This window comes from Enhygromyxa salina, from assembly GCF_002994635.1.
Lineage (GTDB): Bacteria > Myxococcota_A > Polyangia > Nannocystales > Nannocystaceae > Plesiocystis > Plesiocystis salina_B.
This window is the reverse complement of record NZ_PVNL01000139.1, coordinates 57,053-114,469: the sequence shown is the minus strand read 5'-3', so window position 1 is coordinate 114,469 and position 57,417 is coordinate 57,053. Positions and strand designations below refer to the sequence as shown.

The following is a 57,417-nucleotide window of genomic DNA, read 5'->3' as shown; positions in this document are numbered from 1 at the left end:
CAGTTCATCGACGAGCGCCTGTGCGTCGACGAGCGCCGCCACGGCCCGACCTTCCGGCGGATCTGCGCGCGGCTGGCCATCAGCACCCGCTCAACCGGCAAGCCACGGCCAGGCCCAGCCGCGAACCCGCGCGATCCCTCGAGTCGAGCCGTGAGCAGGATCCACAAGCTGCTCGCGCTCGCCCAGAGCCCCAACCGCCACGAGGCCGAAGCCGCGGCCGCGACCGCGCGTCGGCTCATGCTCAAGCTCAACATCGCGAACATGACCGACACCGAGCCGCGCGCGAGGTCCGAGCATGAACACTACGGCTTTCGCCGGCTCGGCCGCCCGTGCGGGCCGCTGCGGGAGCACGATCGGCGGCTGGCCAAGATCCTCAACGACTACTTCTTCGTCGAGAGCGCGTGGCTGCCCGTCTATCTGCCCCGTGCAGGCAAGCGCGGCAGCGTGCTCGAGATTTGCGGGCTCGAGGCCAATCTATTGATCGCCGAGCACGTGCACGCGTTCGCCAGCCAGACCGCCCGGCGCCTGTGGTCCGAGTACGCGCGCCCGAGTGCGCATCCGAGCGAGCGCCTGTCGTTCCTCGCTGGGGTGATGCAGGGCTTCGAGGCCAAGCTCGAGGCCCAAGACCAACGGCTGCAAGCGCAGGGCCTGGTCTGGGTGCCTGCGCCCGAGCTCGGCGTCTACTTCCGGCGCCGCAATCCCACGCTGCAGTACGTTCAACCTGGCGACGCACGCCACAATTACGCGTTCGAGCAGGGCAGCAAGGCCGGACGGCAGATCGTGCTGTCCCGCCCCATCGCGTCAGGCGGCAGCCCCACCGCCCGACCCCCAGCCCTCGAAGCCGCGGGCAGTTGAGAACGAGACAGTACAAATAGCGGAGGCCACTTTGGCCCTCCGCTATCTGTAGTCGAGCAGCTCAGCTCTTCTGGAAGTTCACGTGCCAGGACTTGCTCTTGTTCTGGCCCAGCGTCTCGGAGACGCGGTATTGGTCCTTGCCGTTGACCTCGATCAAGAACTCGACGTGGCCGGCGCTGGAGCAGTTGATGGCGGTCACCAACATGTCTTGATTGCCCGACCGGAACGACGGCGTCAGGTCGATCTCGTCCTGAAACCTCGCATCGTAGTCCGTCATTCGCTCGTAGATCTTGCGTCGAACATTGGTGCTCTCGGCCAAGTAGCCCAGTAGAACGTTGTCTGCGCGCGTCACCGTCATGGTGACGCGATCCCCTGCTTTGTATTTGACTGTTGCCATGGTGTTTCTCTCCTGTTGATCGCTGAATGCCGAATATGGCGACACTTTGAATGACGACCATGGCTTGTATACGGGTTATCTTCGCAGAGGCTAGGCAATCATCGCGAAGAAGATATGAAAAATATACCGTGCGCCTGTCCCTGCGGCCATGACTTTGTGCAGGCTGCCGGGGTCCGCAGATCGTGCAGTAACCCGAGCTGATCTACGCGCTAGAGCGAAGCGTCCGGGCCTGCCGCGATCACTCGAAGGTCGCCTCGACCGCCTGGACCACGGTCTCGACCTCGATCAGCTCGAGCCTCGCGCGGGCGGGCTTGGCTGGCTTGTCAGCCTTGCGCCCGCGCCCACACACGATCGCCCGGGTAAAGCCGAGCCGCGTGGCCTCGGCCAGGCGCTCGTCCATTCGCGGGACCCGACGCAGCTCGCCCGTGAGCCCGACTTCGCCAATGATCACCGTCCCCTTGGGGATCGGCTTGCGCAGGTGCGAGCTGGCGACCGCGAGCAGCACCGCGAGATCGGCCGCGGGCTCGCTCAGGCGGAGCCCGCCCGCCACGTTCACGAACACGTCCTGGTCGACCACAAATAGGTCCGCGTGGCGATCGAGCACCGCCAGCAACATCGCGAGGCGGTTGGGATCTGCGCCCACGCAGGTGCGCCGCGGGTAGCCGCCGGGGCTCGGCCCGAGCAGCGCCTGGACCTCGAGCAGCAGCGGCCGCGAGCCCTCGAGCGAGGCCGTGACCGCCGAGCCGATCGCTTGCTCGGGGTGGTCGGCCAAGAACGCCTCGCTCGGGTTTTGGACCTCGCGCAGACCGAGGCCGGTCATCTCGAACACGCCCAGCTCGGCCGTGCTGCCAAACCGGTTCTTGCTGGCCCGCAACATTCGGGTGGCTCGCTCCTCGTCACCCTCGAAGCTGAGCACCGCGTCGACCATGTGCTCGAGCAAGCGCGGCCCAGCGAGCTGGCCGTCCTTGGTCACGTGACCGACGATCACGACTGGCACGTTGCTGGTCTTGGCCCAGCTCAGCAGGTGCCCGGTGACGCTGCGGATCTGGCTGATGTTGCCGGGCAGGCCGTCTTGCGCGTCGCTGTAGACCGTCTGGATCGAGTCGACCACCAGCACGTCGGGGCGCTGCGTGGCGGCGTGATCCAGGATCGACTCGATTCGGGTCTCGGCGACCAACAGCAGGCGCTCGTCACCACCGCGAAACTCACCCCCGCGCAGCCGGGCGGCCCGGGCTGCGACCTGGGCGACCGACTCCTCGCCGCTCGCGTACAGGACCGAGCGGCCCTGCTCACCCTCGCCGACCAGCGCCGCGCAAGCCTGCAGCAGCAGCGTCGACTTGCCGATCCCCGGAGACCCGCCGAGCAGCACCAAGCTGCCGGGCACCAGGCCGCCGCCGAGGACCCGATCGAACTCGCTGATCCCCGTGCGCAGCCGCGACTCCCCGGCGGCGTCAGCCTGGGCGCGGGTGACCGGGACCGGCTTCGACTTGGCGCCGGGAGCCGCGAGCACGACCCGCTCCCCGGCCGCGGGCCGCTCGGTCTGCTCTTGGATCGTGTTCCACTCGCGGCAGCTCGGACACTGGCCGAACCACCCGTTGGTCGTGGCGCCGCATGAGTTGCAGGCCCAGCGGGTCTTGGACTTGGACTTGGCCATCGCGGCAGTGACTACCATGGGCCGCCGTTGGCTCGGCCCCGGCTGGCGTCAGCTCGGGCGTCGTCATGGGCGACGAATTGGACGCCGTCCTGTCCGGCTCCACGTTCGGCGCGCCAGCGGTTTTCATGGACCGGTCGACGATCGGGTGACGGTCCGCGGGGTGATTCGTGCGGGCCGCGCATGCCCAAGCTCCGAGCCCGGGAAGCAAAAATCATGAAAATGCTTCTCAATTACAAGAATTTTGGCAACACAGAGAGCCATCAGGCCCATATCCAATATTTCGATTTTGACTTTAATTTTCAATTGGACTAGACAAAGCGCTCCCTGATGTGGGCCGGTCCAGCCATGTTCTGCGTTCTCCTCGTGCCCCGACTGTTCGCTGGTCCCCAGCAAGCGCGGGTGCCCGAGTGGGTCCGCCCGGGCGACGAGGTCTCGGGCGAGGCGAGCGAGGACGAGCGCGTCATCGTGGTGTCGACGGGCACCCGCACCGAGCACGACGCTGCGACGGCGCCGGTCGCCACCGAGGTCATCACACGTGAAGAGATCGTCGGCTCGGGGGCCCGCAACGTCGCGGACGCGCTCGAGGAGTCGGGCTCGAGCGTCCAGACCTCGACGGGCTTCAACGGTACTTCACTGCGTCTGCGTGGGCTCGACGCCGAGCAGGTGTTGATCCTCGTCGACGGCCAGCGGGTGACCGGGCGGATCGGGGGCGCGATCGATCTGCGCCGCTTCAACGTCGAGAACGTCGAGCGCATCGAGGTGGTCCAGGGCGCCGGCTCGGTGCTCTACGGCGCCGACGCGCTCGGTGGCGTGGTCAACATCGTCACGCGCACACCGGAGCCCGGGGTCGAGGTCGAAGGCCGGGCCTCGTACGCCAGCCGAACGACCGTGGACGCCAGCGCTCGGGTCGCGGGAGGCGGGCGCAGGTGGGGGCTCAGCGGCTCGGGCGGCTACCACCGCAGCGACGGTTGGGACGCGGATCCCAGCGACATCGGCACCACGGGCGACGGCTTTGGCTCGTGGAACGTGGGCGTGGGCGCGCGCTTCGAACCAGTCGCGCCGCTGCGCTTGCGCGTCAGCGGGGACTACCTCCGGCGCAGCTCGAGCGGCGTCGATGTGACCAGCTCGGGGGCGATCATCGACCGCCGCAACCTGACCGAGACCAGCAACACGACGCTGCGTGGGGCGTGGCGCGGCGCGAACAACCAGCTCGAGGTCGTCGCCCACCACAACTTCTTCCGCGACCAGTTTCGCCAAGACCAGCGCGGCGACGATGCGCTCGACCAGTACCAGCCGACCAACGATCACATCGGCCAGATCGGTGTCCAGCTCGAGCAGGTCGCGGGCCACCACCTCGTGACCACGGGCGTGGACCTTCAGCTCGAGTGGCTCGAGACCTCGCGGGTCATGGACGAGCAGGGCAGCAGCACGATCGAGCGCCAGCGCTTCGCGTTGTTTGCCCAAGACGAGTGGTCGCCCGGCTCGTCGGGCCGCTACATGCTCGTGCCCGCGGTCCGGGTCGACTTCGACAGCCACTTTGGCACCTATCCAACCGGTCGCCTCGCGCTCCTGGTCCGCCCGCTAGAGCAGCTGATGCTGCGTGTCGGTTACGGGCGCGGCTACCGAGCGCCCAGCTTCCGGGACATGTACCTGGCGTTCGCCAACCCCGGCGTGGGCTACCGGGTCAGCGGGAACCCGGGCTTGCGACCGGAGCAGGCGTGGACGCTGGATCTCGGGGCGACCTGGACCCCGACCGAGCACCTGCTGTTCGGGCTTGGCGTGTTCGACAATCGCCTGCGTGACTTGATCACGACCGACGTCGTCACCCAGGCCGACACCGACGGGCTGCAGGTGTTTGGCTACGTCAACATTGGGACCGCCTATACCCGCGGCGTCGAGGCCAAGACCAGCGTGGAGTTCCTGCGTCACTTCATGGTGACCGGTTCCTACACCTGGCTCGACGCGCGCGATCAGATCAACGACCTGCCGTTGGTGGGGCGCTCGCGCCATCAAGGGGCGCTCGCCTTCGAGTTTCACCAGCGGCGCTGGGGCACACGCTTGTTCGCCCGCGCGGCCGCGTGGAGCCCCCGCCCGTACACGAGCGACGACGGCGACGCGAGCGGGCAAGCGCTCGCGCCCGCCTACGCCACCGTGGACGCCCGGTTGAGCCAGGGGCTGCTCCGCTACCTGACCTTGTTTGTCGGGGCCGAGAACCTGCTCGATGCCGGCGACGCCGAGTTCACCTTGATCGCACCCCGTAGCTTCTACGCCGGACTCAGCGTCGCGTACTGACCCAAGGAAACCCATGATCACGCTCCGACACATCAACAACATCGCTGCTCTCTCGCTGTGCGTTCTCCTGATGCCGGCCTGCGCCGAGGACCTCGGCCTCGACGGGGACGACGCCGCCAACGAGGACTCGGGCTTGATCGAGCACGAGGATCAGGGCGAGGGCGTGACACGCACCCAGGTCGACGGGACCGACGAGGCAGACCATGTCTACCTCGATCTCGACCTCGATATGGGGACCGAGACCAGCCTCGATGATCCCGGGTGGGATCTGGGCTTTCGTCGGTACGACGTCATCGTTGACGGTGGTATCCACGGCGACGCCGGGGTCGAGGTGGCCGTTCTCGACGGCGAAGCCTTCGACTCGCTCCTTGCAGTCCCCAGCGACGTCCAGTGGATCACCGATGAAGCCGACGGTGACGACGAGGACATGGATCCCGACACCGCGTTTGTAGACTGGTACGACTACGACTTCATGACGCACGTTTTGACCCCGAAAGATCGGGTCTACTTGGTCCGGTCGAGCGAGGGGGCCGTGTTCAAGCTGCAGTTCGTCGACTACTACTCCAGCGCGGGGACCTCGGGCTTTGTGAGCTTCGACTGGGCCGCGCTCAATTAGGTTAATCAATCCAATGACGAATCAGGGAGATCACAGACCATGCATCCACACGACCTCGAATTGCTCGTCGACGATCGCGGATACCGCGTCAAGTATTGTCACACCTGTGAAATCGTTCATGTCGACGTCGGGCCCGTCACCCTGCGGCTGCGCCCGTCCGCGCTCGACCTGCTCGCCACCGTGCTGACACGCGCGAGCGCTCGAATCAATGGCCCGGTGGAGGGCATCGACATCAACGACCTGTTGCAGCACTGATCCAACCAGACGACGCGGACGGGACCGGGTGGCTGACGCTCGAGCCCGGTCCTCGACATGGTCCGGCACACCGGTCACGATCCGGCGTCCTTGGTCACAGGGAGCCGGCGTGCTCGGCCAGATACGCAGAGACCCCCTCAGCGGACGCTGTCATGCCCTGGTCGCCCTTCCGCCAGTTGGCTGGACACACGTCGCCGTGTTCTTCATGGAATTGCAGGGCGTCGATCAGCCGGATCAGCTCATCGATGTTTCGGCCGAGCGGCAGATCGTTGATCGTCGCGCTGCGGACCACGCCGGTCTTGTCGATGATGATCGCAGCGCGCAGGGCCACCCCGTCCGCGGTCTCGACCCCATAGCTGCGCGCGATCGTGTGGGTCAGATCCGCGGCCAGGGTGTAGCGGACCGGACCGATCCCGCCCTCGCTGGTCGGCGTGTTGCGCCAGGCGTTGTGCGTGAACACGGAGTCGACCGAGATCCCGACGACCTCGACGTTCCGGGCCTGGAATTGCTCGATCCGACGATCGAGCGCGATCAACTCCGATGGGCAAACAAACGTGAAGTCGAGCGGATAGAAGAACAAGAGCGCGTACTTTGACTCGATCGCATCGGCGAACCGAAACGCCTCGTTGATCGTCCCGTCGGGCATGACGGCGGAGCAGCTGAAGTCGGGTGCGGGGTGACCTACCAAGTTGGGCATTGTGTGTCCTTTTGGGTGCTTGTTACGGTGTTTGTTTGAGGGATCGAGCGAGCGCGGATGTTGGTGGACGCTCGATCATGGTGGACGAGGGTTGCGAGCAGCGCCGCGCGCAACGGTGCGGCGAGCGGCGAGCGTAGTGACTCGACGCTCGAGCGCAGACAGAGGAACGCCGGGAGCCCATCACGCAGCGCCTCGATCGCTGACCGGCCCACCGCAAACCCAATGTAGTGAACCGCGGCGGGCCCAGCGTCGTCGGGACGCAGAACGTGGCAGGGGCTGGACCGTTCGCCGATCTCGAGGCTGACGACCCCAAAGTTGGCGTGCACCTCCGACGACAAGGTCGCCCCGATCGCCGGCCCGCCCGCGTGGACCATGAGGGTCGCCGTCAGCAGCCCGGGCCCCGGCAGCAGGCAGGCGTACTCGTCGATCTCACTGCGGATCTGGGCCGGATGGCGCTTGTTCTCGACGTGGACGACCTCTTGGATCTGGCCGATCACAGTCGCGTCGCTCTCGAACAACAGCCCGATGTAGCTGCCCAGTTCGACACGACGCGGGGCCTTGTGCTCGATCAGCTCGCGGAGCCGCTCGTCGCGGACTCGCGCATAGGTAGGCGCATCGAGGATCGCGCGCGTGGCGATGATCGTCATTCCAAGAACCGCCAGCGCCAGGTCATCTCAGCCGAACCCGAGCCCATGGTCCCGTTCTCGTTGCACGCGGCCTGGCCCTCGGCGTAGTAAGCCTCGACCGTCAGCTTGACCATGCGGTCGTCGGGCAGCGACAGCACAAACACCTGGTTCGAGGTCGTCACGCAGCCCGCGTAGCCCCACCAGTTCGCCATCGCGTAGGCCGGGTTGCCCGGGAGCCCAGACATGTCTTCGATCAACACGCAGTCGTCGGTGTAGAAGTCTTCGATCGCAAAGCTGCTCGGATCGGGGGCGACGTCGACGTCGGCGTAGCTGCCCGCGGCGGCCGCGACTCCCACCATGCCAGGCCCCGAGTTTCCGCTGTTTGCCCGGATCCCAAAGCGCTTGGCCGCGATGTCCCAGGCGTCCGAGCTCAGCGCGGCGTAGTCATCAATCTCGACCTTCTCGAGGCCCGCGTCGCCGAAGCGCATGTAGACCCACGGGTTCATCGCCGCGGCCATGGTCCCGCCAGCGGAGGCGTCGACGGAGCTGAGCCAGTCGTCGCCGTCCTCGGTGGAGGACACCGCTCCCTCGGCGACCTTCTCTTGCAGGGAGAGATCCAAGATCAGCGCGTCTTCGCAGATGAGCTCGCCTGGATCGCCGTCGCCGTCGCCAGCTGGATCGCCGTCGCCGTCACCAGTTGGATCGCCGTCGCCGTCGCCGCTGGTGTCGGCATCGCCGGTCGTCTCTTCGCTCATCTCGTCGCCCGAGCTCTCGCAAGCGAGGCACGTGGTGACCGCGATGAGCGTGATCAGCGCTTGCTTTAAAATGATCATGAAATTGATTTTCAATTAAATTATTGAGGAATTTAAGTATCTGGCCAGAAAATTCCACGCGAGCAATCTCTCAAGTACGATTTTGAATACCGTTTTCAGTTGTGGTAACAGGTCCTGCGTTCGCTCGCCACGCGGACGACGGTAACTGCGCACCACCTGGCGACGGACCCGAAGGCAGGGCTCGTGGGTCCGCGACCACGACCTCAAATCGAGCCGGCGCGTGCGCTGTGATTGGGAATGGCGACGACCGAATCGTCAATATGAACATTTTTCGTTTTCCAAGATGAGCTCGACGGACGATTCAGGAGACGCCGTGAACACACCCAACAATCCTCGCTCGTGGCAAACGCCATCTTTGTACCTCGTATGCCTGCTGCTCGGCTGCGCGGCGACCGAGCGAGAGGCCGCCAACGTGGTCGCGCCGACCGCCCAAGCCGACGCGCCCGCGCCCTCGCCAGCGTGGAAGGTCGACGCGGAGCAGGGTCCGCCGCTGTTGCCCGAGGGGGTGACGAGCTTTGGTGCGACCAACCTTGGCGACGACGTCTATGTGCTCGGCGGTTACCAAGGTACGCCCCACCGCTACGACAACACTGGGCAGTCCAGTGGCTTCCTGCGCTTGTCCGCCGGGGCCCGGGAGTGGGAGACGCTCGGCGAAGTCGTGGCCCTGCAGTCTGTGGCCCTCGATGCCGTCAATGGTCAGATCGTTCGTGTGGGGGGCATGCGGATCCACAATGATCCCGGCCAGCCCGCCGACATGCGCTCGCTCGCCGAGGTCGCGTTCTACCAGCCAGACACCGGAACTTGGACCCAAGGACCGCCGCTGCCCCAGCCGCGTTCGTCGCACGAGATCGCGGTGATCGATCAGGTCATCTACGTGCTCGGGGGCTGGGCGCTCGACGGCGACAGTGACTCGGGTGTGTTTCGAGATCAGGCGCTCTCGCTCGACATGAGCGAAGCCACGCCGTCCTGGAAGTCGTTTGCTGCGCCGTTTCGTCGCCGCGCGCTCGGGGTCGCTGCCGCTGGCGGCAAGCTGTACGCGCTCGGCGGCATGGACGACACGCGCAGCATCAGCGCGGAGGTCAATATCTATGATCCGTCGACCGGCAGCTGGTCGCGGGGCCCCGATTTTCCGGGTTCGGCGTTCGGGCTGGCGGCGGCGGCCGTCGGTGACACGGTCTTCGCATCCGGTGACGACGGCGTGATCTACGGTCTCGCGCCCGGTGCCGAGCAGTGGGTCCGCGCAGGCAGCTTGAGCTTCCCTCGCTTCTTTCATCAGATCGTCGAGACCGAAGGCCAGCTGCTTGCCGTGGGTGGCATTCACGGCATGAGCAAGGACGCCCGGACCCGCCAGGTCGAGCGTGTGGCCATCAATGACCCGAACCCAAACCCGATCCTGGGTGTGTGGCGGATCGACAGCCCCGCGCAGGCCAAGAATAGGATGGGCATGGTCGTGGCTGGGGATGCGCTGTATTTGTTTGGGGGCAACCGCAGCATCGAGCAGCATGACTTTGGGGCCGAAGACTTCCTGGATGAGGGCTTTCGACTTCACCTCCCGTCCATGACCTGGTCCGAGATCGCGCCGCTGCCCGTGCGTCGGCAGACCATGCAGACAGTCATGGTTGGCGACAGCCTGCTCGCGGTCGGCGGCTTTGGTCACGATGGCGAGAGCGCGCGCACGCACGGCGACGCCTACCAGTACAACTTTGCCACCGACGCCTGGACCGAGCGGCCGGGCGCGATAAAGGGGACCCGCAGCCAGTTTGGACTGGCCGCCCACGGCGGCGAGCTGTGGGTGTTTGGTGGCCTCGACTACGACCCGGCGCGCGAGGGCGACACCGCCTTTGATCACCGCACCGATGTCTTGGTCGCGCCAGCCGACGACCCCAGCGCCAGCTTCGAGCCCAGCGGGGTCACCCTCCCGTCGCCGCGCCGGGCGTTCGGAGGCGCGGTGCTCGACGGGCGTTACTACATGGTCGGCGGCATGCACGGTGACTTTGCGCCCGTCACGACTTGCGATGCCTTCGAGTTCGCGACCAAGAGTTGGTCGAGCTTCAGCTGTCCGCCGTCGCAGTTGCTCTCGGCCCAGCTCGTGGTGATCGGTGAGGCGCTGTACCTCGTTGGCGGCTCGAAGATGGGTGACGCCGGGCTCGAGCCGAACCTCGAGGTCTTGCGCTACGACCCTCGTGGGGATCAGTGGACGACCGTCCTCGACGAGATCCCCTTGCCGCCGAAGCACCTGCGGGCGTTCGAGTTCAACGGGCGCTTGTTGTTGTTCTCGGCGCACTTTGAAGGCGTGTCGCAGGCCAAGGTCGCGCTGATCCGCGTCGGCGAGACCTGAAGCTGGCGGCGAGCGCGAGCACCCCGAGCGACTGTGCTGCTACATGGCACGGCCACCCGTCTGCCAAGCGCGCGTGGCCGTGACTGAACTAGACGTCGATCATGCGGAGAGCCTTCCGCTCCGCTTCCGATGGGGGATCCCAGGCATCGGAGGCGCGTTCGAACAGCTCCATCGGCACGATTTGGGTGTGAGCTCCCGCCGAGGCGTTGCGCTGAGCCACGCGCTCACGCCTCACGTCCCTCGGTGCGTCGAGCAGATAGACCACGGGCTCGAGATCCTCATCCCGCGCCTTCGCGTAGTACATCTCGCGTTCCACAGCCGACACGAGACCGAGCTCGAGAAAGACATCGGTGCCGGACGCGAGAATGTCCAGCGAAGTGTCCCAAACCATTCCTCGACAACGCTCGCGGCGCTCTAGATACCAGGCAAGCACATCTTCTGGGGGACGCGTGTCCGCGCCGTAGAGCCGCACCATCCAAGAGTCGAGATCCAGAAAAACCCCACCATGTCGTGCCGTGCTTCGACGGGCAAACGTGCTCTTTCCCGCTCCGACAGGTCCGACAATGAGATGCAATGTGCCTTTGGTTTTCATCGTGAGCACTCTTCAGCTACCGCGAAGTCAGTGCGGGCTCAGACTCGCGCGCTCGTGACAAACGCTCGCGCACGACGGAGCGGTCGAAAACCATTTTTCGTCACAACGGCCTCCAGTGCCTCGTAAAACGGGTGTTCGGCCGCGCGGGGATGTCCTCGTAGGTCACGAACCGTCCGGGTTGCTCGTGGTCCTTGCTGCTCGTCGTCATGACGTGGCCAATCTAGCTGGAGCTTGATCGCACTGTCGACCGCGGGGTTCTCGCGCACTCATTGACCGAAGTCGGCGGGATGCGTGCGGCTGCGGACGCACGACCACGGAGACTCAGGGTCGAAACTCGCTGGCCTCGATGCCGTGGCGCCGAAGCAGGTCGTGAAAATCGGTGCGGTTGCGGCCGGCGACCTTGGCTGCGGCGCTCACATTTCCGGCGGCGCGGCGCAGCGCCTCGCTCAGGTAGGCGCGGTCAAACCGTTCCCGAGCTTCGCGCATGGGCGGGAGTTCCTCGACCCCCAACAGCACCTGGGGGAGATCGAGGGTCGGCGGCGGGCGCCGGGACGCGAGCTCGGTCAAGCTGGGATGCGGCAAGACTGCGAACACGTGGTGGGTACGCAGCACCCCGTCGGTGGTCAGCAACGTCGCGCCCTCAATGACGTTCGCGAGCTCGCGCACGTTGCCCGGCCACGGGTGGGCGAGCAGCAGCTGCAGCGCATCGTGGCTCAGGTGCGGTGTGGTCAGGCCGTGCTTGGCCGAGGTCTGGCTCAAGAACAGCTCGGCGAGCAAGGGGATGTCCTCGGGCCGCTCGCGCAGCGGTGGCATCGCGAGCGGGACCACGTGCAGCCGGTAAAACAAGTCCTCGCGGAACCGACCCTCGGCGACGTCACTGCGGATGTCACGGTTGGTGGCGGCGATGACCCGAACATCGGTCTTGACTGGCGTCGACGCGCCGACCGGCAGGTAGCTGCGCTCTTGCAGCACCCGCAGCAGCTTGACCTGGACCGAGGCAGGCGCGTCTCCGATCTCGTCGAGCAGCATGGTCCCCTGGTGCGCGGCGCCAAACAGCCCGAGCTTGTCCTGGACCGCGCCCGTGAACGCTCCACGCTTGTGACCAAACAGCTCGCTCTCGAGCAGATCGGCCGGGAGTGCCCCGCAGTTGATCGCGATGAAGGGCGCGTCGCGGCGGCTCGACAGCGCGTGAATGCATCGCGCGGCGACCTCCTTGCCGGTCCCCGACTCACCGAGAACGAGGACCGTCGCGTCGGCGCTGGCGATCCGGGCGATGATGTCGCGGACCGCCGTGATCTGTGCGCTAGCCCCCAGCAACCGCGGCTCCGAACCCGACGACCCGACGATCCGCCGGAGCCCCGCGACCTCGCGGCGCAGCTGGATGCGCTCGACCGCGTGCTCGAGCTTCTGTAGCAGCTCGTGATCGTCGAAGGGCTTGGTCAAGAACCCATAGGCACCGCGCTTCATGGCCTCGACTGCAGTCTCGATGCTGCCGTGCGCGGTCAGCATGATCACCGGCAAGTCGAGGGACCGGCACTGGATGTTGACGAGCAGGTCGAGGCCGTCCTCCTGATCGAGCCGAACGTCCACGATCATCGCGTCGACGATCTCGCGCTCGAGCACCTCGAGCGCCGCCCGAGCGGTCTGCTCGGTCGTCACGCGATAGCCGTGGTGCTCGAGGCGTAGGGCCAAGAGCACGCAGTGATCGCAGTCATCGTCGACGACGACGACGTGGGGGCGGGGTGTCCTGGATCGGTTCATGAAGTCGTGGAGGGGGAAGGTTGATCGTCGAGGGGCAGCCACAACCGAAACACAGCGCCGGTCGGCTGGGTAGGGCAGTCGAGCTCACCCGCGTGGGCCGAGGCGATCTCGCGGGCAAGCGACAGCCCGATGCCGATGCCCACGCTCTTGGCCGAGTTGGGTACGGCACGGGTCACGAATGCGTTGAACATCGACTCGCGGATCTCCTCCGGGACCCCGGGCCCATGGTCCTCGACGCGCACGCACGCCCAGGTCCGCGCGCCCGGCCGGTCGTGGACGAAGGTACGCCGCACCGTGACGGTCTGCCCGCGATTGGAGACGGCGATCGCGTTGCGGATCAGGTTGGCGATCGCGCGCTCGATCATGACCGAGTCGAAGTTGCCCGTCGGTGAGTCACCCGCGGCCTCGAGCTTGATGGCGACCCCGCGCTCATCGGCCACGGCGCGCTCGTCGTCGATCGCTCGCGCGACGAGATGATCGAGGCTGACGCCCGGGTGGCGGCGAACGGGGCTGCCGGCCCGCAGCCGCGACAGATCCAGCAAGGTCGTGACCATGCGGATCTCGGACTCGCAAGCCCGGCGCGCGATCTGTACGACCTTGCGTTGGCGCGGGTCGACCTCGCCGACGACACCATCTTGCAACAGCGCGAGCGACTCGCGGATCTTGGACAAGGGCGTGCGCAGCTCGTGTGAGATCGACGCGAGGATCTCTTGCTTGAGCGTCTCGAGCTGCTCGAGCTGCAGGCGCATGCGCTCGAGCTCATCGCCGAAGTCGGCGAGCTCACTCGGAGGATTGCCGATGCTGACGGGAGTTCGAAAGTCACCGCGGCCGACACGCTGGGCAGTCTCCGTCAAGTTGGCGAGCGCTCGGGTGAGGACTCCGGCTGCACGGGCAGCAACGACAACCGCCACGACCAGCGACAATCCGGCGATCAAGATGCCGCCGATCGCTGCGGCGTTGCCAAACTCGCGGGCGTCCCGATCTTTGCGCGAGACCTCGCGGTGTAGCTCCTGCAGCCGCGAGACCCAGACGTTGGTCAGCTGTTCGTCGAGCAGCGCTCGGCGCCGGAGCAAGTCCGGCGCCAGCAGACCCTCACACCCGCGCCGACTTTGCATCTCCTCGGCCAGCTCGAGGTAGTCCAGTGAGAGCTGCCGCATTGGCGCGGCGACATCCGCTTGGACCTGCCCCAGCATCGTCCGCAGCCGGGCTTCGCTGAACGAGACACGCTCGCGCGGTGGGTCCGGTGCCTGACCGCTGCGACAGTCGCCTTCCCCGTGGCGCATGCTGACGTCCAGGGTCCACGCCGCCCGATGCAATCCGCCCTCGTCGTGGAGCGACTCGAGCTCCTGCTCGGCCAGCGTCCGCAGCAGCGAGGTGACATGCACGAGGCCGACGAGGATCACGACCACGGCGACCGACACCACCAAAACCGGGACGCAGTGTGAGCCGAGCAACCAACGAAAAATCGGGGTTCGCCCGGTCGCCAGCGCTTCGACTTCGTCGCCAGTAGGTCGCTGCGTCACAGCTCGGATACTACGCGGTTCGCCGACCGCCACCCAGTCCGCGCGAACGGATTCACCACATCGTGTCTCGTCGGTCGGCCGGTTTTGGTCGTGCTTTCCGCGGGTGTTGACCGCGGTTCCCGACACCTGTCAGTTCTCGCCGACAGGTTGGGCGCGGCCGACGCTCATTGCAATTGCGCCTATCCGCAACACTCGTGAGTGGGCCCGATCCTGCGATGCGCAGATTACCCACATCGCATGGCACAGTCTGTGTAAGGGGCTGCGATTCGATGCCCGCCCCACTCGAATCGCTGTCGGGATCCGCGTATTGGCGAGGGGTCGCGCGCGCAACCCTCGCGTCGTGGCACTCGGCGTTTCATACCGAGATCCCGCGCAACATCGCAGCGGGGATAACGGTCGCCCTCGTCGCGCTACCGCTCAACTTGGCGCTGGCCCTCGCGTGCGGCCTGCCTGCGGCCGTGGGTCTGGTTACCGGCGCAATCGCAGGTGTGCTCGGCGCGGTCCTTGGTGGATCACGGCTGCAGATCACCGGGCCGGAGGTCGCGCTCGCCCCAATCACCTTCGAGATCGTCACACGCCACGGATTCGACGGGCTGATCCTCGCAACCTTGCTCGCGGGCATGCTGCAGATCGGCTTGGGGTTGTTTCGAGTCGGTGGCCTCATCCGCGCGATCCCACTTCCGGTAATTGGTGGCTTCCTGGCGGCCGTCGGCATCTTGGTGTTCGACAGTCAGCTCCCGCGATTATTGGGTCTACCCGGGGACATTCGCCTGGTCTCGGACATGACCCTGGGCTCATTGAACATCATTGATCCCAAGATAGTGACGATCGGGTGCGTGGTGATCGTGACGATGGTGCTATTGCCGCGTCTCCACAAGCGGATCCCGACCCCGCTGGTCGCGCTGGTCATCGCGATCGCGTCGCTGGGGCTGGGCTGGGAGATCCCGACGGTCGCGCCGCTCGACGGGAGCTGGCCTGCGCCACGGCTGCCAAACCTCGAGAATGTCGACATCCCAGCGTTGATCCCCGAGGCCATCGCGCTCGCGATCATTGCTTCGATCGACTCGCTCTTGTGTGCGGTCTCCGTCGACGGCCGGACCGGCGGTCCGCGCAACCAAACGGATCAGGAGCTCGTCGCCCAGGGCGTCGCCAACATCGCGAGCGCCAGCTTTGGCGGCATGCCGGTCGCCGCCGCGGTCGTCCGCTCGGTCGCGGCCATCGAAGCTGGCGCCACCACGCGACTGGCTCCGCTGGTCCAGTCACTGGTTCTCGCCCTCGTCGTGCTGGTCCTCGCGCCGCTCGTCACATTCATCCCGCTGGTCGCGCTCGCCAGCATCTTGCTGGTCGTGGGCTGGCGGCTGATCGAGTGGCGGCTGCTCTACAAGCTCTGGACCCATGCTCGCTACGAAGCCGTGATCTTCTTGGTCACTGCGGCCGGGATCTTGCTGACGGACTTTGTCCTGGGCGTGTTGATCGGCGTCGTCGCGGCCCTGGCCCACTTTGCCCACGAGCAACGCGAGTTTGCCAGCGCAGCCTCGCTCGAGACCCCGCCAACCCTGACCGAAGTCGCAACTCCGACCGGGCGCGCGCAGATCATCTGGCTGGCGGGTCCGCTGTTTTTTGGGTCCCAGGCGAAGCTCGCCGAGGTCGTCGACGAGCTCGAGACCGGCGTCGAGGCTGTTGTGCTCGAGCTGTCCGCGGTCCCGACCATCGATATCTCGGGCGCGGGCGCGCTGGTCCAGGCGATCGAGCGATTGGTCGTGCGCGGGGACGTTCGGGTATGGGTCAGCGGGATCGGCGAGCGGGGAACACCGCTAATCGAGATTCTCATGGGTCCCGAGCTCAGCGAGGTCAAGCTGGTTCCGAGCCTCGATGACACTGGGCTCGTCGCTGACGTTGGCCCTCGCAACTCCAGTCCTTCAAGCCCTCAGCCAACCACCAAAGGTAACAGCTATGATCCACGAGACGCGCTTCGCCGGGCAGTCCCCGAGTCCTGAACACGCGGGCCGACCCAGGGCTCGCCGGCCTGTCGCCCCATTCACGGGGTCGCCCTTGCTGCGGGTTGCGATGAGCAACACCGCGACGCACTTCACCCTGGCCGGGATGGTCGCGGCGCTGCTCGGCCTGGTCGCCGGCGCGCTGCTGTGGCACGGCCCAAACTCCGGGCTCGCGACGGCGCTGGCTTGTGGATGCCTGCTGGTCGCCGCGATCACCCGTCTGCGCGCGCGTCGTGGGCTGCGGGCCGAGCTGGTCCGCGAGGCCAAACGCGACGACTTCGACGATCCTGAGGCCTACGCGGATGCGTCCCTCGACGAGTGGGCTCGTCGCTGACTCGACAGACGAGCTGCTAGGACGCCCCGTCGCCCGAGCTATCGGTGTCGCTCGGCTCGCGGCGCCACCTCAGGTGGCCATGTGCCCGCATCATTGCGCGATACATGACCGGCAGCACCAGCAAGGTGAGCAGGGCCGCAGAGATGGTGCCGCCCACGATCACCACCGCGATCGGTCGTTGGGTCTCGGCGCCCATCGACTGCGACAGCGCAGCCGGGATCAACCCAAACGCCGCGAGCCCGGCGGTCATCAACACCGGTCGCAACCGGTCCCGAGCCCCTCGCAAGATCGCCTGGTCGAGCCCGAGCCCGGCCCGGCGCCGTGCCTCGACCGCGCTGAGCACCAAGACCCCGTTGAGCGAGGTCTGCCCGACCAGCGCGATGAAGCCGACCGCCGCCGCGATCGAGACCGGCATGTCGAACATCCACAGCCCGAGCGCGGCGCCGACCAGCGCGAAGGGAACGGTCAAGAGCACGAGCAAGGCCATCGGGAGCGAGTCGAAGGCCTTGAACAGCAGGGCGAGGGTCAGCACCAGCGCGACCGGGACCACGAGCAGGAGCCGCTTCATCGCCCGCTCCTTCGACTCGAACTCGCCCCCCCACTGCATGGTCACCCCCGCTGGGGTCTCGACCTCGGCCTCGACCACCGCGCGAGCGTCTCGAACGAAGCTGCCGAGGTCGCGCCCGCGCACGTTCATGCGGATGCCGATGTAGCGCTGGCCGTTCTCGCGGTTGATCGACGCCCGGCCATAGTCGACGCCGACCTCGGCGACCGAGCTCAGCGGCACGAGGGCGCCCGAGGCCGTCGGGATCCGCAGGGCCGAGATCGCCTCGACGGTCTCGCGCGAGGCGTCCGGCAGGCGCAGGACCACCGCAAACACGCGCTCGCCCTCCCACAGCTCGCCGACCGCCTGGCCGCCGAGGGCGACGGCCAGATAGCTCTGGACGTCATCCATGGTCAGCCCATGGCGACCGAGCCACTCGCGGCGCGGCGCGATCTGGATCTGCGGAACCTCGCCGCTCTTGACGATGCCGAGGTCGGCGATCCCGGGGACGTCGGCGAGGGCCAGCTTGGTCGCCTCGGCGACGCTCTGCAGGGTCTCGAGATCGTCGGCGTAGATCTTCAGGGCGACCTGACCGAACTGACCCGAGATGTTCTCGTTGACGTTGTCGCGGATCGGCTGGGAAAAATTGATCTCCAGGCCGGGGATCGTGTCGAACGACGCGCCCATCTTGGCCACCAGCGCGGCGAGGTCGGGGGTGTCGTCGGGCCACTCGGCGGCCGGCCGCAGCTTGACGAAGAACTCCAGGTTGTTGGAGAGCGTGGCGTCGGTGCCGTCTTCCGGCCGCCCGATCTGATGCAGGTGAGTCTCGACCTCCGGGAACTGATCGACGATCTTGGCCAGGGTTGGCGCGAGCCGGCGGGCCTCGGTCAGCGAGACGTTCGAGGGCAGCGTGAAGGTCAGGTAGAGGGCGCCCTCGTTGAGCTCGGGCAAGAACTCGGTGCCGCGCTGCGAGAGCAGCTGAGCCGAGCCGATCAGCGAGCCAACCGCGACCGCGATCACCAGCGCAGGTCGGCGCAGCGCGGCCTTCAAGCTCGGCATGTAGATGGCCTGGGCGAGGGTCAGGATCGGCGACTCTCGGTGCTTGCGTGGCTTGCGGTAGGCAAAGGTTGCGAGCACTGGGACCAGGGTGATCGAGAACACCAGCGCGCCGACCAGGGCCGCGACCACGGTGTGGGCCAGGGGCGCGAAGATCCGGCCCTCGACCCGCTGCAACAAGAAGATCGGCAGGTACGCGGCGATGATGATCAGCAGCGCGAACACGGTCGGCCGGACCACCTCCTTCAAGACCTTTTCAATCCGATCGCTGACCGAGAGCGCGGCCTCGCTGGCGGAGCCGTCCGCAGCCATCCGCACGGCGATCGCCTCGACGATCACCACGGCCCCGTCGACGATGATCCCGAAGTCGACCGCGCCCATCGAGATCAGGTTCGCGGCCATGCCTCGCATGTGCAGGTACGCGAACGCGAACGCCAGCGACAGCGGGATCACGACCGCGACGATCAGCGCGGCGCGAAGGTCGAGCAGGAACACCGCGAGGATGAACACGACAAGCAGCGCGCCCTCGGCGAGGTTGCGCCCGACCGTCGCCAGGGTCGTGTCGACCAGCTCGGTCCGATCGTAAAAGGTCGAGATCTCGACGCCGTCGGGCAGGACCTGCCCGTTGATCAGCTCGATCTCGGCTCGCAGGGCGTCGAGCACCTGGCTCGGGTTCTCACCGCGGCGCATCAACACGATGCCCTCGACCACGTCGAACTGGTCCTCTCGGCCGACGATGCCCTGACGCGGCGCCCAGCCCTCCTGGACCGAGGCGACCTCGTCGAGTCGGATCGGCGTGCCAGCCCGGGTCGCGACCGCGACCGAGGCGATGTCGTCGAGGTCCTCGAACAGACCTCGGCTGCGGATCACCAGCTGCTCGACGCCCTCCTCGATGATGCCGCCGGACGCGTTGATCGACGCGTGCGAGAGCGCGGCCTCGAGCTCCGCGAGGGTCAGCTGCTTGGCCGCGAGCGCCACGGGATCGGGGCGAATCTGGATCTCGCGCAACAGCCCGCCGTAGCTGACCACGTCCGCGATCCCGGCGACCCGTGACAACCGCGGCGCGACCACCCACTCCTGCAAGGTCCGCAGCTCCATGGGGTCGGTCTGCGGCCCGCGCAGGGTGTAGCGGTAGATCTCGCCGATCGGGGTGCTGAGCGAGCCGAGCTCCGGGGTCACGCCCTCGGGCAGGTCGACGGTTCGGATCCGCTCGAGCACCTGGGCCCGAGCAAACAATGGCTCGACCCCATCGCCGAACGTCAAGGTCACGAACGAGAGCCCGAACAGGTTGATCGAGCGGACCCGCGCGAGCCCTGGCGTGCCGTTGACCGCCCGCTCGATCGGGATCGACACCTGTCGCTCCATCTCCTCGGCGGGCTGGCCAGTGCTGAGCGTGATGATGTTGACCTGGGTGTCGGTGGGGTCGGGGAACGCCTCGATCCGCAGCTCGGAGAACGCGTGCGCGCCCCAGGCCAGCATCAAGACAGCAGCGAGGATCACCGCGAAGCGGTGGCGAAGCGACGACTGGACGAGTGCGTCGAGCATGTCAGGCGTCCAGGTCGACAGCGTTGAGCAGCAGCAGTGCGTTGGTCGTCACGATGTTCTCGCCGCTCGCGAGTCCCCGGATGACCTCGACCTCATTCTTTGAGCGCCGCCCGACCTCGACCTTCCGGATCTCGAAGCTGCGGGTCCCGACATCGACGAACACGATCGTCTGCGGCCCGTCGCGGACGACCGCGCCGGCCGGCACTCGCACGACCGGATCCTGGTCGACGGCCGTGAACGCGACGTCGACGTAGGCGTTGGGGCGGAGCGCTCGCTCGTTATTGGCGACCCGCACCCGAACCGGGACGGTCTGGCGATCGGGGTCGACGAGCGCCGAGACCAGCTCGACCTCGCCAGCGACCGGCGCGTGGATCGAGCCCGGCGTGGTCACCCACGCCTGAGCCCCGACCTGCAGGCGCGCGGCCTCTCGCTGGGGGACGTCGGCGATCACCAGGACCTCGTCGAGATCGGCGATCGTCGCGACGGGGAGCGCTTGCGAGGGCCCGACCTGCTGACCCAGGGTCGCGTCGAGCTGGACGACCGTGCCGCTGCGCTGGGCGAGGATCCAGAAGCTCGAGTCGCCCGAGCGAGCCACCGACAGCGAGCGCAGCTGGGCCCTGGCCGTGCGCGCGCTCAGGCGGGCCTCATCGAGCTCCGCGCGCGCGATGATCAGGTCGTGCTCGGCCGTCAGCTTGGCCTCGACCATGCGCTCGAGCTTCTCGACCGTCGCCGCCTTGGTCTGAACTTGGAGTCGGGCGCTCGCCAGCTCACCCTCGAGCGCGGGCAGATCCGTGGTCCGGACCTGGACCAGCGGATCGCCCTCGGCGACCTGGTCGCCGATCCGCACACGTGTCGCCTCGACTCGACCGGCCAGCGGCGGATAGCTGGGCGAGGTCAGCAGCTCCACCGCCTGGACCCGGCCCGTGACCTTGGGAGCGGGGAGCGGCTCGCCGGTCGTCACTTCGGCGAGCTCGAACCGGGCCGGGGTCGACTGGCCGAGGGACACGCGGCCGTCGTCGACCGCCCAGTGTCGGGGCGGCTGGCCCTCGGCCTCGGCGCAGGCGAGCGTGAACAGGAGCGGGATCAAAACGGCTGGGAAGGTCGAGCGAATCATGGCTTGGTCTCATTCGGAGGGGCGAGCACGCGCAGGAGCTCGAGGCGGGCCTCATAGGCGGCCGCGTAGGCCTCGGCTTCGGCGAGCAGCAGCTCGCGCAGCGTTCGACGGGCTTGGACGACCTCGGTGATGGTCGTCAGGCGGCTCTCGGCCGCGTCCTCAATCGCGCTGGCGATTCGCTTCGCGGCCGGGATCGCGTCGTCGCGCAGGAGCACCTGACGATCGCGCTCGAGCTCGACTTGGCGGGCGAGGTCGGGGAGCTGCGCCTGGGTAGCCGCGACTCGCTTGCTGCGCTCGGCCCCGAGTCGGTGCGTCTGGGCCTCGGCGGCCTGGCGCTGCGCCTGACCCCGATCGAAGGTCGGCAGCGCGAAGCTCAGCGAGATCGTGAACGAGTTCATCTGGTTGCCCGACACCCAGAACCGGTCGTGGGTGTAGCCAACGCGCAAGGTCGGATCGGGGATCCGCTGGGCCCGAGCGAGCCGCTCGCTGGCGCTGGCCGCCTCGCCGTACTCGGACAGGGCCCGAAGATCGGGGCGCTCCTCGATCGCAACCTCGCCTGGGTCCGCGGCGATCCATGCCTCGAGGTAGGCTCGCGCCGCGCTGCTGTCGACGAAGCGCTCGCACGCGCGGCCGACTCGGGTCGCGCAGTCGGCCAGCGCGCGGCTGATGTCGCTGCGGGCCGTGAGCACCAGCTGCTCGGTGCGCGTGAGCTCGACGCGGAGCCGATCCACGTCGAGCGGCACACCGAAGCTGGTCGCGACGCGGACCTCGGCGGCCGCGACCGAGCGCTCGCTGTCGGCGACCATCTCTTCAAAGCCCTCGAGCCGGAGGATCGCCGTCGCCAGCTCGCCGAGCGTGGCCGCCAGCTCGAGCGCTTGGCTCCGAGTGACCGCGTCCAGCTCCGCTCGGGCACCCCGCTCGAGCGCGCGATCCCGCTGGATCCGCGGACGCCGCTTACCCAGCTCGATCGGATAGGCGACTCCAACCCCGTAATTGGGAATGTTGGCAAAGGGGCGGTCGAGATCCGCTGGATTGGTGGTCCCAAATGGGATCGTTCCATACTCGAGATCGAGGATCGGATTGGGCAGCAGCCGACTCTGTCGGACGTCGGCGCGAGCGAGGTCAACGCGCAGCGCTGCGGCCTCGAGATCGGCCAGTCCCTCGCCGACGATTTCCTGCAGGTCCTCGAGCCCGAGCTCGGCGCTGGGACGGAACACCTGGCCGCCATCGCGCTCCTGCGGCACGGCGAGCGCGGCGGCGGTCTCGGGCTGCAGCAGGCTCACGCATGCGAGACCTGCGACCAGCGCCACTACCTGGCCCACGCGCTCGCGCGGGCGCCGGCGGGGCCTCCAAGATCGAGCAATCAGCGGCACGGCGCAACCATGCGGCAAGCCAGATCGAATCGAGATTAAGTCTGGATTACATGTTCGTAATGTTCGCCGATAGGATCGGGTTCGTAGATAGGCAGTTCGAAGATCGTGCTAGCCTCCCGCGATGGTGCGTCCTGACGAACGGGGAGCGCGGCTGGCGAAAGCCAGGCGAGTTTGTCGTTCACGCTGCACCGCTCCAGCGGGTTCGAGTCCCGTCTCGGAGAGGCCACTGGTAAGCCGTGTGCGGGAAAATCGCACGCACGGTTTGAACGGGGGGCCCTACCGGCATCCCACATTTTTCTGTTGGAGAAAGGTAGGGTCTACCAATGCTCGGAGGTTCTGAGTGAAGGTATTGGTCGTCGAGGACGACGCCAAGCTGGCCCGCTTCATCGCCCGTGTGCTGATCGAGGAGGGCTATGTCGCCGACACCTGTGCCCAGGGGCTCGAGGCCATCACTCGAGCGTCGAGCGGGGTCTACGACGCGATGGTCCTCGACTGGATGCTGCCCGATATCGACGGTGTCAGCGTGTGCCGCCGGCTCCGCGAGCAAGGCTGCATGATCCCCATCCTGATCTTGACCGCCCGGGGCGAGCTCAACGAGCGGGTCTTGGGCCTGCGCTCGGGTGCCGACGACTACCTGGTCAAGCCGTTCGAGATCGACGAGTTCCTCGCTCGGCTCGAGGCCGTGCTCCGGCGCACGATCCAGCAGGGCCGGGTACGCCTCGGCCCGCTCGACGTCGATCGACTCGAGCGCCGGGTCCTGGTCGCCGGGCGGCCGCTCCACCTGACCGAGCGCGAGATGACCCTGCTGCTCTACCTGGTCCAGCGGGCCGATCAGGTCGTGACCCGCTCCGAGCTGCTCTCGCGCGTGTGGGGCATGAATTTCGATCCCGAGTCCAACCTCGTCGCCGTCCACATCAGCCGGCTGCGCGACAAGCTTGGCGTCCACGCCAGCCTGATCGAGACCGTGCGGGCCAAGGGCTACCGGCTCCGCGGGGAGGCCGAGCCATGAGCTTTCGCGCCCGTTTCGTCGGCGCCATCTCGGCGGTCAACCTGATCACGCTGGCGGCCGCGTTCACCAGCGTGAACCTGCTGGTCGACGCCAGCCAGCAGCGCCAGTTTGACGAGGCCCTCGGCCGTGAGGCCCGGGAAGAGTCAGCCGAGATCGCCCACTCGGGGGCCGACCGGCTGCGGATCTCACCGCGGCTCGGCCCGAGCCCCGATGACGTCGGGCCGTTGACCAAGTACGCCGCGCTCTACGCCGAAGACGGCACCGTGCTCGACGCCACGGTGTCCTGGCAGGGTCCGCCGCCCGCCGTCCGCGAGCTCGGGCGTCCGCTCGGCGACTTTGAATTCCAAGGTGAGCACCTGCGCGGCCTGGTCATCGAGATCCCGGGTCACGCTGGCGTCGTCTTGCTTCTGGCCGCGCCCCGCAGCGACCTCGATCGTGACTCGCTGTACCTCGCGCGGGTCATGGGCCTGGTGTTCGGGATCGCGTTCTTGGCCACGATCCTGCTCACCTCCGACGTCGTTCGGCGCCTCACTCGGGTCCACGATCGCATCGCCCGAGTTGCACGCCGGATCTGGGCCCACGACCTCGACGCGCGCGTGGGCAAGGTCCGGGCCGCGCCCGAGATCGTCCAGCTCGCAGGCGACGTCGACGCGATGATCGAGCGCCTCGCCACGCTGCTGCGCGCCCGCAGTGACTTCATCGCCCACGCCGCCCACGAGCTGCGCTCACCGCTGACGGCCCTCTACGGCGAGCTCTCCCACGCGCTCCGCCGCTCGCGTGACGCCCAGGAGTATCGACGCTCGATCGAGGAGGCGCTCGACGCGACCCGGCGGCTCAAGGCCCTCACTGACGAGCTGCTCGCCCTGGCCCGGATCGGTCGGGTGCCCGCGCTGCCGTCCACGGTCGTCGATCTCGCCCAGGTCAGCCACGAGGCCGCGGCGATGCTCGCCGCTGAAGCCGAGCGCCACCAGGTCGACGTGGTGATCCGCGTCGAGCCGATGGCCGTCCGCGCCGACCCCATGGATCTGGTTCGGTTGATCCGCAACCTGCTCGAGAACGCGATCGGCCACGCGCCGCCGGGTAGCCGCGTGGATCTCGAAGGACGGCCCTGCGACGCGAGCCCGAGCCCTACCGCGATGTTGCTGGTGCGTGATCGCGGCGTCGGGGTCCTCGAGCGCGACGCCGAGCAGATCTTTCAGCCGTTCTATCGCGGCGCGAGCGAGCGGGCGAGCGGGCGTCCGGGGACTGGTATCGGTCTCACCATTGCCCGCGAGATCGCCATCCACCACGGCGGTAGCTTGGAGCTGGAGCGCGGATCGAGCTTGGGTGCGTGCTTTGTGGTTCGCTTGCCAATCCTTCCGATGGGGGCTGACCAAAGTCTCCCGCGGTGAGACCGTCAACCTGGAGATGATAGGCTCATCTCGACGCTGGCAGCCGACGCTGTGGCGAGAAGCCAAGTCCACACGACACGTGCAGTCGAGTGCGATGCGCGAGCGCCGACCTTGGCACTCGAGCGGCTAAGACATCCAACCCAGGGTCGGCGGGGTGTGAACATCGCGCCACCGAGTTCTTGGTCCGGGCAGCTGGCGGTCCGGTGCCGTGCCGGTCGAGCGTCGAGGAGCTGCACGACTGCGCGAGCTCCCGGGCCCACTCACGGGCGCTCGGTCTCGAGCCATGCCGAACCGTCGCCGTCGGTCGCTGACGATTGCGACGGTCCCCGACAGTCGCTCGAGAAGCGGCGCGCCGACCAGACAAGCGACTTTACGACGGCACCCATCTTGCTGAAGGGATCGGCATGCGTTCAGCCAAGCTCGCTTTCACCATCGCCACCCTCATCGCGGGAGTCTTCATGCCCAAGCCAGCGCTCGCCGAGACCGGGGACGGTCCGAATATGCTCAAGCTCAGTTGTATGAACGGGCCCGGAAATTCGACGGAGCGCGCATCGCAAGACCCCTTTCATGTCACGCTGTGGGCGGGGAACTACCTCTATCAATCGACGAGCATGACCCTCGAGGCACACGACTGCATCGACGACGATGACCCCAGCTCGCTTGCCTGGTCCTTCGACAGTTGGGGGGACGAGGCCTGGATCACCGACGTGATCATTCAGACCCACTCCGACGACGCGCTGTTCCTCGACTGGCTCGAGCTGTACTATACTTGTTCCGGCTCGTTTTGCACGGGCAACACCATCTCCAAGTATGGGGTCACCGGCGGCGATGGCTGGTGCCTCTCGACTGACGCCAATGACGCCAGCGGTTGGTCGAACTACCTCGATCCGAACGCCGGCTGCCAAGAGGCGTTCCGGTTCGATGTCGACAACGAAAACGCCTATATCACGTCGCCGCTCGAGTGGGTCTATACCGTCAAGCTCGACTGTGGGCGGAGCACGATCGAGAACGAGGGGACCTCCAACGACGTCACCGTGTCGCTGTATGACGGCTCGACGAAGCTCGGCGAGCGGGTCGTCGACTACGCCAGGTGGTGCGAGTACGGCACGTCCTGGGAGTTCTCGAGCGAGAAGCAGCCCGACCGGATCTACGTCGAGACCAACGGAAGCGACGCCATGTTCATCGACTACGTCACGCTGTGGGAGTACAGCGAGGCCGACCACTACGACAAGATCAAGACCTGGGGACAGGACGGGGGGAACGGCTGGTGCCTGTCGACCGACCCCAGCGATTCGAGCGGGGGCTGGGACCCCTACGTATCTGGGAATTGCGGATACAAGCTCAGGTTTGACACCAGCAACACCGGCGCCGTGGTCTACGAGTAGTTCGCGCTCCCCGGCAGCCTCCGGTCGAGGACGCTCAGTTCGGCGCGCTGACCTTCATTCAGCGCGCCGACTCCTCGCTCCACCTCGACGTCCACTTTCATTGCCTCGTCCGAACCGGTGTCTACGTTCGAGGTCGCCTGCTTGCCTTCCTCGTAGGCCGAGATGAGGGCGTCGGAGTCTTCGTGGTCGCGGACGTCGATGCCCACGAAGGCGCCGCTGTGTGCGTCGACGGGGTTGAGCGGACCGAGCTCCACTAGCTCGGTGCAGTCGAGGGCTGGCGAGCCCGCCGAGGCTTCTGGCTCACCTGGCCCTGGGCCAGTGTTCAGCGGCGCCCGAGCCTATCTGAGGACCAAGCCGCGCGACCGGGGTGGCGCGACGGATGCGCGAGGCTGGCCCTGCGGTCCTGGGCGGCACCAACCTCCGGAGCCGAGATGGGCGCGGCGAAGGGGGGACACGCGGTGTCTGATCTCGCTAGCATCTGGGCCACGGCTGCGAGGCCGGAGGTTCGGCCGTCGCCGAGCGGCGCGTCTCGTCGGGCGAGCTCACGATGGTCGACCGCGCGCCAAGCTTCCGCTCCTCGTTTCGCGCCATGCGTCAGCACGACGCGATGGACTGTGGGCCGACTTGCCTGCGGATGATCGCTCGGCACCACGGCAGCGACTGGTCGCTGGGGACCCTGCGCGAGCGCTGTGACATCGCCCGAGACGGGGTCTCGCTCGACGGTGTCGCCGCGGCCGCCGAGTCGATCGGCCTGCGCAGCCTCGCGGTCATGGCCAACTACGATCAGCTCGCGAGCGCGCTGCCGCTGCCGTGCATCATCCACTGGAATCAAAACCACTTCGTGGTCGTGGTCGCGGCCGACGAGCGTCGCGTCCGCGTGGCCGACCCGGCCGCTGGCCTGGTGATCCTCTCGCGCGAGGAGGTGTTGCGCCGCTGGACCGCCGACGAGGGCCAGGGCGTCGCGCTGGTGCTCGAGCCGACGCCCGCGTTCTTCACCCACGAGGGCGAGCAGCACGCGACCCGCGGGTTCGCGTCGCGCTGGCCCTACTTTCGCCCCTACCGTCGGCTGATCGTTCAGCTGATGCTCGGGATGAGCGTCGCCAGCTTGCTCGGGCTGGTGTTCCCCTTCTTGACTCAAGCCCTGGTCGACGTCGGCATCGGGACCCGTGACATCGGCTTCGTCTACGCCGTGCTCCTCGCCCAGCTGATGTTGTTCGCCGGGCGCACCGCGATCGAGATGATCCGCGCGTGGATCCTGCTCCACGTCGGCCAGCGTGTGTTCATTGCGATGCTGACCGGCTTCCTCGCCCAGCTGCTGCGGCTGCCGATGAGCTTCTTCGACACCCGCACGCTCGGCGACGTGCTCCAGCGGGTCGCCGATCACGATCGCGTCGAGACCTTCCTGACCGCGGGTCCGCTCGAGATCCTGTTTTCGTTCGTCAACGTCGCGGTGCTCTCGGTCGTGATCGCGATCTACAGCCCGACGGTGCTCGCGGTGTTCCTGATTGGGACCGCGCTCGCGACCGGTTGGATCGTCGCGCTGATGGGCCGGCGCCAGCGCCTCGATCAAGAGCACTTCGAGCACCGCACCGCCAGTCAAAACGCGCTCGTCGAGCTCGTCGAGGGCATCTCCGAGCTCAAGCTCAACGACTGCGAGCGACGCAAGCGCTGGGACTGGGAGAAGATCCAGGTCCGCCTGTTTCGCGTCAACAAGCGCCGGCTCGCGCTCGAGCAGGTGCAGAGCGCAGGCAGCATGGCGATCAACGAGGCCAAGAACATCGTCATCACCTTCATCGCCGCGCGCGAGGTCATCGCTGGCGAGATGACCCTCGGCATGATGCTCGCGCTGTCGTGGGTCGTCGGCCAGGTCGCCCGCCCGCTCGAGCGCACGCTGGCCTTCGTGTCCGCGGCCCAGGACGCCAAGTTCAGCATCGATCGCCTCGACGAGATCCACGAGTTCCCTGAGGAGCAGCCGGCAGATCGCCCGGCGCTGCGCGAGCTCGGCAGCGCGCGCTCGCTGGTGGCCGAGGGCGTGTCGTTTCGCTACCCCGGCAGCTCGCGCTGGGTCCTGCACGATGTCGACCTCGAGATCCCTGCCGGCAAGACCACCGCGCTGGTCGGCGCGAGCGGCAGCGGCAAGACCACGCTGCTCAAGCTACTGCTCGGTTTCTATACCGTCGAGGCGGGCCAGCTGACGGTCGGCTCACTGGCCCTCGACAACCTCGATCGCGGGTTTTGGCGCCGGCAGTGTGGCGTGGTCATGCAAGATGGGCACATCTTCGCGGACACCATCGCCGGCAACGTCGCCGTCGGCTTCGAGGTGGTCGATGTTCCGCGCCTGCTCGACGCGCTCGAGACCGCCAACTTGCGTGAGTTCGTCGAGAGCTTGCCGCTGGCGTGGAAGACCCGGATCGGCAGCGACGGCGTCGGGCTCAGCCAGGGCCAGCGCCAGCGGATCCTGATCGCGCGGGCGGTCTACGCCGATCCCCAGTTCTTGTTCTTCGACGAGGCGACCTCGGCCCTCGACGCGACCAACGAGCGCCAGATCATGGATCGCCTGCGCGAGTTTCAGCGCGGGCGGACCTCTCTGGTCATCGCCCACCGGCTCAGCACCGTGCGCGACGCCGACCAGATCATCGTCCTCGACCGCGGCAAGGTCGTCGAGCGTGGCACTCACGAGGAGCTCACGGCGCTCGCGGGCACCTACTACCAGCTGGTCAAGAACCAGCTCGAGCTCGGGGGCTGAGATGGCGGACGCGAGCCAGAGCGAGACCTCGGAGCGCACGCACGAGCGGATCGGTGGGGCCGCGTTCGAGGACTTCATCGGCACCGTCCCCGGGGCGGTGCTGCGCTGGGGCAACACGGTGCTGTTCGCGGTGTTCCTCGCCCTGGTCGTCGCCGCGTGGTTGCTCGAGTACCCGGACGTTGTCGCGGCCCCGGTCACGGTCACGAGCCAGACCCCGCCCGCGCCCGTGGTCGCGCGGACCAGCGGGCGGCTCGCGCAGCTGTGGGTCGAAGACGGCGAGCTGGTCCAGCGCGGGCAGTGGCTGGCGGTGATCGACAACCCGGCGCGGAGCGAAGATCTCCGCGTCGTCGCCGAGCTGCTCGAGGCCCTCGCCGATCAGCTCGAGGCGCCCGAGCGCTTCGACGCCGCCGCCCACTCGCTCGGCGCCCCGCTCGAGCTCGGCGAGCTCGACGTCGAGTACGCCGAGCTCGTGTCCGCCTGGCTCGAGCTGCGCGCGTTCGTCGACGACCCCTACTTCGACGACAGCGACGCGGGGCTGCTCGATCAGCTCGACACCAGCGACGCGCTCGCGGGCCGGATCCGGCGGCAGCGTGGGGCCCTGGTCGAGGACCTCGAGCAGGCCCGACGCGAGGCCAAAGCCGCGACCCGGCTGGCGGAGGAGGGCGTGGTCGCGAGCCGCGAGGTCGAGGCCGCCGAGGCGACCGTGCGCGCGCGCGAGCGGGCGCTCGAGGCCGCCGACGTGGAGATCCTGCGCAGTAAGATCGATCAGGTTGGCTTTGGTCGCAACCGCGCCGAGCTCGGCTTTCACCTCCGCGACCGTCGCCGCGCGCTGGTCCGCGAGGTCCACGACAGCTACGCGAACCTGGCCCGGGCCTACGAGCGCTGGCGTCGAGCCTATCTGCTGGTCGCACCGACGGCGGGCCGGGTCAGCCTCGCGCGGATCTGGGCCACGCAGCAGTGGGTCAGCGCCGACGAAGCGGTGATCAACGTGTTGCCCGAGGCCGAGACCCTCGTCGGTCGCGCGACCATGCCTCAGCTCAACTCCGGCAAGGTCGCCGTTGGTCAGCGCGTGTTGCTCAAGCTCGACGGCTACCCCTACCGCGAGCACGGTGTGGTCGAGGGGCGGGTCGGCTCGGTCTCTGCGGTCGCCAGCGAGGGGGTCTACCTCGTCAACGTGGAGTTGCCCGATGGCCTGCGTACGACGCATGGGCAGACGCTCGAGCTGCGCCACGGGATGGGCGGGACCGCCGAGATCGTGACCGCGGATCGACGCCTGCTCGAGCGCATGTTCATCCAGCTCTACGGCCTGGTGCGATCGGATTGAGTTCGCGCTCGCGCCGTGCGGCAGTTTCGCGGGGGACAAAGCCGACACGTGAGACCCGTGCTCGGCTCAGGCGAGCAGCTGGTCGAGGGTTCGCGCGGCTGTGCGCGCGCGGTCGAGCTCGCGAAAGCGCTGCCGCAGCGCCTCGACCCGCTCGTCGAACTCCCCGGCTCGGACCCGCCGCAGCGCGGGCCCAAGCTGCTCGACCTGCCCGTGTAGATCGAGCCCGAGACCGTGATACGCGACGCGCCTCGCGTTGTCCGGTTGATCGCGCACGAACGGGGTGACGATCGGCGCGAGGCGACCGGCGATCGCCTCGCGGATGCCCCCCAATCCGCCGTGGGTGACGGTCGCCCGGACGCTGCGCATGAGCTCGCGCTGGGCGAACCACTGCCGAAACTCGACGTTGGGGGGGAGCTCGCCCGGCGGCGGTGCGCCGGTGACGAAGAACCGCGTGGAAGGGCTAGCCCGGGCCTCGTCGAGCAGCGCGTGTAGCAGCGCTCGGGCGGGCGCCGTCTCGCGGACCCGCGTCGAGCCAAGCGAGACGTACACGGTCTCGGGCTCACCGCGCTCCGCGAGCTGCTTGGCCGCGTCGTAGTCGCGCAGGCACGGCCCGACGTAGTGCGCGTGGGCGCCGGTGTAGACCAGCTCGGGCAGCTCGAACTCGCGGGCGCACAGGATCAACGCTGGCCAGCGCGCGAGCGCGGCCTCGAGCTCGTCGGGGGTCAGCTGCAGCAGCTCGATGATCCGCCGCTGCAGGGCCGCCGGCTGCAGCTCGAGGTGCATCTTTGCGAGTGGCCCCGGATCGCTGCCCATCATCGGCAACGCGAAGATCGCCGGTGCCCCGACCAGCTCGGCGGCGATCGCCGTCTCGAGCCCGAGGAAGGGGTTGGCGATCAGTGCGTCGACCCGAAGCCCGCGCAGCTGATCGCGCAGGCCAGGGTCGAGCAGACGCTCGAGGTGGGCGTCGAAGCCCCAGTAGCAAGGAAAGTCGAGCGGGGCCTGCTGCCGAATGGCGCGAATGGTCGCGGCTTCGTAGACACCGTCGAGGACCGACACGTAGGCCGACCGCAAGCTCGGGGGCACGAGGTGGATGCTCTGCGCCAAACCGATGAACACGACCTCGTGGCCGTGCTCCATCAACTGAAGCCCCAGATCCACGAATGGGATCGTGTGGCCGGCCTCGGTGTCGATGATGAGCCCGATGCGCCGCATTGTCACACTTATACCCTCGTCCCGAGTTACGCGGCGCGCGAGGTCGGACCTGTCGCGTGATAGGATGGTCGTGTGAGTGGAGCCCTCGACGCGATCTTCGTGTTCCCGCCGCCCGCGTTGACCTCGCTGGCCTGGCCATACCCGGCGCCTCATCACCTCAGCACCTTCGCCAACGCTCGCGGGTTTCGGGCGGACGTCCTCGACCTCAACCGCGAGGCCGCGCACGCCTATCTCGACAGCCCGCAGTTCGCCGCGCGCCGGGGTCGGGCGCGCGCGACCATTGATCGACTTGGCGAGCACCACGGCGAACACGTTGGCGAGCACGTCGGCGGCAGGGCGAGCCTCGACGAGGATCAGCGCTCCAGCTACCGCCGGGCGGTGTTCGACGCGATGCGCGGTGACTACTTCGCCAGCGCCGACGGCCGCCAGGCGCTGCTCGACGGCTCGCGCGAGACCGACTTCGAGTGGCTGCTCGCCGAGGTGTTCCTCTATCAGGGGCGAGACCTCGCCGCGCCGACCCTCGCCGAGCTGCGGGCCAGCCTCGCCGCCGGGGTCGGGGCCGATCTGCTGGCGATCATCGGCCCGCTGTTGCAGCGCGCGGTGGTTGACCCGCGCCCGCGCCTGGTCGGGTTCTCGATCCCGTTCTCGGCCCAGCTGCTGCCAGCGCTGCTGATCGCCCGCGCCCTCGCCGAGCAGCTGCCCGACGCCCACCTGTGCTTCGGTGGTCCGGTCGTCTCGCTGCTCGATCAGCGCTTCGTCGAGGGGCTGCTCGGGTTCGAGTTTCTCGACAGCGTCGTGATCAACGAGGGCGAGCGCGTGGTCTGCCAGATGCTCGAGCGGCTCCGCGTCGACGAGCGCGAGATGGCCGGGATCGATAACGTCGTGCACCGGAGCCCGACCGGGGTCGAGCTGCGCCGATCTCCACGCTCGGCCGCGCTGCGCCTGCGCAAGGAGGACCACTTTCGCTACGAGCTGCCCGCCGACCAGCGTGAGTCGACGGTGCTCTCGGTCCTGCACAGCAAGGGCTGCTACTGGGGAAAGTGCACGTTTTGCGACTATATCAACCTCAGCGACGATCCGCGCTATCGCCCGCGCAGCAGCGATGACGTCGCAGACGACCTCGCGTACTTTCGTAGCCGGGGCTTTCGCCAGTTCGACCTGATCACCGACGCGCTCCCGCCCCGCCACGCGGCCGAGCTCGGCGCCGCGCTGGGTGAGCGGGGGATCGAAGACATCTCGATCTGGTGCTACGCCTACATCGACGCGCGCTTTACCCTCGAGGTCCTGCGCACGATGACTCGCAGCGCCAGGTGGGCGCTGACGATCGGGATGGAGAGCGCCAACGATCGCCTGCTCGACTACATCGCCAAGGGCTATCGGCGCGCCGACATCGAGCGCTTCTTTGCGACCGTGCGCGAGCTCGACGCGGGTGATCGCCTGCAGCTCGTGGTCAACGTCATCATCGACATCCCCACGACGACGCTTGCCGAGGCCGAGGAGGTGCTCGCGTTCTGTAGCCGCTACACCGACGTGGTCAGCTACTTCAATGTCTCGTACTTCACGCTGACGAGCTCGTCCGAGATGGGCCGCGAGCCAGAGCGCTTCGGGCTCACGATTCTCTACGACCGCAGTCCGACCAGCGACAACGACTCGGCCTCCCACCAGCAGGTCAACACCGTCGCGTTCACGGCGGCCGGGGGCTTCGGAGCCGAGGACCGGGCTCGCCTGACCCGCGGATACGGCCAGCTCAACGACGAGATCCGCCGTCGTCGGCAGCTCGGCGGCTGGTACGGCCGGATCCTCGCGGGCGATGTGCCCGCGAGCGCCCGGGTGCGCTTTCATCCCCGCGAGGCCTACGAGGTCCACCCGCTGCCCGCGTCGGTCGGGCCCGGCTGCCTGCTGTGGATCCGCGGTCAGGCCAGCGCCAAGCAGGTCAGTGAAGGATTCGCGGCGCTCTACGCCGCGCTCGCTGGGCGCGAGCTGAGCTTGACCGAGCTCGACGCCGCGCTCGCGGAGCTCGTCGACGACAGCGTCGACGCCCTCGGGGTCATCCAGCGATGCTGCCACGCGGGTCTCGTCGCCAGCGTCGAGGGCAGCGTCGACACGACGATCTTTCTCGGACGCAACGAAGAGCCTCACCCCCCTGCCTGAGCGCGAGCCGTCATGACTTCAGCGCCCCTCCTCCGCGTCGCCTCGGTCGAGTTCAACCTCACCGAGCACTGCAACCTCAGCTGCTACGGCTGCGATCACGCCTCGCCGCTGATGGCCAAGGCGTTCCTGGACCACGCCAGCTTCTGCCGCGATCTCGACGCGCTCGCCGGGGTCATGCGGACCCACGAGCTCAAGCTGCTCGGTGGCGAGCCACTGCTGCACCCCGACCTGCTCGAGTTCATCGCCACCGCCAAGGCCTCGCCGATCGCGGAGTGCGTGACGGTAGTGACCAATGGCGTGCTGCTCGACCGCGTCCCGGAGCCGTTTTGGGCCTCGATCGATCGGCTGTGGTGGAGCGTGTATCCGGGCGTCAAGTATCGAATGAGCCGGGCGCAGGTGGAGGCCCGGGCCGAGGCCCACGGCTTCGAGCTGTTCGTCAAGGACACACCGAACATGCGGGTCACGGTGCTCAATCACGCGATCGAGGACGACGCGAGCGTACAGATGATCTACGACAATTGCCCCCAGACCCACGAGTGGTCGTGCCACACGGTCTACGCGGGGCGCTACTATAAGTGCTCGCCCGCGCCGTGGATGCAGCCGCGCCTGCGTCGATGTGGCGTCGAGTTCGACAATCGCGAGGCCGACTCGATCGCGCTCCACGCCAACCCGGAGCTGCGCGAGCAGCTCGAGGCCTACCTGCGCTCGTCCAAGCCGCTGCAGGCGTGTCGCTACTGCCTGTCGAATTTCGGTCGCGAGATCCCCGGTCGCCAGCTCAACAAGAAGGGCCTGAGGCTGTGGGTCGAGGAGGACCACCGCGACTGGCTCGATCTCGTCCACCCCGAGTTCGTCACGACCGAGTAGGACCTCGCCGCAGCGCGTGGGCCAGCGCCCGCCACTGGGTCCCGGGGTAACGCTTGTCCCACGCGAGCGGCCAGCTCGCGAGCCGCGACTCGGCGGCGTCGAGCAGCTGCGTGCGCGCGCTCAGGTCAGCGCGGCGCTCGGCGAGCAGGGCCTGGAGCAGCCACGGCTCGGCGACCCAGGGGTTGTGCGCGGCGCAGCGAGTCAGCGCGGACTGGGCCGCGTCGGCGTCACGCTCGAGGACTTCGATCGCTACGTGGTAGGCCTCGATCGCCGCGCGCTCGTCGGTCTCGGACAACCGCGCCGTGCCGCGATCGAAGATCGGCAGCGCGGGGCTGAGCCACGGCGTCGCCAATTGAGTCCAGCGCGAGGCCCGGGCCATCCACGCGCTCGGCATGCCGTCGTCGCCCCCGGACTGCTCGGCGACGTTGGCGATCTCGATCAGCAGCAGCGCGGCGACGACTCGGGCCGGGACGAACGCCCGCTCGCCCGTGTGGCGGTTGCGAACTGGCGTGGCGGCAGCGGGCAGCTCGTCGACCGCGTCGAGCTCGTCGTGGAGGGCGGGGCGGTCGATCGTGCAGAACAAGTGGACCAGCGTCGTCGCCTCGGGGCCGATGGCGCGGGCGAGGGCGCGCTGCTCCCACGGGCGGTAGAGCGCGCGCTCGTAGTAGCTGGTCGCGAGGCAGCTGTGAAACAGGCCCGCGCGACAGACGATCCGCGGCTGTCGCCATCCAACGAGCGCGCGCCAGGTGCCCTCGAGGTGGGCGCGGAAGCTTCCAGTCGCGTGGTCGAGATCGTCGGCGTGGCGGACGACGAGCTCGCGCAGCATCGCGGGCACGTCCGGGTCGAGGAGCTCGAGCGGATCTCGGTCATCGGGGCCCGCGAGCGCGAGCTCGAGCGCCTGCAGCCGCGGCGAGAGTTCGGCCCAGGCCAGGCTCGGCTCGACGGTCGCGCACCGGGTGGGTGCGGTGTGAGTCGTTGGATCGGTCGCCGCGCGGGTCGGGTGGCAGCTGCAGGCGATGTGGTGACGCTGGCGCTCACCCGTCCACGCGAGCTCGACGACGGTCTCGTCGGACTCGCGGGCCCGGCCCTCGAGCTCGCGCACGGCGAGCGCCGCAGCGGCGCAGGCGACCATCTGCGCGGCGGCGCCGTCGTCGAGGGTGTGGGTGTGCAGCTGCGAAAGCAGCTTCTGGGCGAGCTGCGCGGGGATCGGCAGCAGCGCGCCGCGACTGCACGCCAGGCACCCGCGCGAGCGAGCACCAACGCGTGGGCCGAAGCTCAGCGCCTGGGCGCCGACGGTGATGAACACCAGTGGCGAGGTCGCGCGGGCGGCCGCCCGCTCGAGCGCGAGCAGGCGCTCGTACGACGCGCCCTCGAGGCAGCAAAACACCAGGTCGACGTCGAGCTCGAGGCCCGCTGCTTCGGGCCCCGCGTCGGGCCTGGTCAGCACCCGAGCGCCCGCGCGGGTGAGCTCGTCAGCCACGCAGCGGGCGAGCCGTCCGTCACCGAGCACGGTGACGCGAGCGGCGAGCACGGGCCCGCGGCGAGTCCCAACCCAAGCCCCAGCCCAGGGTGCGCTGCCCTCGGCGTGCTGCTCGGCCGACACCTCGAGCACCGCTCGCAGGTCGGTGTCGAGCTCGGCTTCGGGTCGTCGTAGCGCTCGCCGCAGCGCGTCAGCCGATACCCCTTCGACGACGAGCACGCGATCGTCGAAGACGAGGTAGCAGACCCCGTCAATGGAGCAGACTTGTAAGGTGGGATCGAGCATGTGCCGACGGCGAGAGTCGACCGAGAGTAGCGGAGAAGCGGCGATCGTCGTCGTCGAGTTTGACTCTGCCGACTCGATGCTCGATCATTCGAATCGCTGGCATGCGAGCGTTTGGTGAAACCCGCGCGGTCTCGATCCTCGACGTCGAGCAAGCTGGCGAGCGACACGAAGCGTTCGCCGTCGCCGGCGAGCCCTACGTGGTAGAGGTCTCGCGCCGCGACAACGTGGCGCTGGAATTCACCCACCTCGAGGCCTGGCTGCGTGACTGGCGAGAAGAGTGCTGGGTCAGCCCGAGCGGCGCCTTCTTGTACCTCAACGACGCACGCCTCGATCCCCACCGCGCGCCGTCGGAGCGCTCGCAGCCCGAGGGTCGCTACCACTCGTTCGTGCTCCCGCTGCCCGAGATCATCGACCGGATCACCAACCCGGGCGCGCGCCCGCCCCTCGTCGCGCCCGGTGAGGTCGTCTATTGGTATTGCGGTCGGGTCCACGCCGAGCTCCGCGCTCAGCTCGGATCACTGCCCGCGCCAATGGACGGCTGCGAAGATCAGGGCGCTTGGCTGTCGCAAGCCGGCGCGATCACGACGCTGCACTACGACCAGACCCCGGGCTTCCTGGTCCAGCTCCAGGGTCGCAAGCGGGTCGTGCTCGCGCCGATCACCGCCGATCTCTACCCCTTCCCGGTCACTGACTGGCGCACGCGCAGCTCCCAGGTCATCGATCTCCCGGGCGTCGACCTCGAGCAGTATCCCAACTTCGCGGGCTCGCACTGCTGGGAGGTCGAGCTCGAGCCCGGGCAGGCGCTGTTCATGCCCAACCCGATCTGGCACTGGGTCGAGAGCGTCGAGGCCTCGCTCAGCCTCACGCTCAAGCAGCGGGCGCCCGCGCTGGCGGCGACGTGGCGGAGCATCGAGTATGCGTTTGGGGACGAGGCGTACCTGCGTCAGCTGTCGGCGCCGCAGCGCGCCGCGGTCCTGGCGATCTTCGAGCGCGACTACCTCGGATCGCTGCGATGAGCACTCGCGCCGTGTTCGGGGTCGATCCCGCCGCCCCGGACTGGCCGACACAGGTCGTCCGCGCCGACTGCCACGACGACCCCATGTTCGCCGAGCTCGTCGTGCTGCTGCCCGACGTCGAGGCCGTGTGTGCGTTGTTCGAGCGCCAAGCTCCCGCTGCGCGCGTGTCCGTGTGGCACACCGACGGCCAGCGGATGCGGGGCGCACAAAAGCTCGAGCCGCGGGCCGCCCTCGCCGCCCACCGCGCTGGCGCGACGCTGTATTTCCACGAATGTCATCGAGTCATTCCCGCGCTCGGGCGCTATCTCAACCGCGTCCGCGAGGCCGTTGGGGACTTCATGCCCTCGGCGTCGCGAGTCGAGATCTTCGCGGGTGCGCGAGGCTCCGGGGCACATCTACACTTTGATCGCGACTGCGGTCTCAACGTGCAGCTGCACGGCGAGAAGCGCTGGCAGATCCACCCGCCGACGAACACCAACGTGATCGAGTGGCGCGACCCTGTCTGGCAGCGGTTCGCGCGGCGACCCGACGGGACCGCGCGGGATCCCCAGGTCGAGCCGAGCCCCACGCTCGGTCCGTTTGACGCCGTCGAGACCGTAGCCGCTGGCCAGTCCCTGTGGCTCCCGCGCGGCCTGTGGCACACCACGCAGGTCAGCTCGGCGCGCAGCCTCGCGCTCGTGTTCGTGATCAGCCCGGCGAGCTTGGCCGCCCGGCTCTCGTCGCTGATCGAGTGGGAGATCGTTCGCGACCCGCGATTGCGAGAGCTGTCCTTTGCGAACCTTGCGCACGCTTCGCTCGCCGATCTCCGCGCCCTCGGCCCAACGATCACACAACTGATCACTTGTCTCTCGGTGGACCAACTGGTATATGGGCCGTTCCCCGACACGTTGGCGGGGTCGTGGGCACTTCACGAAGACGTAACATTGAGCGTAGACTCGGATGGTCGTTTCCACATCCGTAGTTGCGGCGATCATATGAGCTATTCAATCGGTGCCTCCATTGAGGAGTTGCCGTGGTTCGATCGCTTGCTCGAGCGCCTGACACAGACCCAGTCGTCAGGCCCGGCCCCGGTCGGTGCGCTGCTCTGGGACTGCCCCGATTCGCTCTGGCCCTGGCTCGAGGACTTGTTCGCGGCCCTGTCCGCGGCTGGGGTTCTCCAGCGGGTCCGAGGCGAGGCCTGAGGCGAGCGAAAACCCTTGCGCGCAAGTTTGGCGGTCGAGTAGCCTGCGGAGGTCGAAGTTGCCCAGATAGCAGCACGAGAATAGAGGGAACGAAAATGACAGACGAGAACAAGCCCAAACGCAAGCTGAACATCAAAGACCTCGAGATCCGCGAGCTCGATCGCGAGACCACGGAGAAGATCAAGGGCGGCAAGGTCGAGGCCGGCTGGTCGCGCTCCGGCAACCACGGCTCCGTGGGCGTCGACCGCTAGGCAATTTGCCGAGGGCTGCGCCGCCGGGGAACCAAATGAGCCGAATGGGTGCTCCCACGGGCTCTCGCGCTGGTGCTCGGCCTAGGCTGACGAGCCTCATCCAATCCATTGGGTATTCGGATGAGGCTCGAGCTTAATTCTCAGCGTCGCGTCGAAGTCCTCCGCCTAGCGGGGTCCGTGATCGCCGTCATCGACGACACCTTCGTCGATATCGAGCAGGTCCGCGAGGCCGCGCTCGAGCAGGGCTACGCGATCCCGGACTCGGGCTACCCCGGGTTGCGCGCGCGCGTGTCTCCGATAGGGGGGCGGGCGTTCGTCGAGCTGCTCGCGCGGGTGATCCTCGACCAGCTGTGGCCCGAGGGCTACCCGAAGGCGATCGACCTCGACGTGATCGCTGCGGACTTCTACGCGTCGGCGCTCGGGCTGCGCGAGCGTCCTTCAGATCTGATTGATCAGCACGCGGATCACGACGTGTGGTTGGCGGCGGTCACCTACCTGTCAGACACCGACCACGATGACGAGGGCACAGCGTTTTGGCGCCACCGAGCGACCGGGCTCACCTGCTGGATGAGCGACAAGGATCCGGTCGAGCTGCTGTGGTTGCAGGAGCTGCTCGGGTTGGAGTTCCTCGCGCAGCTGCCGGCCGCGATCGAGGCCTTGCCGCGACCCGACCTTCAGCAGCTGCAGGCGGAGATCTGGCGGCAGCGGGTCGGCGGCGAGGTTGCTGCCGACGCGTGGGAGCGGCTGGCTCTCGTGCGCCAACGCTGCAATCGGACGGTCGTGTACCCCGGCTGGCAGTTCCACTCGGCGATCAGTCGCGCGGTGGTGCCAGCGCCGAGCCGTCGAGAGCAACTGCGCCTGTCGCTCGGCACCTTCATGTCGGTCCCCTTCGCGTTCGCCAACAAACCCAGCTATCGGCGCGAGGTCTACCCCAAGGCCGCCGAGCTCGGGCTGCCCGAATGAGCGAGATGGAACTTGATCCGACCGAGCCGCTGCGGATCTCTCGCTTCACCACGGTGACATGGGAGGTGGGTGAGCTGGTCGTCCGCAACCTTCGCACGGGCAAGGCGCTGGTCTGTGACGACGCCGCGCTCGTGCAAGTGCTGCATTGGTTTCGCGTGCCCACGAGCCCCGCACAGGTCGAGGCGAGCGGCGGCGCGCGTGAGCTCGGGGTCGACGTGATCGCGGCCTGTCGGACGCTGAAGGCGGCGGGGATCCTGGTCCGACCCGAGCAGGAGTCACGGCCGCCCGATGTCGACGGCGCCCTCGATCCGTCGAGCTACTGGGCCGCGCCCGAGCTCGCGCTGCAGCGACACAGTCGCGAGTGTCGGCCCCAGACCCTCGCGCGCTATCGCTTCGAGGGCCTGACGCGCTCCGAGCCGCACGCCAAGCCACCGATGAGCGCGACGGCGATCGCGCTCCCGGAGCCCGAGCCCGCGGCCGTCGATTTTTGGCAGGTGCTGGTGCGCCGCCGGTCGTTCAGTCCGCCGACCGCGACCATCAGCCTGGACCAGCTCGGCGAGTTCTTTCACTGGACGGCGCGCAGCTGGGACGCGCGCGAGCTCGACGACGGTCGCGTCCTCCAGCACCGCCTCTACCCCTCGGCGGGCGGGCTCTACGCTCACGAGATCTATCCGGTCGTGTCACCGGCCGCGGTCGAGGGGCTCGCGCCCGACGTCTATCACTACTGCCCCCAGCGCCACGCGCTCGAGCCCCTCCGGGCCGAGGCCTCGCTGATCGCCGAGCTCGTCGAGCGCGGTGCCTCGGTCTCGGCCGCAAAGGGCGGCGCCAAGCTGCCGCTGATCGTGTTGCTCGTGACCAGCCGGATCGCGCGGGTCGCCTACAAGTACGATCACATCGCCTACGTCAGCCAGCTCAAGGATGTCGGCTGCCTCTACGCGTATTTCTATCTGGTAGCGACGGCGCTGGGCCTGGCCCCGTGTGCCTACGGCGGTGGGTTTGAGACCGAGCTGCTCGCCGGGCTCACCGGCGTCGATCCGCTCAGCGAGCCGATCGTCGGTGAGTTCGGCCTCGGTGGGCTGGATCCGGCGGCGACGCCCGAGCCGCCGTGGCCGATCCTGTCGGCGCCGCGATCGGGGGACGGGTGAGCGCGCCGTTGCAGACGCTCGCGCCCGAGTTCGCCGAAGTCCTGGCCGACGACGCTGGTCGCGTGCTGCTCCACGCTGGCGGCCGCCTCCACCAGATCGAGGGGATGCCCGCCGAGGTCGTCATCGAGCTGCTCGCCGCGCTGAACAGCGCGGGCTCGCGAGACGCCGCCGTCGAGGCGCTGGCCCACCGCTACGAGCGGGGCGACGTCGAGGTGGTGCTCGACCGGCTAGTCGACCGGCTCGCGAACGAGCGGCCAAGGAGCTCGCCGGGGCTGGGATCGCTGCGGGTCGCGGGGGTCCGCTCGGGCCGGCTCGGCGCGGAGCTGTTCGCGGACCTCGGCGCCCACCTCAGGCTCGTGCGCGAGACCACGGAGTTCGCGTTGCCCGTTCGCGCTGGAGATTGCCCGGAGCTGAGCCTGGTGGTCCTCGACGGTTGTCCGCTGCGCGACGCCCTCGCGCTGACCGACGCGCTGCTGGCTGCCGATCGCGAGGCGCTGTTCGTCAGCTGTACCGGTGACGAGGTCGTGCTCGGCCCGCTGATGATCCCCGCGCGCACCCCCTGCCTGATGTGCGGGCTGGCTCGCTACTACTTCCCCGAGCGACCACATGAGGCCGTGGGCGTGCTCGACCAGCTCACGCTCCCGGTCTGGCCCGTCGATGGGGCCGTCGAGGGGGCGCTCGCCCAGCGCCTGACCCTCGTCGGCGCGATCGCGGCGGCCCTCGACGCCTACGCAGACGACCGCGCGCCGGAGCCCGCGACGGCGCTGACGGTCGTCGACCGGGGCGGGCGCGTGCGTCGGCAACCGATCGGACCGATGACCCGCTGCCCCCACTGTCGCGGGCTCGTCCGCACGATCTCGACGATCGCAGGCTCGACCACGGCGACCACCAGCGAGCCCGAGCGCGACGGAGGCTCGCGCTCGATAGAGGTCGTCGATGTCCTCACGGGCCTGCGCAGCGTCCCGCCGAGCGTCGCGCGAGCGCTCGGCGAGCGCGCGCTGGCCAAGCTCGGAGCCGAGCTCGACATTCGTCACGCCCGCGGGCCGGCGGACTTGATCGCCCGCCACCCGGCGCTCGCGGAGATCGAGTTCGTGAAGGTCTCCGCGACGCTGCCCTTTCGCCGTGACCCCAGGCTGTGCTCGGGCGATGAGGCGCGCGGGCTCGGCAAGGGCCTGAGCGCCGCCCAGGCGTGGTGCTCGGCGGTCTACGAGTGGTTCGAGGAGACCTTCGCCCGTCGCGTGGGTCCCCTCGATCTCATCCGCGGGCCCGCTGACGCGCTTGGCGTTCCGACCCTCGATCTCGACTTTTTTTGCGCGGGTCAGGTGCCGCAGGTCCAGCCGCGCGGCCGCGTGCCCCGGCCGGCCGACGCGATGCTCGACTGGGTCGAGGCCGTCGACCTCGCGGACCTCGCTGCTCGCCGGCCGCTCTGGCTGCCCGCCGCCAGCGCCCACGGGCTCGCGCGTGCGGACTTCGCCGGCAGCGAATTCGTGCTGCCCGAGCGTGGTTCGTCGGGCATCGCCGCCGGCACCGCCTGGAACGAGGCCGTGCTCGAGGGGTTGCTCGAGGTCGTCGAGCACGACGCGAGCTTCGCCGCGGCGGCGACCGGGCTGGGCTTCGCCGCCGTCGAGCTCGACAGCGTCGACGACGTCCACGCGCGCGCCGTGATCGAGGCCCTCGACGCGGCTGGCTACGAGATCCAGCTGCGCGACCTGACCAACGACATCGGTGTCCCTGTGGTCGAGGCCGCCGTGCGTGCGCGCGACGACCACGTGAACTACTGGGCGACCGGGCTCGGCTGTCACCTCTCGCCGGTGCTCGCCCTGCGTCGCGCCTTGACCGAGGCGTTCCAGGGCCTGTGCTACGACGCGATCGTCGACCGCGGCGACCCGCTCCGCAGCCGCGGGAGCGTGCTCAACAGCTACGAGCACCGCGCGCGGGTCTGGGGGCGGATCGAGGGGTCATGCAGGCTCGCCGAGCTCCCCAGCTCGCTGCCCGACGCGGCCGCGCCCGGGGACACGATCGACCGCTGCATCGACGTCGTGGTCCAGCGGATCCTCGCCGCCAGCCCGCGCACGCAGGCCTGCGCGTTCGCCTATCCGGTGCCGCCGGAGCTCGGCGTCCACGTGGTCAGCGTCGTCGTCACGGGCATGTTCGACGCGCTCCCGCATCCAGTCCACGTCCCGGATCGGGTGCTCGACTACCGCGCGCGCCTCGGTCGCGCCGGCGAACCGTTCACAATCGCTGATCTCCGCCTCGGGCGGATGCCCCCCTGACCGGTGCTCGCCATGGCCGAAGCGCTCGATCCGCCATCGATCCTCGGGGCCCTGCTGGGCTCGCCCACGCGCAGCGAGAGCTTCGTGCGCGAGCACTGGCCGGGCCGTCCGTTCGTGGCCGAAGGCGCGCTCGCGGACTGGGCCGCGCTGTTCGAGCTCGAGCAGCTCGTCGACCCGAGCGCGGCGCTGACCACAGGCGAGGCCGAGCTCGCGCGCCTGCAGCTCGGCCGCGACGAGGTCACGTTCACCCCCGAGCGCGTTGGCGGCGGGCGGCGGCTGAGCGAGCGCCAGGTCAGCGGCGCGCTGTCCCTGTATCAGGCCGGGATGCAGCTCTACCTCGAAAAGGTCGTCGGGTTCCCGCGCCTGACCACGACGCTCCGCCGCCTCGCCGACGAGCTTGGGATCGCCCGGACCCGGGTCGCGTGCAACCTGTTCGCGGTCCGCGAGGGCTCGCCCCACACCCCGCCGCTGCACTGGGACAACAGCGAGGGCCTGGTCGTGCAGCTCGCGGGCCGCAAGCGCTGGCAGTACGCGCCCAACACCTGTGTGCCGAACCCGCCCTTCAACCACTTCGGTGGCGCCAGCCCGAGCCTCGAGCAGGTCTTGCTGTTCGACCACGCGCGGGAGCCAGAGGCGCTCGACAGCGTGGTGCTCGAGCCCGGATCGGTCCTGTTCTTGCCGCGGGGCTACTGGCACACGACGACGCCGCTGAGCGACTCGGTCCACCTCGACATCATGCTCGAGGCGCCGACCTGGGGCGGGCTGCTGCGCGCGATCGTCGAGCGCGTGTCGCTCGAGCAGCCGCAGCTGCGCGCACCGATTGAGACCGGGTCACTGACCAGCGCGACGCTGCTCGCCGAGCTCGCGGCCCACCGTCGCTCGCTCGAGGCCGAGCTCGCCGGGCTGCGGCCGATCGATCTCCTACTCGGCGGGCTCGGCCGCGACGCCGGGCTGCTCGCCGACGTCGCGGCCTTCGAGCTCCGCCCGGGCGTTCGCTTCGAGTGGCGCGACGACGGGGACGGGGTGACGCTCGTCGTCTACGAGCAGGACGCGGTGCTGCTGTCGATCCGCGCCTCGTCCTCGGCCCCGCGCGAGGTCCTCGCTTGGATCGGCGCGCGCGCCTCGGCCTTCGACCTCGCGCAGCTGCGAGCGCGCTTCTTGGATCGCAGCGACAGCGAGCTGTGTGCGATCTTGCGCGTGCTGTGGACCGCCGAGATCCTCGAGGTCGTCGCGTCCCCGTCGTCTGCAAGCCGGTGAACGTCATGTCCCTGCGCCCCGAGCTGATCGAACTCGACACCTTCGGCATCCCCTGCTTCTTGGTCCGCATGCACGGGCACGAGCCGCTCACGGCGGCGCTCGTGGCCCAGGCCGAGGCCGAACGTCGGGCCGATCCGCGAGGGCGCAACTACCAGGGCGAGAGCACCTGGCACAGCCAGGACGAGCTGCACCGCGCCCCGGACTACGCCGACCTCCGCTCGGCGTTCGACCTCGCGATCGAAGCGCTGTGGGCGCGAGTCGGGTGGCGAGCACAGGCGCACCCGTGGGAGCACGTGGGGCTGTGGGTCAACATCAGCGGGCCCGGCTGCGCGACGCACACCCACGAGCACTGGGGCCACGGGGGCTCGACCTTCAGCGGGACCTACTACGCTCAGGCGCCTCCGGGTTCGGGCGGGTTTCGGGTCGAGAACCCCGACGCCTACCTGACCCGGGTCGAGCGCGAGTGCGTGCTCGACCTCGAGCCGTTTAGCGTGCCCAGGTGGTTTGAGCTCCAGCCGGCCGCCGGAGACCTCGCGCTGTTTCCCTCGTGGGTCGAGCACTGCGTGATGCCCAACCGCAGCGGCGCCGAACGCATCTCGTGGACGGGCCTGTTCACCACGCCAGCGCTGGCGGCGAAGCCCCTCGGCGGCGCCGAGCGGGGCTGGTCACGGCCCGAGCGGGGCTGGCTCGAGCACCCCAACCCCGATCCGCTCGCGGCGGTCGACTGATGCGCACGCGAGCGATCGACTTCTCGGCCCTGTTCGCTGCGCTCGCCAGCGAGCGCGGCGCGTCGACCCCGGCGCCGCGTTCGACGATGCGCCGCGAGATCGGACCGGACGCGTTCGCGCGGTTGATCGAGCCCGTCGGCCTCGAGGACTTCGCCCGCGCCTTTGGCCGGGCGCCGCTACACATCCCCGGCGCGGCGGCCAAGGTCGAGGGGTTGTTCTCGCTCGAGGACTTGCGCGCCGCGCTGCTCGCCGATCGCGAGGCCGCGGCCGCCGACGAAGGGCTGCTGATCGAGGCGAGCTTCGATCGCGCCGCCGAGCCTCGCTCGATCCCGATGGTTCGCGTCAACCACGAGGCGATTGGTCCGATCCTCGACGCGGGCGCCACGATCTGCGTCAGCCGGGTCGAGCGACGCGACGCCCAGCTGGCCGAGCTCGCGCGGGTGACCCGGGCGCAGCTCGGCTACACCGGGGTCGTCGGCGTCAACTGCTACCTGTCGCACGATGGCTGCGGGTTCGGGACTCACTTCGACGCCCGCGCGGCGATCTCGATCCAGCTCGAGGGCAGCAAGACCTGGCGGTACGGGCGAGCGCCGGCGGTCGAGCACCCGCGGGCCAACTGCAACATCGACGGCGACGGCGTCCGGGTGTTGCGCCGCGCTCACGGCCGGACCCCGGAGGCGTGGGAGCAACCCGCGGCGCCCGACGAGCGCGCGTTCGTGTCGGTCACGCTCGAGCCTGGGGACCTCCTGTGCCTCCCGCCCGGGACCTGGCACCGCGCGGAGGCGCACGGATACTCGCTGGCGCTCAACCTGTTCCTCGAGGATCGCAGCGTGCTCGATCTCCTGCACGTGTGGCTCGAGCGTGAGCTGCGTAGCGAGCTCGAGTGGCGTCGGCCGCCGCCGTTGGTGCCCGCGGGGGCAGGGGTGACGACCACCGACGAGCTGTGGGCCTACATGCGCGGGCGACTCGGGGCGCTCGCCGAGCTGCTCGCCGATCCGGACCGCCACGAGGACACGCTGACGCAGCTGTGGTCGGCCTCGACCTGCGCGTCACCCCAACCGCCGCAACCGCGTGGCGCCGTGCCCGAGCTCATGCGCGACGAGCTGCTCGAGGTTGATCGTCGCTGTCCGATCCGACTGCGCCCGGCTCGCGAGCGCGCGCCCACGATCGAGCTCCACGCCGGGGCCAAGTCGCTGTCGCTGCCCGTCGCGGCCCTACCTCTGGTCCGCGAGCTGCTCGCCCGCGAGCGCTTCGTCGCCGCCGACGCCCTCGCGTGGACCGACGCAGACGAGCGCTTCGCCTGGACCGATGTCGAGCCGTTGCTGCGGGTCATGGTCGAGCATGGCCTGCTGCGGATCACGCGACAGGGTTGAGGACGCTGGCCTCGACCAGGCGCTGCAAGAACTCGCGCAGCTCGCCGATCTCGAACGGGGTCCGGGTCGCCAGCTCGGCCGCCGACAGCCGCGGCCACGCGCACAGCTCGTCGACGACTTCGCACGCGTCGGCGCCACCAAAGCGCGCGACTCGGCCGTTGTGGTGGATCTCGATCGCTCGGTCCGCGGCGCGCAGATCCTCGACCAGCCGCAGCCGCGTCTCGAAGAAGCTCAGCTCGGTCTCGTCGGCGATCCGCGTCGAGGGGGCGCCGAGCTGCGGCGAGGGTAGCCGCGCGGGCGGGCGCAGGTCGAGCTTGCTCTTCCACTCGGTGTCCCAGCTTCCGCCCTGTCGAAGGTCCCGCAGGTACTTGCCCGGCGGCCGGGCGTAGGTCGCGTCGAAGTCGCTCCAGCGCAGCGGATCGACGAGCACCTCGCGCTGCAGCTGATCGAAGGGGACGATCTCGAGCTCGGTTCGTGGGCCGAGGATCATCGCCTTGGTGAACGGCTCGGCGGCCGAGACTGGGATCCACGTGTTCTCGTCGTAGCTGCGGATCACGGCGCCGACCCAGCCGTGCCAGCGCGAGCTCTCGATGATCGCGTCGAGGACCTCGTAGCGGTTGCGCTGGTAGAGGTTGGGCACGCCCTTGATCAGCAGCTTGTCGTCGCCCTCGGTGTAGAGCGTCCCGCCCAGCCAGACGATGACCATCCCGCCGGGAGCGTCGGGCTCGGAGATCGCCGATAGCAGCCGGTCATTGATGCGGTAGCAGGGGTCGTCGGTGAGATCGTCGGGGAACTCCGCGCCCATCGCGACCGCGCGGAACCTGGCCTGGAGCTCGCGCGAGCGCTCGGGGAACAGATCGCTGACCAGCAGGTCGGCGCGGGCCGTGACGCCGAAGTGGCGGATCGACGTGTGACGGAGATCGCCGACCGTGGTCCGCAGCCACATGGTCTGGCGGTTGTGGCGAAATTCGAACTCGATCGGCGCGTGAAGATAGACGCCGGAGCGGACCTCGTCGGTCATCGGCTTGCAGAACGAGCGCGCCCGCTTGGGCAGCGTGGTCGGACCCAGGACCTGCTCTCCGGACACCGGCAGCTTCATGTCCGGGTACATGCTGTGGAAGACCAGCCGGCTCATCGATCGACATCGTAGCCAATGGCGGCGCTAGCTTGGGCTTCCGGCGGTGGTCGGTGCTGAGCGCAGCGAGGCCGTGCGCGTCCGCACGGAGCAGGCCAACTTCGCGCCGCCCATCGAGGTGTATTGAGCGCAGGTCGACTTCGTTCGCCGGTGAGTCGAGGTTGGCCGGTGAGTCGAGCGTGGGGGCTTCGATCGCCCCCCGAACAAGACAGTCCCCGAGTCCAGACTGGAGGACCCATGATCATGTTTGAGCGCATGCACCTGGCCCTGGCGGCCGTCGTCAGCTTCGCCCTCGGCGTCGCCGCGGGCTGTACCCTCGCCGTGGACTGCAGCGACGGCACATGCGTGTGTCGAGCAGGCAGCTCCTGCGAGTTCGAATGCGCCGCGCCGCCCTGCCACGTCGACTGCGAAGGCGACAACCCGGACTGCGTGGGCCAGTGCGCCAACGGTGAGTGCACCTGCGGGCCCGGGAGCTCGTGCGGGTTCGAGTGTGCGGCGCCGCCGTGCCACGTGGATTGCGAGCCCGGCTCCAACTGCGTGGGGACCTGCGCCAACGGCGAGTGCACCTGCGACATCGGGAGCAGCTGCGTGTTCTTGTGCGACGCGAGCCCGTGCCACATCACCTGCGCCGGCGACAATCCCGACTGCGCGGGGACCTGCGCCAACGGAACCTGCACCTGCGGCCCCGGCTCGGCGTGCGCGTTTCGGTGCTCGGACCACAACTGTGCGGCTAACTGCGAGAGTGGCTCGAGCTGCGTGCTGACCTGCCCCGACGGCGACCCGGGCACGCAGGGCTGCCGGTTCGACACCTGTGCGGCGGGCGAGCCGACGCTGTGCCCCGACGGGCTGAGCCTCGTGTGCGGCGACGCGGCGTGCCCCGACTCGCCGTGACGGCGGCGGCCCGGGTGGCCTTCAGCGACTCGACGCGACGCCTCAGCCGTTGGTCACGCCCGCGGAGCTGAGTGTCTCGCCGAGCGCGTGCTCGGCGCGACTCGTGCATTGTTCGAAGCTCGCGCAGCTCGGTCATCGGAGGATTCGCACAATACCCTGGGTTGGGAGCCTGAGTGACATGTGGGTCATTCTTACGATCACCATCATCGATATTCGATGATCAATCCGGGTCGAATGTATCGACCACAACTCCGAGACGGGACCCCGGCTCGTCCCCAACATCCGGTTGGAGACGAGGCATACGCGGCCGAGAGCGCGCTTGCACGGTCACCGGACCGGTGATTGATTGGGCCGCATCGGCGCCCGCGGAAGCCCGCATTCACGCATCTTACCGGGTGTGAACCGCGTTTCGACGGGCGCCTTGTTTGGACACAACACATCCAAGGACAACATGAGCAACAATAAGACTGACAAGAAGCAGCTGAAGGATCTCTACATCGAGGACCTCGGTCAGGTGACCGGCGGCAAGGGTGGCCCCATCGCGACCACCCTCGCGATCGGCGAGGAAGACCACTGCAACCCGACGACCAAGGCGCTCGGCGAGGAAGACGTGATGACCACCCTCGCGATCGGTGAGGAGGATGGCCCGACCACCCTCGCCCTCGGCGAAGAAGACGCCCTCAGCTAGGCGACCCTCGCTCGCCGGGGCCCGCTCGTGCGGCCCCGGCGGGCACCTTCAACCCTCGCTTCCCCGGAGCAGCCAGCCGTGTCCGTATCTCCCATCGTCATCGTCGGCGCCCTCGAGGATGCCCACGCCCGCGCCGTCTACGAAGGTGTCCGCGCCCGCGGTCACGAGCCCACGGTCCTCGACGCCCGCGAGTTCCCCGAGCAGCTCGCGGTCAGCCTGGGCGGCGGGCCCGAGCAGATCGACATCGCGGGCCACCGCATCGCGCGGCCGGCCGCCGTCTACGTGCGCAGCCTCTACCAGAGCCCGGCGGGGTTCGGCGTGGAGGCCGACGAGGCCATGCGCGAGGACTGGCGTCGCACGGTGCTCGCGTTTCGGGAGCGATCGACGCTGCTGTCGGCGATCCTGCTGCGCTGGGAGCACCTCGGCGTGCCGCTCTACAACCCCCCGACGGTCGGCAACAACATCACCAAGCCGTACCAACTCGCGCTGCTGCGTGCGGCGGGGCTGCCGACGCCCGACAGCTTGTGGACCAACGACCCCGCGGCGGTGCTGCGATTTTGTGAGGGCCGCGACGCGATCTTCAAGCCCGTCGCTGGCGGGGCCGCGACCCGCAAGGTCGAAGCCGCCGACCTGTCCCCCGAGCGCCTCGCCAAGCTCGGCGCGGCCCCAGTCTGCTTTCAGGAGCTGCTGCCTGGCGACGACGTCCGCGTCTATGTGATCGACGGCCAGGTCGTCTGCGCGCTGCGAATCGTGACGGACGCGATCGACTTTCGCCAGCACGAACAGCGGATTGAGGCGATCGAGCTCGCGCCCGAGGTCGCGGCCAGCTGTGTGCGCGCGGCCGCGATCATCGGGCTTCCGTACACGGGCATGGACATCAAGGCCGACCGTCACGGGCGCTACAAGATCCTCGAGCTCAACCCTTCGGCGATGTTCATCGGGTTCGAGCAGCGCGCAGGCGTCGACATCTGCGGGCCGCTGTGCGACGCGCTGGTCGGCCACGCCAGCGCTCACGCTCGGGCGACGCGGACGGCCTCATGAACGCGACGGCGCCCGCGCGCTCGATCTTCCGGCCTGCGGCATTAAACGCGCACGGTTGCGGTGATCGACCGGGGCGACCGCTCGGCGCGGTCTCGGGGTGGACCCGCCTGGCCGAGCTCGTGCTGCTCGCCGTGTTCGTGAGCGCGACGATCTTCGCGGCGACTGCAGAGATCGGCGAGTACGCCCAAGGGATCGCCACGGTTCGCCGCGAGGGTCGAGTTCTGGTGACCTCGGCCGTGTCCGGGACCGTCCAGCAGATCGAGGTTCGGTCGGGGCAGCGGGTCGCGACCGGGGCGGTGCTGGTTCGCCTCGATGACGCGAGCGAGCGCGCCGAGCTCGAGCGTGCCGAGCAGGCCTACACACGCCAGCTGCTCGAGCTGCTTCGCGCCCCGCAGCGCGACAGCGAGGGCAAGCGGCAGCGACTCGCCAGCTTTGACGCGGCCGTCGAGCTGGCCCGGGCCAAGCTGCGCGGACGCACGATCGTCGCCCCAGAGTCCGGCGTGGTGTCCGACGTGCGCGTGCGTCGGGGCCAGCCGGTCGTGCTCGGCGACGCGCTGGTCTCGCTCGAGCAGGACGACGCGCGGACCGTCGTCGTCGGCCTGTTCCCCGGGCACTACCGACCGCTGCTCAGCGCTGCCGACACCCAGGTCTACCTCGAACTCGAGGGCTTCTCCGACAGCCGCAGCGAGGTGGTCGTTCGCTCCGTCGCCGACGAGGTCATCGGTCCGGCCGAGGCGATGCGCTACCTCGGACGCGATCGCCAAGGCAGCGTCGAGCTGCGCGGGCCGATCGTCGTGGTCGAGACCGAGCTGCGCTCAGACTCGTTCGCGGCCAACGACACCCACTACCGGATCTTCGACGGCATGCAGGGCACGCTCGAGGCCAAGCTGCGCTCGGTGACGCTGCTCGAGACCTTGCTCGAGACCCTGGTACCGGGCGACCCATCCCACTCCACTTCAAAGGCCCCGTGACCGCTCAACGACTCCCCGCGCTGCGTCGTCTCGGGGCCTCGGGCCGCCGCCGACTCGAGCACATCGCCCAGTTGACCGCGGCGGACTGTGGCGCCGCCTGCCTGGCCATGGTCTTGCGCTACTACGGCCGCGACCGGCCGCTCGAGGAGCTGCGTGAGGCGACCGCGGCCGATCGTGACGGCGTCAGCGCGCTGGCGATCCTTCGTGCCGCGCGCGGCTACGGGCTGCGCGGCCGCGGCGTTCAGATCGAGTCGCTCGACGACCTCGAGCTGGTGCCGCGCGGCGCCATCTTGCACTGGGAGTTCAACCACTTCGTCGTGTTCGACGGCGTCGACCGTCGGGGGGTGGTGATCCTCGATCCCGCCTACGGTCGCCGCCGCGTCAGCCCGGGCGAGTTCGACCGCGCCTGCACCGGGGTCGCGCTGCTGCTCGAGCCAAGCGAGGCGTTCGCCCCCGAGCAGCGCAGCCGTCCGCTCGTGCGCCGCTACTTCGCCCAGATCCTCAGCTATCCGGGGCTGTGGAGCCGGGTCGTGATGATGTCGGTGCTCGTGCAGCTGCTCGCGCTGGGGCTGCCCTTGCTCACGACTTTGCTCGTCGACCGGATCATCCCGCGGCGCGACCTCGATCTGCTCACGGTCCTGCTCGCCGGCCTTGCGATGATGGTGCTGTTTACCTTTGTCGCCTCGCTGGTCCGGGCCAACGTGTTGGTCTCGCTGCGCACGCTGCTTGACGCCAAGCTGACCGTCGGGTTCCTCGACCACCTCGTTGATCTGCCCTACTCGTTCTTCCAGCGCCGCTCGACTGGCGACCTGCTCATGCGCCTGGGCAGCAACACGACGGTCCGGGAGATCCTCACCTCGGGCGCGCTCTCGGCTCTGCTCGACGGCTCGCTGGTGAGTCTGTATTTGGTCCTGATCATGTGGGCCAGCCCGCTGATGAGCGCCGTCGTGCTCGGGCTCGCTGGCGTACAGCTGTCGCTGTACTGGGCGACGCGCCGAGTCCAGCGCGAGCTGATGAGCGAGAGCCTCGCGGCGCAGGCCAAGACCTCGAGCTACGAGGTCGAGATGCTCGGCGGGATCGAGGCGCTCAAGAGCATGGGCGCCGAGTACCGCGCCCTCGAGCGCTGGTCGAACTTGTTCGTCGACGCGCTCAACGTCTCGCTTCGCCGGGCTCGCCTCGACGCGCTGATCAGCTCGCTGCTGCGGGCCTTCACCGTCGCGGCGCCGCTCGTCGTCCTTGCGACCGGGACGTTCTTGGTCCTGCGCGGCGACATCGGACTTGGCGCGATGCTGGGGCTCTCGGCTCTCGGCGCTGGCGTGCTCGGCCCGCTCGGTACCCTAGTTGGGGTCGCGCTCGAGTTTCAAGTGCTCGGTAGCTACCTCGAGCGGATCGACGACGTGATGGGGGCCGAGCCCGAACAAGACCGCAGCGCGGTCACTCGGGCGCCGCGGCTGCGCGGGCAGATCGACGCCGACGCGATCAGCTTCCGCTACTCCGAGTCCTCGCCAGCGGCCGTCACCGATGTCAGCGTCAGCATTGCCCCGGGCCAATTCGTCGCTGTGGTCGGGTCGTCCGGGGCCGGGAAGTCGACCCTCGCCAAGCTGCTCGTCGGGCTCTATCGGCCCCAGCAGGGGCAGATCCGCTATGACGGTGTGGACCTCGCCGGCTTGGACCTTCGCAGCGTCCGCGAACAGCTCGGCGTCGTGACCCAAGGTGGTGAGCTGTTTGGCGTGTCGGTCCGCGAGAACATCGCGATGGGTCAGCCCCAGATGTCGCTCGAGGCGGTCGTCGAGGCGGCCAAGCGCGCGGCGATCCACGACGAGATCGTTCAGCTGCCCATGGGCTACGAGACGATCCTGGCCGACGGCGGCGCCTCGATGTCCGGGGGCCAACGCCAGCGGCTGGCGCTCGCCCGGGCGCTCGCGGCCGAGCCCGCGATCGTCTTGCTCGACGAGGCGACGAGCAGCCTCGACCGCGTGACCGAGGCCGCGATCCAGCGCTCGCTCGCAAGTCTTCGCTGTACGCGGATCGTGATCGCCCACCGGCTCAGCACCGTCGTCGAGGCAGACCTCATCTTGGTCATGGACCGCGGTCGCGTGATCGAGTCCGGGACCCACCGCGACCTGCTCGCCCGCGGTGACGTGTACCGCCGGCTCTACCAGCGGGAGGCCCCATGAGCGCGTGGGCGTGGGTCCCGGTCGGGGTGACCGCGCTGGCGCTCGCTTGTGTCGGGGCCGACGCGTCCGCGATCGTCGACTCGGCAGCTGAGGGTTCACCGCCGTCGGAGCGCGCGCTCGAGTTGGAGCTGGAGGCGACGAGCACGACGAAGGTCGCCGATGTCGCGATGCTCGGCGTCCTGGTCCCTGCGGCCGAGGTCGTGCTGGTCGCCCCCGGCATCGCGCGGCTCGAGCGTCTCGACCTCCACGTCGGGGATCGCATCGACGCCGACGCGGTTGTCGCGATCGTGGAGTTGCTGGGCCAACGCAGCGAGCTAGCGGGCGCCACGGCGACCTGGCGAAGCGCCCGAGCCGAGCTCGATCGGCTCGAGCTCGAGCTCGCCGAGGCCCGCGCGAACCGAGCCGAGGTCGAGGATCTCGAAGACTTCGTCTCGCGCGCCGAAGTTCGCGAGCGACGCGTCGCCGAGCAGCTGGCCGACGCGCGCAAGCGCAGCGCCGACGCCTCGCTGGCGCGCGAGCGCAGCCGCATGAACGCGGCCTCCGAGCGACTGACCGAAGCCGAGCTCCGGGCCCCGTTCGCTGCGTTCGTGGGTGATCGCTACGCGGACCCTGGCGCCACGCTCACGCTCGGCGACCCGGTAGTCTCGCTGATCTCCGAGGATCGGCTGGTCCGCTTTGCCGTCCCCAATACCGAGGCCGCGGCGCTCGAGCTCGGCGCCGCGCTGGTCGTGCGATTCGCCGACTCCGAGCTGGAGTTTGCGGCGAGCGTCAGCGCGATCGCGCCCGAGATCGACGCGGGGACGGGTCTGATCATCGCGGAGGCGCGGTTTGACGGTGATGCCCCGCGCTCGCGGATCGGCGCCGTCGCCCAGGTGCGCTTCGCTCAGACCGCGGTGATCGAGCCTTGAACTGGTTCAGACGTGGATCACGGGCAGCTCGCTCTCTGGACTCCATGGTCCATTGGCCGTCGGCCGGGTCCCGGCGCAGGCAGGTCTGCCCGTCGTCGAGATCGCGCAGCTTCCGTCCCTCGCAGCGCAGCAGCGAGCGGGCCAGCACGATGCCTTCGACGCTGCGCTCGTCGTCGAGCTCGAGCTCGTACTCGTCGTCGACGCCGCTGCCCAAGAACACCGCCGCCAGCGGCGCCTACTCCCAGTCGAGCAGCACCATGGCGAGGGCCCGAGCGAGACCATGGTCGCCGTTGCTGGGCACCGATCTACTGAATCGCGGCGAGGGTGCTCGGCTCGGTGTTGAGCACCGCCGTATACGCCCCCGCCTCGAAGGGCGCGTCCACGAACGCGAACGAACCATCGAGGCTGCGCGTCGCGGTGGCCGGAGCGCTGTTCGAGTACTCGGCGCGCGAGGGCAGACCGCCGAACAACGGCTCGCCGTCGACGCTGACGACGGCCGATACAATGAATCGCAGCGTGCCTGGTGCGAAGGTCACCTGATCGCCCTCGAGCCTCCCGCTGGCAGGCCTCGCGAGAGAGACCTGCACGTCACGCAGATCGAAGGAGCCAGCGCTGGTATCGGTGACGGTCGCGTCGAAGCTCGAGAGGGTGAAGTCGATCGAGAGATCGCGGTTGAGCACCTCGTGAACCTCGAAGGACGCGTCGGCGATCGTCGCTACAGTGGCGACGCCTGGACCGACGACCGTGACCGCACCACCGTTGACGGTGCCGCCGCTATGTTGCTCTTGCATCGCCTCGGGGATGTTGGTCGGCTCGGTGCACTCGCCACCGTCGGGATCGATGACAAAGGGTTCGTCGGGGTCGAGGCTGCAGCCCAAGAAGATCGTGGCCTCGTTGATGTGTCCAAATGCGGCGGGGCTGCTCACCCCGGACCCAAGGGCGATCGAGGTGACCTCTCCGGCGTGGATGCTGACCTTCTTGGCGCAGTATTGCAGCGAGGCCGGCGCATCGAGGAGGTCGGCGTAAGCGTTGAGGTCGGCCTTGGAGGTGTCGATCACGCCTTGGGGAACACCGTCGGTCGGCGCGAGCGCGTCAGCGGTGGCTCGGATCGCCGCGATCGCGGTCTTGCAGGCCGCGTAGCCGCAGTCGAGTTCACAGATATTGTTGATGCTGTCGTCCTGCGTGCCTTCCCCACAGCACGCGCTTGGGCGCGGGATGCCAAATGGAATGAGCTCGAGGGGGATCGCGGCGCAGTCCTCGGCCGTCGCGTCCTCGGGGATGGTGCCGTCGGCGTAGGCGAGGCAGCTGGTGATCGGGTTGTGCTTGCCGGCGCCGTAGACGTCCGTGACGAGCCAGCCCGCCCCCTCACCTTGGCAGGTGAACGATGTGGTCTGCTCGACCTCATCGACCGGCCGACAGCCCGCGTATAGCTCCTTGCCCGTCTCGCCCGTTTCAGCGAGACCCGCGTCACCTTCGAGCGTCGGTCCCGAGTCGCCGCAAGCGGCGAACCCGACCAGGAGAGTGGTGGCGAACAGAACGTGGTGTACTTTGGTGTTCATGCCAGCGCCACAGTGCAGTGGGCGTGCCAACGTCCTTCTCGCGTCACTCTTGTCGGTGACCGCGGGGGCGTGTGCAGATGAGGACCCGAATCTTCTGGCGCAGTGTGCCGACCACGAAGCGCTCACGATCGTGCCCGACATACCGTTGACCGCGTCGACGGAACACATCGAATTCCACGTGGACGACACCACGTTCTTGTGCGCGGGCTCGGTCATCGACTACGAACGCTTTGTCCAATACTCAGCAGCTGTTCTCGACGTCGAACTCGTTCAACGTGTCCCGGTCTATCTGTTCCGAGATGTCAAAGGATATTGCTCTGAGACGGCCGCGGCCTGTGTGACTCCTGATGGTACGGTTTTCACCTCGCCAATCGCGGCTGCTCACGAGCTCGCCCACACGGTCAGCTGCGGGTGGCGCAGCGGCACCTCGCCAGCGCTGTCTGAAGGGCTGGCCGTGAGCTTCGAGCTCACGCCTTCGCAGTCTCCAACCGATCCGCGCGAGTTCATCACGGCCGAGCGCGCCGCCGATGTCGACTACGCTGGCGCCGGGCACTTCGTCCGCTGGCTGCTCGAGTTCCACGGTGTAGCGCCGTTGCGGGAGGCGTTCCTCACGAGCCCACGCGGAGGCGGCGACGCCGTCCTCGACGCACTCGAGGCCGCCTACGGTCAAGATCCAGAGTCTCTGTTCGCGGAGTATGAAGCCTCGGCGCCCTACCTCTGGGTCCCGCATCGGCAGTGTGCCGATCTCGAGCGACTCGAGCCCACCGCCGGCGTGTGGGCGTTCGCGGCGACCTTCGACTGCGAGGATCCGGCGACGCTCGGCCCGTGGGTTCGTGCGTTCTCCGCGTACAGCGACTCGATGTACCAGAGCTTCCTGATCGACGTCGACACGCCCGGCACGTATACCTTCGAGCGCGAGTCGGACACGGAGGTCTGGGTCGAGCGCTGCCTCGACGACGTCGCGCTCAGCGAGGAGGACGCAAGCTCGATGTGGCACAAAGAGCCCGTCTCGCCGCTTCCGGGTGCGATGGACGTCGACCTCGCCGCGGGGATCTACCGCGTCGACGTCTTGCGCAAGCATGCGCCGCCGCATGAGGTCGCGCTTCGCATCGAGCGAAAGCCGTGAGTCGGGTCGCGCTCGCTGGCGTTTCGTCGGGGTGAAGTCTGCCCGTTGGCTGTCGACCGTCATCAGGAAACGCGGAATTCCGGTCAGCGAGGCCGACCCATCCACACAGCCCCCAAGCCGCCAGAAGTTCGCCCTTGCACCGCCAGCCAGCGCGTCCCGCTCTGATCGACCACCGTCCTCGAGCCTGACCGCGACCTCACGACTTGGTCGACCCCCGGCTGCGTGAGCGTGGGCGTTGACGATGATGTCGGTGCCGGGCTTGGGCCCGACGAGGTCAACCCGGTCGCTCGCCGGGGAACACCGGGTGGGTCACCAGACGTCAAGTTGGTGTGGACGTCGCGCGACCGCCGGTTGCACGTCGTGTAGTTTGTTGTGATCGTCGAGCCGTGCTTCGGGTGCACGGGGCTGGCTTCGTTCGAGTGCCCCGGCCCAACCGCCTGGCCCTGCTCGCCGGGGCGCCGCACATGATCGCCCGGGTCAGCCCG

The 57,417-nt window shown here is 68.6% G+C and carries 46 protein-coding genes and 1 pseudogene (1 of these 47 running past the window's edge); 30 read left to right on the top strand and 17 right to left on the bottom strand.

Annotated features, from left to right (window positions below; all coding sequences use genetic code 11):
* Nucleotides 1–855, top strand: partial view of a DUF7168 domain-containing protein gene (locus ENSA7_RS38570; RefSeq protein ID WP_181234527.1) — the 3' portion only. The gene continues 288 nt to the left of window position 1, outside the view; 855 of the gene's 1,143 nt are visible here — the last part of the coding sequence; its start codon lies beyond the left edge, outside the window; it ends in the stop codon at nt 853–855.
* 61 nt (nt 856–916) lie between these two features.
* On the opposite strand, the gene ENSA7_RS38565 is transcribed toward ENSA7_RS38570, so the two are convergent.
* Nucleotides 917–1,252 carry a hypothetical protein gene (locus ENSA7_RS38565; protein ID WP_146158638.1) on the bottom strand — a complete coding sequence of 112 codons (336 nt, stop codon included), beginning with the start codon at nt 1,250–1,252 and terminating at the stop codon, nt 917–919.
* 238 nt (nt 1,253–1,490) lie between these two features.
* Nucleotides 1,491–2,906 (bottom strand): DNA repair protein RadA, encoded by a 1,416-nt coding sequence (gene radA / locus ENSA7_RS38560; protein ID WP_106094431.1) that lies wholly within the window; start codon nt 2,904–2,906, stop codon nt 1,491–1,493.
* Between the two features lie 345 nt (nt 2,907–3,251).
* On the opposite strand from radA, the gene ENSA7_RS38555 reads away from it, so the two are divergent.
* Genes ENSA7_RS38555 through ENSA7_RS38545 form a run of 3 tightly spaced genes read left to right on the top strand, consistent with a single transcriptional unit; the run spans nt 3,252 to nt 6,069 of the window.
* Nucleotides 3,252–5,198 carry a TonB-dependent receptor plug domain-containing protein gene (locus ENSA7_RS38555; RefSeq protein ID WP_181234526.1) on the top strand — a complete coding sequence of 649 codons (1,947 nt, stop codon included), beginning with the start codon at nt 3,252–3,254 and terminating at the stop codon, nt 5,196–5,198.
* 13 nt (nt 5,199–5,211) lie between these two features.
* Nucleotides 5,212–5,814 carry an HmuY family protein gene (locus tag ENSA7_RS38550; protein WP_106094429.1) on the top strand — a complete coding sequence of 201 codons (603 nt, stop codon included), beginning with the start codon at nt 5,212–5,214 and terminating at the stop codon, nt 5,812–5,814.
* 39 nt (nt 5,815–5,853) lie between these two features.
* Nucleotides 5,854–6,069 carry a hypothetical protein gene (locus ENSA7_RS38545; RefSeq protein ID WP_106094428.1) on the top strand — a complete coding sequence of 72 codons (216 nt, stop codon included), beginning with the start codon at nt 5,854–5,856 and terminating at the stop codon, nt 6,067–6,069.
* Between the two features lie 94 nt (nt 6,070–6,163).
* On the opposite strand, the gene ENSA7_RS38540 is transcribed toward ENSA7_RS38545, so the two are convergent.
* Genes ENSA7_RS38540 through ENSA7_RS38530 form a run of 3 tightly spaced genes read right to left on the bottom strand, consistent with a single transcriptional unit; the run spans nt 6,164 to nt 8,225 of the window.
* Nucleotides 6,164–6,766 carry a peroxiredoxin gene (locus ENSA7_RS38540; protein ID WP_106094427.1) on the bottom strand — a complete coding sequence of 201 codons (603 nt, stop codon included), beginning with the start codon at nt 6,764–6,766 and terminating at the stop codon, nt 6,164–6,166.
* Nucleotides 6,751–7,413, bottom strand: a complete 663-nt coding sequence (locus ENSA7_RS38535; protein WP_106094426.1) for a DUF3501 family protein — start codon at nt 7,411–7,413, stop codon at nt 6,751–6,753. Before ENSA7_RS38535 ends, ENSA7_RS38540 begins: the two co-directional genes overlap by 16 nt.
* Nucleotides 7,410–8,225 carry an HmuY family protein gene (locus ENSA7_RS38530; protein ID WP_181234525.1) on the bottom strand — a complete coding sequence of 272 codons (816 nt, stop codon included), beginning with the start codon at nt 8,223–8,225 and terminating at the stop codon, nt 7,410–7,412. The genes ENSA7_RS38535 and ENSA7_RS38530 overlap by 4 nt, the downstream gene beginning before the upstream one ends.
* A 313-nt stretch (nt 8,226–8,538) precedes the next feature.
* Here ENSA7_RS38530 and ENSA7_RS38520 point away from each other — a divergent pair, with 313 nt between their 5' ends.
* Entirely contained in the window at nt 8,539–10,563 is a 2,025-nt protein-coding gene (locus tag ENSA7_RS38520; RefSeq protein WP_181234524.1) for a Kelch repeat-containing protein, read from the top strand.
* Nucleotides 10,564–10,651: 88 nt separating this feature from the next.
* Here the strand turns inward: ENSA7_RS38520 and ENSA7_RS38515 are convergent, their stop codons facing one another.
* The 3 genes from ENSA7_RS38515 to ENSA7_RS38505 all read right to left on the bottom strand — a co-directional run bounded on the left by ENSA7_RS38515 (nt 10,652) and on the right by ENSA7_RS38505 (nt 14,439).
* On the bottom strand, nt 10,652–11,155 hold the full coding sequence (locus ENSA7_RS38515; RefSeq protein ID WP_106094514.1) for a P-loop nucleotide/nucleoside kinase family protein: 504 nt from the start codon (nt 11,153–11,155) through the stop codon (nt 10,652–10,654).
* A 321-nt stretch (nt 11,156–11,476) separates the two neighbouring features.
* Nucleotides 11,477–12,916, bottom strand: a complete 1,440-nt coding sequence (locus ENSA7_RS38510; protein ID WP_106094422.1) for a sigma-54-dependent transcriptional regulator — start codon at nt 12,914–12,916, stop codon at nt 11,477–11,479.
* Nucleotides 12,913–14,439, bottom strand: a complete 1,527-nt coding sequence (locus ENSA7_RS38505) for a sensor histidine kinase (RefSeq protein ID WP_146158636.1) — start codon at nt 14,437–14,439, stop codon at nt 12,913–12,915. Before ENSA7_RS38505 ends, ENSA7_RS38510 begins: the two co-directional genes overlap by 4 nt.
* 269 nt (nt 14,440–14,708) lie before the next feature.
* Between ENSA7_RS38505 and ENSA7_RS38500 the strand changes: the two genes are divergently transcribed.
* The gene (locus tag ENSA7_RS38500; RefSeq protein WP_181234523.1) at nt 14,709–16,436 is read left to right on the top strand and encodes a SulP family inorganic anion transporter; all 1,728 of its coding nucleotides are present in this window, start codon (nt 14,709–14,711) and stop codon (nt 16,434–16,436) included.
* Between the two features lie 70 nt (nt 16,437–16,506).
* Nucleotides 16,507–16,770 carry a hypothetical protein gene (locus ENSA7_RS38495; RefSeq protein ID WP_146158635.1) on the top strand — a complete coding sequence of 88 codons (264 nt, stop codon included), beginning with the start codon at nt 16,507–16,509 and terminating at the stop codon, nt 16,768–16,770.
* Between the two features lie 16 nt (nt 16,771–16,786).
* On the opposite strand, the gene ENSA7_RS38490 is transcribed toward ENSA7_RS38495, so the two are convergent.
* Genes ENSA7_RS38490 through ENSA7_RS38480 form a run of 3 tightly spaced genes read right to left on the bottom strand, consistent with a single transcriptional unit; the run spans nt 16,787 to nt 22,312 of the window.
* Nucleotides 16,787–19,915, bottom strand: a complete 3,129-nt coding sequence (locus tag ENSA7_RS38490) for an efflux RND transporter permease subunit (protein WP_106094418.1) — start codon at nt 19,913–19,915, stop codon at nt 16,787–16,789.
* 1 nt (nt 19,916) lies between these two features.
* Nucleotides 19,917–21,029, bottom strand: coding sequence for an efflux RND transporter periplasmic adaptor subunit (locus ENSA7_RS38485; RefSeq protein ID WP_106094417.1), 1,113 nt, complete (start codon nt 21,027–21,029; stop codon nt 19,917–19,919).
* Nucleotides 21,026–22,312, bottom strand: coding sequence for a TolC family protein (locus ENSA7_RS38480; RefSeq protein WP_146158634.1), 1,287 nt, complete (start codon nt 22,310–22,312; stop codon nt 21,026–21,028). The genes ENSA7_RS38485 and ENSA7_RS38480 overlap by 4 nt, the downstream gene beginning before the upstream one ends.
* Before the next feature lie 430 nt (nt 22,313–22,742).
* Here ENSA7_RS38480 and ENSA7_RS38475 point away from each other — a divergent pair, with 430 nt between their 5' ends.
* From ENSA7_RS38475 to ENSA7_RS38465, 3 genes are all read left to right on the top strand, one after another.
* A complete protein-coding gene (locus tag ENSA7_RS38475; RefSeq protein ID WP_106094415.1) occupies nt 22,743–23,411 on the top strand; it encodes a response regulator transcription factor in 669 nt (222 codons plus the stop codon).
* Nucleotides 23,408–24,802, top strand: coding sequence for a HAMP domain-containing sensor histidine kinase (locus ENSA7_RS38470; protein WP_106094414.1), 1,395 nt, complete (start codon nt 23,408–23,410; stop codon nt 24,800–24,802). The genes ENSA7_RS38475 and ENSA7_RS38470 overlap by 4 nt, the downstream gene beginning before the upstream one ends.
* A gap of 611 nt (nt 24,803–25,413) precedes the next feature.
* Nucleotides 25,414–26,187, top strand: a complete 774-nt coding sequence (locus ENSA7_RS38465) for a hypothetical protein (protein WP_146158633.1) — start codon at nt 25,414–25,416, stop codon at nt 26,185–26,187.
* Here the strand turns inward: ENSA7_RS38465 and ENSA7_RS45640 are convergent.
* Entirely contained in the window at nt 26,178–26,441 is a 264-nt protein-coding gene (locus ENSA7_RS45640) for a hypothetical protein (RefSeq protein ID WP_106094412.1), read from the bottom strand. The genes ENSA7_RS38465 and ENSA7_RS45640 overlap by 10 nt on opposite strands.
* A gap of 335 nt (nt 26,442–26,776) precedes the next feature.
* Here ENSA7_RS45640 and ENSA7_RS38455 point away from each other — a divergent pair, with 335 nt between their 5' ends.
* Nucleotides 26,777–28,933: a peptidase domain-containing ABC transporter gene (locus tag ENSA7_RS38455; RefSeq protein ID WP_106094513.1), complete on the top strand. Its 2,157-nt coding sequence runs from the start codon at nt 26,777–26,779 to the stop codon at nt 28,931–28,933.
* A gap of 1 nt (nt 28,934) precedes the next feature.
* The gene (locus tag ENSA7_RS38450; protein ID WP_106094411.1) at nt 28,935–30,257 is read left to right on the top strand and encodes a beta-barrel domain-containing protein; all 1,323 of its coding nucleotides are present in this window, start codon (nt 28,935–28,937) and stop codon (nt 30,255–30,257) included.
* A gap of 66 nt (nt 30,258–30,323) precedes the next feature.
* Here ENSA7_RS38450 and ENSA7_RS38445 read toward each other — a convergent pair whose 3' ends face one another.
* The gene (locus ENSA7_RS38445) at nt 30,324–31,469 is read right to left on the bottom strand and encodes a glycosyltransferase (RefSeq protein ID WP_106094410.1); all 1,146 of its coding nucleotides are present in this window, start codon (nt 31,467–31,469) and stop codon (nt 30,324–30,326) included.
* Between the two features lie 72 nt (nt 31,470–31,541).
* Here ENSA7_RS38445 and ENSA7_RS38440 point away from each other — a divergent pair, with 72 nt between their 5' ends.
* Both ENSA7_RS38440 and ENSA7_RS38435 read left to right on the top strand, forming a co-directional pair.
* The gene (locus ENSA7_RS38440) at nt 31,542–33,620 is read left to right on the top strand and encodes a B12-binding domain-containing radical SAM protein (protein WP_106094409.1); all 2,079 of its coding nucleotides are present in this window, start codon (nt 31,542–31,544) and stop codon (nt 33,618–33,620) included.
* 12 nt (nt 33,621–33,632) lie between these two features.
* Entirely contained in the window at nt 33,633–34,484 is an 852-nt protein-coding gene (locus ENSA7_RS38435) for a radical SAM protein (RefSeq protein WP_106094408.1), read from the top strand.
* Here the strand turns inward: ENSA7_RS38435 and ENSA7_RS38430 are convergent.
* The gene (locus ENSA7_RS38430) at nt 34,471–36,249 is read right to left on the bottom strand and encodes a DUF6817 domain-containing protein (protein ID WP_106094407.1); all 1,779 of its coding nucleotides are present in this window, start codon (nt 36,247–36,249) and stop codon (nt 34,471–34,473) included. The genes ENSA7_RS38435 and ENSA7_RS38430 overlap by 14 nt on opposite strands.
* A 101-nt stretch (nt 36,250–36,350) precedes the next feature.
* Here ENSA7_RS38430 and ENSA7_RS38425 point away from each other — a divergent pair, with 101 nt between their 5' ends.
* The 9 genes from ENSA7_RS38425 (at nt 36,351) to ENSA7_RS38390 (ending at nt 46,436) form a co-directional block, all read left to right on the top strand.
* Complete coding sequence (locus ENSA7_RS38425) at nt 36,351–37,265, top strand: cupin-like domain-containing protein (protein WP_106094406.1); 915 nt, start codon at nt 36,351–36,353, stop codon at nt 37,263–37,265.
* On the top strand, nt 37,262–38,446 hold the full coding sequence (locus tag ENSA7_RS38420; RefSeq protein ID WP_106094405.1) for a JmjC domain-containing protein: 1,185 nt from the start codon (nt 37,262–37,264) through the stop codon (nt 38,444–38,446). The genes ENSA7_RS38425 and ENSA7_RS38420 overlap by 4 nt, the downstream gene beginning before the upstream one ends.
* A gap of 95 nt (nt 38,447–38,541) precedes the next feature.
* Nucleotides 38,542–38,697 (top strand): hypothetical protein, encoded by a 156-nt coding sequence (locus tag ENSA7_RS44665; RefSeq protein WP_181234522.1) that lies wholly within the window; start codon nt 38,542–38,544, stop codon nt 38,695–38,697.
* A gap of 120 nt (nt 38,698–38,817) precedes the next feature.
* Nucleotides 38,818–39,660 (top strand): DUF6445 family protein, encoded by an 843-nt coding sequence (locus ENSA7_RS38415; protein ID WP_219908135.1) that lies wholly within the window; start codon nt 38,818–38,820, stop codon nt 39,658–39,660.
* A 5-nt stretch (nt 39,661–39,665) separates the two neighbouring features.
* Nucleotides 39,666–40,805 (top strand): SagB family peptide dehydrogenase, encoded by a 1,140-nt coding sequence (locus ENSA7_RS38410; protein ID WP_181234521.1) that lies wholly within the window; start codon nt 39,666–39,668, stop codon nt 40,803–40,805.
* A 419-nt stretch (nt 40,806–41,224) separates the two neighbouring features.
* Nucleotides 41,225–43,078, top strand: coding sequence for a TOMM precursor leader peptide-binding protein (locus ENSA7_RS38405; protein ID WP_372237583.1), 1,854 nt, complete (start codon nt 41,225–41,227; stop codon nt 43,076–43,078).
* Between the two features lie 12 nt (nt 43,079–43,090).
* Entirely contained in the window at nt 43,091–44,335 is a 1,245-nt protein-coding gene (locus ENSA7_RS38400) for a JmjC domain-containing protein (protein ID WP_106094401.1), read from the top strand.
* Between the two features lie 5 nt (nt 44,336–44,340).
* A complete protein-coding gene (locus ENSA7_RS38395) occupies nt 44,341–45,063 on the top strand; it encodes a TIGR02466 family protein (protein WP_181234520.1) in 723 nt (240 codons plus the stop codon).
* On the top strand, nt 45,063–46,436 hold the full coding sequence (locus ENSA7_RS38390) for a JmjC domain-containing protein (RefSeq protein WP_106094399.1): 1,374 nt from the start codon (nt 45,063–45,065) through the stop codon (nt 46,434–46,436). Before ENSA7_RS38395 ends, ENSA7_RS38390 begins: the two co-directional genes overlap by 1 nt.
* On the opposite strand, the gene ENSA7_RS38385 is transcribed toward ENSA7_RS38390, so the two are convergent.
* On the bottom strand, nt 46,420–47,571 hold the full coding sequence (locus ENSA7_RS38385) for a DUF2931 family protein (RefSeq protein ID WP_106094398.1): 1,152 nt from the start codon (nt 47,569–47,571) through the stop codon (nt 46,420–46,422). The two genes, ENSA7_RS38390 and ENSA7_RS38385, sit on opposite strands and share 17 nt — an antisense overlap.
* A 237-nt stretch (nt 47,572–47,808) precedes the next feature.
* On the opposite strand from ENSA7_RS38385, the gene ENSA7_RS38380 reads away from it, so the two are divergent.
* The 6 genes from ENSA7_RS38380 to ENSA7_RS38355 all read left to right on the top strand — a co-directional run bounded on the left by ENSA7_RS38380 (nt 47,809) and on the right by ENSA7_RS38355 (nt 54,247).
* Nucleotides 47,809–48,462, top strand: coding sequence for a hypothetical protein (locus tag ENSA7_RS38380; RefSeq protein WP_106094397.1), 654 nt, complete (start codon nt 47,809–47,811; stop codon nt 48,460–48,462).
* A gap of 451 nt (nt 48,463–48,913) precedes the next feature.
* Nucleotides 48,914–49,150, top strand: a complete 237-nt coding sequence (locus tag ENSA7_RS38375; protein ID WP_106094512.1) for a hypothetical protein — start codon at nt 48,914–48,916, stop codon at nt 49,148–49,150.
* A 78-nt stretch (nt 49,151–49,228) separates the two neighbouring features.
* Nucleotides 49,229–50,191, top strand: coding sequence for an ATP-grasp domain-containing protein (locus tag ENSA7_RS38370; protein ID WP_244924052.1), 963 nt, complete (start codon nt 49,229–49,231; stop codon nt 50,189–50,191).
* Nucleotides 50,188–51,162, top strand: coding sequence for an efflux RND transporter periplasmic adaptor subunit (locus tag ENSA7_RS38365; RefSeq protein WP_146158630.1), 975 nt, complete (start codon nt 50,188–50,190; stop codon nt 51,160–51,162). Before ENSA7_RS38370 ends, ENSA7_RS38365 begins: the two co-directional genes overlap by 4 nt.
* A complete protein-coding gene (locus ENSA7_RS38360; RefSeq protein ID WP_244924051.1) occupies nt 51,159–53,339 on the top strand; it encodes a peptidase domain-containing ABC transporter in 2,181 nt (726 codons plus the stop codon). Before ENSA7_RS38365 ends, ENSA7_RS38360 begins: the two co-directional genes overlap by 4 nt.
* Entirely contained in the window at nt 53,336–54,247 is a 912-nt protein-coding gene (locus ENSA7_RS38355) for an efflux RND transporter periplasmic adaptor subunit (protein ID WP_106094394.1), read from the top strand. Before ENSA7_RS38360 ends, ENSA7_RS38355 begins: the two co-directional genes overlap by 4 nt.
* 305 nt (nt 54,248–54,552) lie before the next feature.
* Here the strand turns inward: ENSA7_RS38355 and ENSA7_RS38345 are convergent, their stop codons facing one another.
* Nucleotides 54,553–55,806 (bottom strand): hypothetical protein, encoded by a 1,254-nt coding sequence (locus ENSA7_RS38345; RefSeq protein ID WP_106094392.1) that lies wholly within the window; start codon nt 55,804–55,806, stop codon nt 54,553–54,555.
* 454 nt (nt 55,807–56,260) lie between these two features.
* On the opposite strand from ENSA7_RS38345, the gene ENSA7_RS45635 reads away from it, so the two are divergent.
* Entirely contained in the window at nt 56,261–56,932 is a 672-nt protein-coding gene (locus tag ENSA7_RS45635) for a hypothetical protein (protein WP_146158629.1), read from the top strand.
* 144 nt (nt 56,933–57,076) lie between these two features.
* Here the strand turns inward: ENSA7_RS45635 and ENSA7_RS45955 are convergent.
* A pseudogene (locus ENSA7_RS45955) lies at nt 57,077–57,211 on the bottom strand (DUF2169 domain-containing protein); the annotation flags it as partial.
* Nucleotides 57,212–57,417 lie beyond the last annotated feature (206 nt).

Bases quoted from the DNA above. Each gene is read 5' to 3' on its own strand.
- ENSA7_RS38390 (WP_106094399.1), top strand. From the start codon at position 45,063: ATGCGCACGCGAGCGATCGACTTCTCGGCCCTGTTCGCTGCGCTCGCC.
- ENSA7_RS38345 (WP_106094392.1), bottom strand. From the start codon at position 55,806: ATGAACACCAAAGTACACCACGTTCTGTTCGCCACCACTCTCCTGGTC.
- ENSA7_RS38485 (WP_106094417.1), bottom strand. From the start codon at position 21,029: ATGATTCGCTCGACCTTCCCAGCCGTTTTGATCCCGCTCCTGTTCACG.
- ENSA7_RS38375 (WP_106094512.1), top strand. From the start codon at position 48,914: ATGAGCAACAATAAGACTGACAAGAAGCAGCTGAAGGATCTCTACATC.
- ENSA7_RS38495 (WP_146158635.1), top strand. From the start codon at position 16,507: ATGAGCAACACCGCGACGCACTTCACCCTGGCCGGGATGGTCGCGGCG.
- ENSA7_RS38435 (WP_106094408.1), top strand. From the start codon at position 33,633: ATGACTTCAGCGCCCCTCCTCCGCGTCGCCTCGGTCGAGTTCAACCTC.
- ENSA7_RS38450 (WP_106094411.1), top strand. From the start codon at position 28,935: ATGGCGGACGCGAGCCAGAGCGAGACCTCGGAGCGCACGCACGAGCGG.
- ENSA7_RS38500 (WP_181234523.1), top strand. From the start codon at position 14,709: ATGCCCGCCCCACTCGAATCGCTGTCGGGATCCGCGTATTGGCGAGGG.
- ENSA7_RS38540 (WP_106094427.1), bottom strand. From the start codon at position 6,766: ATGCCCAACTTGGTAGGTCACCCCGCACCCGACTTCAGCTGCTCCGCC.
- ENSA7_RS38545 (WP_106094428.1), top strand. From the start codon at position 5,854: ATGCATCCACACGACCTCGAATTGCTCGTCGACGATCGCGGATACCGC.
- radA (WP_106094431.1), bottom strand. From the start codon at position 2,906: ATGGCCAAGTCCAAGTCCAAGACCCGCTGGGCCTGCAACTCATGCGGC.
- ENSA7_RS38455 (WP_106094513.1), top strand. From the start codon at position 26,777: ATGCGTCAGCACGACGCGATGGACTGTGGGCCGACTTGCCTGCGGATG.
- ENSA7_RS38510 (WP_106094422.1), bottom strand. From the start codon at position 12,916: ATGAACCGATCCAGGACACCCCGCCCCCACGTCGTCGTCGTCGACGAT.
- ENSA7_RS38395 (WP_181234520.1), top strand. From the start codon at position 44,341: ATGTCCCTGCGCCCCGAGCTGATCGAACTCGACACCTTCGGCATCCCC.
- ENSA7_RS38365 (WP_146158630.1), top strand. From the start codon at position 50,188: ATGAACGCGACGGCGCCCGCGCGCTCGATCTTCCGGCCTGCGGCATTA.
- ENSA7_RS38400 (WP_106094401.1), top strand. From the start codon at position 43,091: ATGGCCGAAGCGCTCGATCCGCCATCGATCCTCGGGGCCCTGCTGGGC.
- ENSA7_RS38470 (WP_106094414.1), top strand. From the start codon at position 23,408: ATGAGCTTTCGCGCCCGTTTCGTCGGCGCCATCTCGGCGGTCAACCTG.
- ENSA7_RS38415 (WP_219908135.1), top strand. From the start codon at position 38,818: ATGAGGCTCGAGCTTAATTCTCAGCGTCGCGTCGAAGTCCTCCGCCTA.
- ENSA7_RS38445 (WP_106094410.1), bottom strand. From the start codon at position 31,469: ATGCGGCGCATCGGGCTCATCATCGACACCGAGGCCGGCCACACGATC.
- ENSA7_RS38425 (WP_106094406.1), top strand. From the start codon at position 36,351: ATGCGAGCGTTTGGTGAAACCCGCGCGGTCTCGATCCTCGACGTCGAG.
- ENSA7_RS38490 (WP_106094418.1), bottom strand. From the start codon at position 19,915: ATGCTCGACGCACTCGTCCAGTCGTCGCTTCGCCACCGCTTCGCGGTG.
- ENSA7_RS38465 (WP_146158633.1), top strand. From the start codon at position 25,414: ATGACCCTCGAGGCACACGACTGCATCGACGACGATGACCCCAGCTCG.
- ENSA7_RS38355 (WP_106094394.1), top strand. From the start codon at position 53,336: ATGAGCGCGTGGGCGTGGGTCCCGGTCGGGGTGACCGCGCTGGCGCTC.
- ENSA7_RS38565 (WP_146158638.1), bottom strand. From the start codon at position 1,252: ATGGCAACAGTCAAATACAAAGCAGGGGATCGCGTCACCATGACGGTG.
- ENSA7_RS38530 (WP_181234525.1), bottom strand. From the start codon at position 8,225: ATGATCATTTTAAAGCAAGCGCTGATCACGCTCATCGCGGTCACCACG.
- ENSA7_RS38380 (WP_106094397.1), top strand. From the start codon at position 47,809: ATGATCATGTTTGAGCGCATGCACCTGGCCCTGGCGGCCGTCGTCAGC.
- ENSA7_RS38410 (WP_181234521.1), top strand. From the start codon at position 39,666: ATGGAACTTGATCCGACCGAGCCGCTGCGGATCTCTCGCTTCACCACG.
- ENSA7_RS38385 (WP_106094398.1), bottom strand. From the start codon at position 47,571: ATGAGCCGGCTGGTCTTCCACAGCATGTACCCGGACATGAAGCTGCCG.
- ENSA7_RS44665 (WP_181234522.1), top strand. From the start codon at position 38,542: ATGACAGACGAGAACAAGCCCAAACGCAAGCTGAACATCAAAGACCTC.
- ENSA7_RS38430 (WP_106094407.1), bottom strand. From the start codon at position 36,249: ATGCTCGATCCCACCTTACAAGTCTGCTCCATTGACGGGGTCTGCTAC.
- ENSA7_RS38420 (WP_106094405.1), top strand. From the start codon at position 37,262: ATGAGCACTCGCGCCGTGTTCGGGGTCGATCCCGCCGCCCCGGACTGG.
- ENSA7_RS38515 (WP_106094514.1), bottom strand. From the start codon at position 11,155: ATGAAAACCAAAGGCACATTGCATCTCATTGTCGGACCTGTCGGAGCG.
- ENSA7_RS38555 (WP_181234526.1), top strand. From the start codon at position 3,252: ATGTTCTGCGTTCTCCTCGTGCCCCGACTGTTCGCTGGTCCCCAGCAA.
- ENSA7_RS38550 (WP_106094429.1), top strand. From the start codon at position 5,212: ATGATCACGCTCCGACACATCAACAACATCGCTGCTCTCTCGCTGTGC.
- ENSA7_RS38535 (WP_106094426.1), bottom strand. From the start codon at position 7,413: ATGACGATCATCGCCACGCGCGCGATCCTCGATGCGCCTACCTATGCG.